Below are 57671 nucleotides of genomic sequence, written 5' to 3'. Positions count from 1 at the left end.
GCATATGATATGGATCAAATGAAAGTGTTGAAACTGATTTCAGTTATCCAACGCCATATTGACCAAGGTGTATCGACTATTCTACATACGAATTCAAAAGATTCAACTCGTGATTTAGCGAAATATTATATCTATGCACACAAATTAGGCTTAAAATCATTGTACTATACACGTACACGTAAGTCTTCTATTGATGAGTGTATCTCTTGTTCAGCATAGAAATTAGGAGCAATAATTTAAAATATTAACCTTATAGAGAGAGACGCTGAATAATAACTTATTCAGCGTCTTTATCAAAAGATATTCAATTACACAATGAATAAACAATTTACGGCAGTAAACTGGAATACCCCGGATAATGATTATGCATTAATGTTCTGGGAACAGAATATTAAACAATTCTGGATTGATACCGAATACATTCCTTCAAAAGATATCGACAGCTGGAAAGGTCTAAGCTGGGATATGAAAGAATGTTATAAAAAAGCATTAGGTGGTTTGACTTTGTTGGATACACTTCAAAGCCACACGGGCATGCCTAAAATCATTGATCATATTCCATCGCTTCAAAACAAAGCGGTATTGTCGTATATGTGTATGATGGAAGCTATTCATGCGAAGTCATATTCTACAATTTTCTCTACGGTATCAACTACTAATGAGATCAATGATGTATTCGGTTGGGTAGCACAAAACAAATTCTTGCAATTCAAAGCTGCTACGATTGATACACATTACCGTGCAATTGACAAAGAAAACCCTACAGATGAGGAATTATTTATGGCTTTAGGTGCTTCGGTATTGTTAGAGTCTTTCTTATTCTATTCAGGGTTCTTCTTGCCATTATGGTTATGTGGTCAAGGGCAAATGGTGGCTTCTGCTGACATTATCAAAAAGATCGTGGCTGATGAATCTATTCACGGTGTATTCGTAGGATTAATTGCGCAAGAAATCTTTGCTAAACTACCAAACAAAGAAGAGGTAAAAACTAAATTCTTGAAATTATTAAATGACCTTTACGAAAATGAAGTAAAATATACGGAAGAGTTATATACCGTAGTAGGTTTGACTGCTGAAGTAAAAGAATACGTGCGTTACAATGGTAATAAAGCGTTGATGAATTTAGGTTTCGAACCAATATTCGAGGTAAAACAAGTTAACCCTATTGTATTGAACGGTCTTAACACTGAAACAACACAACATGATTTCTTCTCTAAGAAATCAACAAACTACGAGAAAGCAACTGAAATTGTCCATTTAATGCACGATGATTTTGAAATGGATGCAACCGTAGATATTTAAGAAACAATATATAATAAAGCGATTTTAACTCCCTTCCAGAAATTCTGAAAGGGAGTTTTTTATTTTAAATCTCGACATCTATTCATTAATATTATTAACTTAGATAATAGTTAAATTAGACTCACTAACTAAGTCATAAACATGAACAGATTAATATATTTAATACCGATAATATTCATAGGTTTACTAAGTTGCAAAAAGAATGAAACCTATGAGAGTGATGCAGAAATTTTGTCCAACTGGAATTATTCCTCAGAGTCATATTTAAAAGATTCTACACTTTACATTACCAAACTTGTATCATTGTGGCAAGAAAACATTCATCCAAAGAATATCAATGATTTAGTAGATTCTGTAAAGGTCAGAAGATTTACAAAAGAATTTGATATGGCAGAAGATGTGCTAGATAATCTTATACAGATGACTCCACAAGATCCTGCTACGCGTGAACCTATTGATAGATTTAGCTTTCTTGATAGACAGGGTGTCGTAAATGAAGAAATCCAAAATGCAAGATCCATTAGCTATGGTCTTTATGTATTCTATTTGCAGACTCCAGAGTCTGAGAAGGATAATGCAGACCTGTATATTCGAATGGTAGATTTGAATTCACCTGCATACATTGCTGGTCTTCGTAGAGGTGATCGCATATTGAGTATCAATGGTGATACCAAATATGATTATATCACACAATACTCACAAAATTTCAGGGGTATCAACCAAGCATTAAGCTCTAAATCCATGACAATTAAATGGAAGAAACCTAATGGACAAGAAATGGAGAAAAGTATAATTAGTGCAGAATATTCCATTGATCCCATACTTAGCAACTGGACCAACACAATAGGGAACAAAAAAGTTGGATATTTTGCTTTAAGTTCATTTTTGAGTCTTACAAAAGTTGAGCAAGACGACGACGATAAAGACGTCGTAACATTGACTAAGTTACACTCAGACCTTGAAAAACTTTTCAACAAATATGAGAGTGAAGGAGTAAAAGAATTAATCATCGACTTAAGATATAATGGAGGAGGAGCCACTGCTACAGCCGAATATCTAGCAAATAAACTTGTACCTAGCTCTGCTACAAATAAAAGAATGTATTACTACAAACTTAATCCCTTTGTTAGTCAAGAATTAGGCGATGCATTTCCTGCTGTTAATTTTAATAAAAATGGAAATCTATCGTTATCCAAAGTATATTTTTTGGTTACTAATTCAACAGCATCAGCAAGTGAGTTGCTCATAAACTCCTTAAAACCATATATGGATGTACAGGTTATTGGATCTGAAAACACTTACGGCAAACCAGTAGGATTTTGGGGTATACCAATTGGTAAAAAAGGTAATAGAGCTGACCTCTTTGTAACATCCTTTCAAATGTTTAATTCAGCCAATTTTGGAGATTATTTCAATGGACTAGCTCCTAACAAATTAACTAAAGAAGATTACTTCAAAGACTTTGGAGATGAAGAAGAAGGATTTATTGCAGAAGCAATATATCATATCAAAAATGGTTCATATTCATCTGCTGGCAGATCTGCACTCGCAGCAAAAGATCTGCATCGTATTAATAATACTCATCTACTTAAATTTATAAACAGTAATAGAGTAAGTGATTTAGGTATGTTTAAATTCAGTACTCAAAAATTAAAACTTACTAAATAAAACAAATTGAGGACTTTAAATTTAAGTCCTCAATTGTTTTTATATATCTATTACTTCACTATCTCTTACCTCTACTTTAACCCAATATTTTTTATACTTTTCAATAGCATCCAAATGAATTGGATGTACCTCATAGACATTGATTTCGTCCATACCTTCGTAGCTCACAGTAATGCTGTAAGAAAAGGAATTATCGACTACAGGACGAGGGTTAGTAGGTGCTGGTTTTCCAACATATATTGATTTTATCCCAGGTACAGTCTTTAGTAATCTAAAAAAACCTAAAAAATCTTTTTCCTCCTCTTCTGTAATGCCCTCCTTAAGCCAAAAGTATACTTGATGAATAATATTACCTTTTGATAAGGTTCCCACATTTGTCACAGTAGATTCGGTCGTATTTGAAGCACATGAAGCAATTAAACTCGAAGTTAGTCCTGCTATTCCTGCACTTACAAAAAGTCTTCTTTTCATAATTATTTAATTTATATATTCGCTAGGTAGTTTGTTTTTAGCAAGTTACTAAATAATACCACGTTAATTAAAGAAATCTGAAAGTTTTGTTAAATCACTAATGAGAAATTCAGCTTCTGAAAGTCTAGCTTTTTCCGTTGCATGCTTTGTTACTGCTACACAAACTAAACCTGCTGCTGTAGCGGAAGTGTATCCTGTGATAGTATCTTCGATTGCAATTACTTCTTCTTTTGCCAATCCTAATTTTTCAGTTGCTAACCGATAAGGTTCTGGATTGGGTTTAGGATTTTCTACCAATTCACGTGTAATGAAAAATTCAAAATAATCCAAAAGCTGATGATGTCCTAATACAGTTTGAACAGTAGTATTATAGCTTGAAGTGACAAGAGCAATCCGCACACCTTTACTTTTAAAATATTCAAGGGTTTCTTTAGCATGTGGCATCAAACGAATGGTAGTCATATCTGACTTGGCATAATTGGCACGTGTGGCTGTCCACATAAATTCTTGCGTAGTATCGACACCAAATTGATCTTGTAGGTATTGAATATTTCGAACTAAGGTATGACCTGCAAAATCACGAATCCAATCTTCGTAAGTGATCTGTACTCCAAATTCTTCTGCCAAAATCGGAGACCAATTACTAAAATAAAAGAATTCGGAATCTATAAGCGTACCATCCAAATCAAACAAAACGGCTTTAATGTTAGATAATTTCATAACCCAAAGGTCGGTAATTATCTGTTGGAATAGAGGATATTTTAGGTTAAATTGCTGTAAAAAAGCCTTTCCAAAATTGGAAAGGCTTTAGTGTTATTAATTGTAACCTTGATTTTGTTTAAGTGTTCCTCCACTTCGATCGATTTCAGTTTGTGGAATTGGAAAATAATCGTTTTGTGGTTTGTAAGAAATGCCACGATAAAAAGGCAAAAGTGATCCTTCAAAAGCAGAATAACTTTCCAATACCGTCTTTGCAGTTCCCCATCGTACCAAATCGAAATAGCGATGTCCTTCTAACGCAAGTTCCAAACGACGCTCCATGCGTACTGCCTTACGTGCGTAATCAGCATTCGGAAAGCTAGGATATGGTTTAACTTGATAATCTGCAACAGGAGCACCATCAACCATTTTCGCAGGAAGCTTAGCCGCTCTTAAACGAACAGCATTTACATAATTTAGTGCTGTAGATAAATCGCCTAATTCAACAGCACATTCTGCAGCCATTAAGTAAACGTCAGCTAATCTCATGATATTTACATCCAAGCCCGTGATATATGCTTCACCTGCAACAGTATTACCTGCGAATTGACTTTGTTTAATCATAGTCTTGATACCAACAAAAGGTCCTGCAAATGAAGCTGAACGAATCCAAGAATCACCTGGCATAATGCCATAGTCCAAGAACGGAACTCCTCTTCTGCCTACAGTATAATCAAGACGTGGATCTACACGCAAGTCTGTATCTACTTCATAGTTTGTTTTTGCTGTACCTGTTAATCCCAAATCTGACTTATACGGATTGGTACGATATTCACCATCTAAATAAGGCAAACCGTTTGCATCTACTTTATAAGCATTCACTAAGTCGATAGTAGGTTGGTAGAATCCACAACAGCTCACTGGAGCTGCATAGATACCACTTAGCATATCCCCTACATTAGCATTGTCTGCAGAACCGTTTGGATTAATTGCATGTTTTGACACCAATAAAGCTTCTGGACCGTCCTCTTTTTCTACATCAAAATTATTTTCAAAAGGCATCGTAGTTAGATCTTTGGAACCGATTACTTCTTTGAAAAGAGGCAAAGCCAAATCAAATTTCTTTTGGTATAAATACAATTTTCCTAAATACGCTTTGGCAATATTTTTATCCATACGACCAGCTTGTCCATTTACTTTAGTAGTAGGTAATTTATCCGCCGCAAATTTAACATCTTCAATAATTTTCTCGTAGATATCTGTATCATTAGGTTTTGTTTTAGACTCCTCTAACGTTGTATTTTCATCAATCCACGGTAGATTACGAAAGATACGCCACATAAAGAAATAATAATGTCCACGAAGCATACGCGCTTCAGCTTCTATTTCTACAGCACGTGCAGCTGCAATATTCTTACTGCCCTCTTGATCTTGTTTCAAAAGCTTAAGGGTGGTATTCGATCGAAGTACACCTTCATAGTAAACTTGCCACATAGTGGTTAAGTTGTCATTTGCTGGATTAGGATTAAGCATTTCAAGCAAATTCATATTAGGCTGATCCGTTTCTTCTGAGCCTTTATGTGCGTTATCAGAGGTCATCTCACCAAACACCCATTGACTTGGTGCTGCTGCATAATTTCCCCAAGAACCACTTACATTACCATTCATAATACTATAAGCTCCCAGCAATACAGCTTCAATTCCCTCACCATTACTCACCTGTCCTTCTCCCAACTGTCCTTGTGGTACTTTCTCTAAAAACTCTTTCCCACAACTATTTAATAATAAGCCTGACGCTAGTAAGGCTATATATATATTACGCATTTTCATAATATTCAACATTTCAATAATTAAAAACCTAAACTCAATCCAAACAAAAACTGACGAGACTGCGGGTAAACACCTAAATCCACCCCAATAGCGGGATAATCAGAAGGCGTTGCTGTCACTTCAGGATCTAAACCGTCATATTTTGTAATTGTAAATAAATTGGTGACCCCTACGTACATACGCAATTTGCTAATAGCTGTATTGCTGCCAAATACATTTTGAACAGGTAGATTATAGCCAATTTGTAAGTTTTTCAATTTTAAGAAACTTGCATCCTGTACGAAATAGCTAGATGTTGCATATTCAAAAGCAGATGCATTCGATGTCAAAGAAGGCATCCCTGAATTAGGATTTGTAGGAGACCATGCATCTAAGAGTCGAGCGCTTTTAGATCCTGAAAATACGGAGAAGTCTGTGAAATAACGTGTCATATCAAAAACATCATTACCTTGAGAACCGTAGAAAAACATAGACAGATCCCAATTTTTATAGGCCGCATTGATACCTAACGAATAGATAAAATCAGGATGTGGACTACCTATTACGGTACGGTCTTGATCATTAATTACGCCATCATTATTAATATCTTGATATTTCAACCCTCCTGGTCTTGCCTTATCATCTGCATAATTGGGTGAGTTCGCAACATCGCTTGCATCTTTATAGACACCTGCAACTTGATAACCATAGAATGAACCGAAAGCTTCTCCTGGTTTTAATATCGTAGTAGATATACTTCTGAAGTTTCCATAAATTTGAGAAGATACAGAAGGTGCTAAAGCGACTACTTCATTAATATTTTTTGAGAAAGTACCACTCAAGTCAAGTGTGAAGTCTTTCTCTTGACGACGACCGTAATGGTATCCCAAAGAAAGTTCTAAACCATGATTGCGCATATTACCAATATTTACATAAGGTGATGCTGCTCTACCTACCGAAATAGCTGGTAGCGGTACACGGAATAGCATATCTTCAGTTTTCTTATCATAATAATCGATAGCGCCATCAAAGTCGCCATTTAAAAATGTAAAATCAACCCCTACATTTAATGCTTTCACTTGCTCCCATTTTACATCTTCATTGGAATAATCACTTTGCCAAAGTCCACTTTGCACTGTTCCACCAATAGGATATGACGATTGGGTGATTGAACTCGCATAACGGTTTATATAATTATATGCTGGAATACGTTGATTACCCGTAACACCGTATCCTGCTCTTAATTTTAAATCTGAAACCCATGAAACATCCTGCATGAACTCCTCACTCGACACACGCCATGCTCCCGAAATTCCTGGGAACAAACCATATTTGTGCGTCGGTCCGAAATTGGAAGAACCATCACGACGTAACGTTGCACTCAAAATATAACGATCATTGTAACTATAATCCACTTTACCAAAAACAGAAAACATAGAACCAACACCGCCTGAACTTGCATTACCAAAATTGGAAGTACCAGCATTCAAGTAAAAATAATCTAAACTATTGAGTATAAAGAAGTTATTTCTATTTCCTGATAAATCACGACTACGGCTACTAATAGCTTCTGTACCTGCTAATATATTTAAGTTATGTAAATCAAATTGCTTACGATAGTTTAAGGTATTTGTCCAAGTCCATTCAGAACCATATCCAAAATATTCGCTCAATGCATTATTCATCGATCCTTCACCAAATTCTGGGTTTGGATATGCGATATCTATTCCGTTATAATTCTCATAACGAAGTCCAAAACTAGTTCGATAAGTAAGTCCCTCTACAATATCTACTTCACCAAAAATATTCCCGAAAAAGAAGTTGCTTTTATTAACGTCATCTTTCGCACGATATGCCCATGCAACAGGATTCTGACCATTTCCATATCCTCCTCTTGTACCTGCAAAATTGCCTCCTTCATCATAAACAGGCACTATATTTTGAATACGAAATGCCCAAGCAACCACACTCTCATCTCCCATATAACCACCAGCAGCATTTGGATTCACTCCCATACCTACACCTCTTGTATAGCTATATTGCATATTTTCACCAAATCGTAATTTGCCATCGAAAGCTTTGAATTGTGTGTTAGTGCGGACATTATAGCGCTGAAAATTTGAATGTATCACTGTACCTTTTTGATCCAAAAACCCTCCAGACATTGCATAACTTGCATTATCATTGCCCCCAGTGGCTGCCAATTGATACGATTGTGTTGGTGCATTCTGGGTTACTTCTCTAAACCAGTCCGTCCCCTCCTTATTTGCTTTGGTGATTTGATAAAAAGTAGCAAAGTCACGTGTATAATTATACTTGGACATATCCGCATCTGCGGGTGTAATATCATGTCCAAATTTTGATCCTGCTGCTAGATAATCCGGTAAGGTAAGATTAGTACCATTTATGCTATTCTGCATATCCAAATTCTGCTGGGGAGTCAGCATTGTTGGAAAACGTTCCTTTTGAGGGGACTGCATACCTGCATAAGCATCAAAACTAAATTGGGTTTTACCGGACTTACCACTACGAGTAGTTATGATTACTACCCCATTATTTGCTCTAGCACCATATATTGACGCTGCTGATGCATCCTTCAGTACTTGCATGGATTCAATATCATTTTGATTTAGCCAGCTCAGCTTTCCTTCAAAAGGAACACCATCAATAATATATAGTGGTTCATTATTATTAATTGTCGAATAACCCCGTATTTTAATTTGTGGTGTAGAACCAGGGGCTCCATCATTCACAATTTGAACCCCGGTAGCCTTACCTTGTAAGGCCTCTACAGCAGTTGCTGCAGGTTGAGATTTCAAAACTGCCACATCAACGATAGCTACCGAACCTGTTAAATCTTTTTTACGCTGCGTACCGTAACCTGTTACAACGACTTCTTCCAAATTAGTCCCATCTTCTTCCAATTGGATATGGACATTAGTAGATGAGGCTGTAACAGTTACTGATTTTGAAATATGCCCGATGTAAGTGAATTCAATAACTTGGTTCGTATTAGCTTTAATTTCAAATTCACCATTTTGGTTAGTCGAGGTAACATTATTTGTTCCTACCACTTTTACGGTTACACCAGCTAAAGCTTCATTGCCATTCGAGGATACTACTCTTCCCTTCACAGCTATCTCTTGTTGAATAGAAGTGATTTCAGGCTTTACAAGTGAATGAAAATTTGTTGAATTATTAGCATACGCCATTTGGCTGGCGATTAATAATGCTACAGATACATACGTGCAGCGATTGGAGGAAATATTTTTTTGAATAAATACTTCCTTCATAACTGAATAGAATTTTTTCATAATAAGTGTGTGTGTGTGTGTGTAATGGTTATCATAATTTATCGTCTACGTAGACGACGGTAGAGGTTGTGTAATTAATTAAGTCATAGTAGAGGTCGTTTTAATGTAAGTAATTGTGTTATCGAATTGAAGTTAATAAAGTAAATTACTAAAACCAAAATTTACACAACAAAAATGTTACGTGATAAAAAAAGTCTATTTCAAATTATGAAATAGACTTCACGATTATAAAACAATAAATAACCTTAAATGTTTTGTTTCCTTAATTCTGAAACGGCAAAATCAACTGATCGCGCAGAGAATGCCATATAAGTAAGAGAAGGATTTTGAGTAGATGTAGAGGTCATTGCAGCTCCATCTGTAACAAACACATTTGGTACAGCATGTAACTGATTCCATTTATTTAGCATAGAAGTCTTTGGGTCTAATCCCATGCGGACACCACCCATTTCGTGGATATCCAATCCGGGAGCTTGCCAACTATCATTCCGTCTAATATTTGTAAAGCCCACATTGACAAACATTTCTTCCATCGTATCAAGATAATCTTTTTTCATTTTTTCATCATTCTCATCATAATCAATAGAAATCTTGAGCAAAGGTATCCCCCATTCATCTTTTTTATCTACATCCAGCGCTACATAATTAGACGCTTTAGGGATAGTTTCACCCATCATATGGGAGCCAACGCCCCAATTTCCTAATTTTGGATTTAATAAAGAATTTTTCAAATCTTCACCAAGACCAGAAGTATCGGAGTGTGAAGAGCGGTATGCTCCAAAACCAGCTGCGTAACCGCGTAAGTAATCTGTTTCTTGCGTATGAAGGTTTCTGAATCTTGGAATATATGCTCCTCCTGCTGGATTACGTCCCTCAACTTTGTAATCTAGTAATCCTTCGTATTCCGCATATATCCGCGCACTATAATTATGAAAAGCAACGTACTTGCCTAATGTATCACTATCATTGCCCAAGCCATTTGGAAAACGATTGGATATAGAATTCAATAAAATCAAATTTGTATTTATTGCTGCTGCATTTACAAAAATTACCTTAGCGTAGAAATCAATTTCCTCTTTGGTGTTTCGATCGATAACTCTTACACCGATAGCTCTTCCCTTTTGCTCATCATATAATATAGAGTGTACAACGGAGTCAGGACGTAAAGTAAGATTGCCAGTTTTTGCTGCCCATGGAAGCGTAGAAGCATTCGAACTAAAATATCCACCAAAAGGACAACCACGCTGACACAATGTTCGATTTTGACATTGCGTACGTCCTTGTTGAATATGAATAGGCTGAGGTTGTGAAATATGCGCACATCTTGCCGAAATAACTTTTCGGTTCGTATATTTCTTTTCTACTGCTTGTTTGAAATATTTTTCGACTACATTCAATGGATAACCAGGCAAAAACTCACCATCAGGTAATTCAGGCAATCCATCTTTATCTCCCGCAATACCTGCAAAACGCTCTACATGGTCGTACCAAGGCTTTAAATCGGCATATCGAATTGGCCAATCTACCGCAAAACTATCGCGAGCTGGACCTTCAAAGTCAAAATCCGACCAACGTTGAGTTTGTCTAGCCCAAAGTAATGATTTCCCGCCCACTTGATAGCCACGAATCCAATCAAATGGCTTCTCTTGAATATATGGGTGTTCCTTGTCTTTAACAAAAAAATGAGCAGCATCTTCATGGAATGCATAGCACTTGCTCACAACCGGATTATCTTGTTTTATTTGGTAAGGCATTTCATTACGATGCTCAAACTCCCAAGGATACATATTGGTCGTTGGGTAATCTTTAATATGTTGCACATCACGACCACGCTCTAGTACTAGCGTTTTAAGCCCACGTTCACACAACTCTTTGGCAGACCAACCGCCACTAATTCCAGAACCAACAACAATCGCATCGTAGGTTCTATCTTTTTGCGAATCTATATTCAGGAATGCCATATTAACTGCTCACTTTTACTGCACCATCGTATCTGCCTGGTACCAATTCATAAATTATCTTGTTTTTCATCACATACTCTGAATTTTGATAGCCCATAATGGTACGTCTTTTCAAGATTGAAAAGAACTTATCCTCATTTCCTAGAGATGATAAATACTGCTGGATTTCTTGTGGAGACTTGCCTTTTACAGATTTTGCCTTTTTTAAACCTTCTACAAAAACGGTTTGATCCTCTAGAGAATGACAATCATCAACCATTTTCATAACGAATAAATGTAAATTAAGGGCTTTGGCACCAGGTGAATCCGTTTCAGGGATTATAGACTCGACAAGTTCGCCTAATAAATCTTCATCAGCCTTTGAAAAATCGACTTTTGAGAGGGCTATGCTGGACTTTTTGCGATCTCCCGTACATGATGTAGCTATAGCTATACCCCCAGCGAGAATAAAAAGTTGCTTGATAGCGGATCTTCTTTTCATTGTTGTTTTCAATTGGTATCCCTAATATATGAATTATTTAGGAAAACGATTTAGCTTAAAATTGTAAGATTTGATTTTATGGTGAAATTAAATCAATAAAAAACTCCCCAAAACTGTTGATACATTTTTAGGGAGTTAAGTTATTATAATGCTTATATTAATTATAACCTGGATTCTGTGTCAAATTAGGATTTCTTTGCAACTCATCATTTGATATTGGCCACAATAAATCCGACTCTTTAAATGTAGCTCCTGATCCATTCTGTGCACCGATCAAATTCACCCATGTGATAGATCCTTTGACCGTTTGTGAGATAACAGGAAATTTCCTTGTCCGGATAATATCATCCCACATTTTGAATTCTAAAGGAAACTCTCTTAGCCTTTCGTTCCAACATTCTTCAATAAATTTTTCTTTAGAAAGTGCTAATAATTCCGAAGTGATTGTAGCCACCGTCTTTCCTGTCGTATTTGCACGTGCTTTTACATTCGCTAAATAACCAGCGGCTTCGGCATTAACAGATCCAGCAGCTACAATAGCCTCTGCAGCAATTAATAGCGCCTCTGGATATCTGTAAAAATTCCAATCCTTTGTGCCTCTGCCTGAATTTAAAAGAGCATCTTCATCATAGTAATACCAAACACCCGCTTCTGTAGAAGTCCATTTTTTAGTTGGATCATCAGGTCTTGTATAACTCCAATGAAAGAACTGATTAGGTTTTATGCGTAAATCGTCTGCAGCGTAAACATTTAAGAACCTACTAGTTGGTCCAAAAACGCGCTCAAAAATAGAGTAGGTAGAAAATACAGATACCGCTGAAGAGCTAAATGCATACGTAGGCCACCATGAACTTGTGGAAATCGTCCCATCAAATTCCATTGCATAGATTACTTCATTCAAATTATCCGTTTTGCGAAGTTGATTATAGGCACTATTTGCCTCCAAATCGGTATTTTGAATCATGCCATGTGATGAATTAATTACCAATTTTGCCATCTCCGCAGCTTGCGTATTTTTTCCTTGTTGCAAATACACATTTGCTAACGCCATAGCTGCTACGTATTTAGAAATCCGATGGTTGTTATTCGCGAATGTTTTAGCTGGTAAAATTTGTACAGCCTCATTCAAATCACTTTCTATAAGTTCATACACTTTAGGAACTTCTGTACGTGATGCATCAAGATTATCCAAACTCTCAGTGGGTTCAGTAACTAAAGGAACATCACCAAATGTCTTCACCAAATAAAAATAATTATATGCTCTAAAAAATTTAGCTTCTGCAATAAATTGCTTTTGCTTATTCGCATCCGAAAAAGGAATTTCTGGTATATATTTAATTGCCCCATTGGCAATATTGATCGCTTCATAAGCAGAATTCCACACTCCATCCATTGTCCCAGAAATCATACTTACATTATTTTGCCTAGTTAGTTCACGAGCATATTTGCACACTAACTCTTGACCTTCATAGCTGTTCGTAAAATAACCTGTTAACATAGTGTTTATTGAAGCTTGAGGGCCCAAATAAGCGCTCCCTGCTGAAGAATATCTTGTAGGTGCTCCTCTCCTGTAAAGAGAATTGATATTACCAGTAGCTTGTAGTTCAGTTTTATAATATGTTTCTTTGATAATAGAGGATAAAGGAGCTTCATCAAGAAATTTGGTACATGATGAAGTACTTACAATCAACCCTAATCCCAACGCGATTATTAATTTATTTCTTTTCATGATAGTATTCTAAAATTTAACATTTACCCCTAATGTGAAAGTCTTGGCTCTAGGATAAGAGAAAAACGTAATATTTTGCCCGAAGTTATCTCCTACTTGAGATGTACTTTCTGGATCATATCCTTTGAAGTCTTTGGAAGTAATCAACCAAGGATTATTCGCAGATGCAAATAGTCTGACAGCACCTAATCTTAATTTATTCAACATTTCTGAATTAAAAGTATAACCCAATTGTATCAAATTAAATCTTAGATAGGATCCGTTTACTACCCATGCATCATCAACATTTGTATCTTGTCCTGCATGACCACTATTTGTTAAATAAATAGCCTGTTGCCTTGTATTTGGATTGGATTCACTATACGCATCAGTTAAAATTTCTACTAGACCATTAGTAATTCCAAATCTATCGTATGTGGAATGATAGAACTGTTGCATAGTCTCTACTCCATAAACAAATTGGAGATCAACTGTTAAATCAAAATCACCGTAGTTAAGCGTATTTATAAAACTTCCTGCCCAGTCTGGAGTCCCCTTACCAATGATATATTTGTCAGTAGAACGCTTAGGTCTTCCCACTTGACTTAGCGTCGCTTGACCTGCATCAACATCAGCTTGTGTGTAAATTCCTTCGCGCTTATATCCATAAAAGCTATTTAAATTTTCGCCTACACGAATGATTTGATTCGCTCCGCCAACCCACCATAATCTTTGTATATCCTCATCCTTATCTCCTAGTTTTAAAACTTTATTCTGGTTATAACTCATATTCAACATGGTATTCCAAGTTAAATTTTCATTTCTTACAGGATAAGCATTGATTAATAACTCTATACCTCTATTCTGCACTGAACCAATATTTTTCATTACACTTGAATAACCAGTACTTCTCGGAATAGGAGTTTGCAACAATAAATCAACAGTCTTTTTATTGTAAACTGACACATCAAAATTTAAACGGTTAGAAAATAAACCAAACTCTACCCCAAAATCAAATTGATCAGACGTTTCCCATCGCAAATCTGGATTTGCTAACGTAGATACCCATGAAAATGGTTGTCTTGTACCATCTAATAAAGTAGTACCCGCTGATACATTAGCAGTAGAACTATAAGACCCTATTTCAGAATTACCAGTCCGTCCATAACTTGTATGAATTTTTAAATTACTAATGGTATTATTATCTGCCATGAAATCCTCATTTGACACATTCCACGCTAAACCTGCGGAAGGGAAAAATGCATATTTGTTGTTTTTACCAAATTTTGAAGAACCATCATAGCGTCCTGTTACTGTAGCAGAATACTTATCATTATAGGTATATGCTCCCCTTACAAAGTAAGAATTCATTGCCCATTTATCTGTATTGGAGTTTGGAGAAGAAGGAGTTCTTCCTACCCCCATATTATTCCATTCATAAAAATCATCGTCAAATCCCTCAGTACGTGATTGCGAATATTGTGATGATCTAGCTTGCCAAGACAATCCCCCCATCAAATTAACTCTATGTTTATCAATTGTTTTTTGGTAAGTAAGATAATTTTCTTGTTGCCAATAGAACATATTTTCGTATTGCAGCTCTGCCCAACCATTAGGCTTTGATATATTATTCAACAATACGGAAGAATAGCCCTTATAATCTCTGCGTTGGTTATCAACACCAAATTGAGTTCTCAAATCTAAACCTTCAGCCAAATGGAATGTCAAGGCTGCATTACCAAAGATCTGTGTATTATACCGGTTTCGCTTTTGCAATTCCAAGATAGAAACTGGATTTGCCATACCTTCAAAACCTAAAACATTATTAACAGTTGAACTTGTAGAACTTGTATATTGTCCTGATGGTTCATAGACAGGTAACCATGGAAGCATTTCAATCATAGTCCGTCTAGCATCTTGTCCACCACCATCTTCAGGTGTATAGTTTGCTAGACTGTGATTCACCATGAGGTTCACACTCGACGACAACCAATCAACCGCTTTAGTGTCATAGGCAAGCTTACCACTAAAACGTTTACTAAACATATTTTTAATTACACCTTGTTGATCAGTATAATTTACAAAAGCACCAACAGATGATTTTTCATCACCCTGTTGAATATTTATTTGGTGATTATGAGACAGTCCATTCTGACTTGACTCCTTTTGCCAATCCGTATCATACAAAGGATTTCCATTGGAATCGAAATAATTGGGGTCATTAAACCAATCCTTCTTGTCTAAAGACCATGGTTTCCAATTTGGATCTCTATTTTTTAGAAAATCAGCTTGATATTTATTTTCATTGGCCAATCCAATCATAAATGCATCTACCCATTGCTGACTATTCAAAACATTCATATATCGCTGTACAGAACTTACACCTACTGAACCTTGATAGCTGATAGATTTACCTCCACCTGAAGCTCCACGTTTTGTGGTGACAAGTATAACCCCATTCGCCCCTCTAGCACCATAAATTGCTGCGGAAGAAGCATCTTTCAAGACTTCTATACGCTCAATATCATTGGGGTTCATAAGATGAAAATTTTCCATAACTACACCATCTACCACGTATAATGGACTAGATGAGGCATTAATCGTAGCATTACCACGAATTAATACTTTAGCTCCATAAGCACCTGGCTGTCCTGAATTCGAAAAAATATTTACACCGGCGGCCTTACCTCTTAGGTTATCTAATGCTCCAAAATTTTGTGCCTTGGTCATTTCTTCTCCTTTTACTACTGCAATGGAGCCAGTAACATCTGACTTCCGCATAGTACCGTAGCCCACAACTATTACCTCTTCAATATCTGCTTGCTCAGCAGCCAGTCGGAAAATAATTGAAGTGCCAGATACCGTTTGTTCATTAGCTTGAAAACCCAAAATATTAGCTATCAAAATATCACCATTTCGTGCTTGGATAGAGAATTTTCCTTGGCCATCTGTTTGCGTTGTTAAATTTGATCCTTTTAGGTTGATTGTAACACCAGATATGGGGTCTCCAGACGAGGCATCAACGACAGTACCTTGCACTGTTTGTTGTTTTAAAGCGTGATGATAAGCTTCTTCGAACGATAGCCTATTTCCATATACTGAATTAGTGCTGATTGCAAGTAAGGAGAAGGTAAAAACCCACAACCTACCCTTTCCAAGTTTAAGTTTGTCTAAATTCCACATAATATAATTTAATTAGTCAATAGATTTTTAAGTAGAAACTTTTAATTACAGAATTGATGTATTGAAACTTTTGGTAAAATGCGTTTATAATTTATACTAATTAAATCATTTTAATCGATTTAGCAAAAGCATTTTGAATAATTTTTAAATGGAAAAGAAAAATATCATCCAACTTTGTCCTAAAGACTGCTTATAAGTTGTAACCTAATTAAAGGCTTATACTATGGTTAAGCAGATATTTTACAAAAAATAATAATATTTTCAAGATCAAAAACTTAATCAAAAAGAGTTAAAAAATTATTATCTATATTTTCAGCAACTAACCCTAAAACAAAAAATGCTCAGCTGTGGCAGCTGAGCATAAAAATTAATTATTTCAACAAACAATAGTCTTACCTATTTGACATGCGCCATTTTACTGTACATTTCTACTACAGCAAATTGATCTAACAACCATTTTGACTTTTCGCTCTTATCTCCAGACCAATCTTTATTAAATAAGCCATTTGGTTCACGCATATGTTTCCATGCATGATCCAAATTCTTCTGAAAAGCGTCAACGTAAGTTTTGTTTTTATCGACTTGATACAATTCAACATAACCACGCATCATTACAGCTATAAACCAATTGTTACTTGTTTTAAGTAATTTCACAGCTTTTCCCGAGTCTTTATCTTTACCATCAAAGAAGAAGTGATCAAAACCTCCTTTAGCCGCATTTTGTGCATCAATAAGATATTGCTTATTCTTTGTTAATTTATATAATAAAGCACCCGCTTGAATCATTTGCCCTGTGTTATAAGCGTATTTTCTCTTATCCACTTGGCCTTTCAGATTGATATTATCAAAGTATACAAAATCCGTCCAATCTATCAAATTCTGTTGTGTCCATTTGTACAAATCTTGCGCTTGATTCAAATACTTTTTATCCTTTGTCGCCTGATACAATTTAGCTAAATACACTACACTTGGCGCATTAGAACATGTATTTTTTGATTCTTTACGTTGCTCACACCAATAAATACCACCACCAAGCTTATCATCCATCCCACTTTCAACAAAGGTCCATATCTCTAGTGCCTTTTCTAAGTAGCGCTTGTCCTTCGTAAGTAAATATATATCTGTAAAATCAATTCCTAACCACACATTGTCATCATAAAATCTGTCCGATAATGGCGCTGAATTTATATAGGAAGCATATCCAACAGGATTTCGCTTATCAAAGTATTCTTCTAGACCGACTAATACCTTGGTATCAATGTGATTTAGCGTTTGTTTACTTTTTGTATTCTCATAAAGTGCAACAGTTGCTGATAGGGACCCTGAATAAGGCCACAAATAGGCGAATGGATTCGACTTATTAGAATTTTCACCTCCACCCAAATAGTCTGCTCTATAATCGTCCTTAAATGGATAATGCTCACGAAGTAATTGTCGATTATGAACACCGTAATATTTATAAATAGAATCTAATGTTTCCTTTGCGCGATTAATATTTCTATTCGCTTGGGCATAAACCAAATTGACAGCAATGCATGATATTACAAAGCATGTTAAAAAAAAGTTCCTCATAATTCTGTTTTTATAAATCTTCATTAGCTATAGTTAGCTAATGAAGATTAGGTTATAGATTATTTCATAATTGCTAACGCCTCAAAAAGCATAGCTGCACTTGATTGAGAGGTTAATTGTGTATTTCCTACAGGTACTGTAGTCCACGAAGGACTGTATAATAGTACATTTGGATCAGTTCCCCTTGTCCATGCCACCTTTCCATTATTTATTAAAAAGTTTTTAAACTTTGTCTTAAATAAAGGATCAATTTCTTCTAATGATAGATAGTCCACAAAGTATCGAATAAAAATTCCTTTGAATAACGCGCCATCTCCACTTCCCTCATCACGTAACACGTTATTACTTGCATCAATACATTTTGTGATAGTGTAATTAGTAATCTTCTGCGCATCGTTCAGATAAACAACATCTTTAGTAATACGGTACAATTCCACTGCTGTACCCAAAAATGTACCTTGGTTGTACGTAAGTGTAACGCTATTCAAAGTATTTGTTCGACCGTCTATATTATCATAAACTGCCCCTGTAGCTCGATTGTACAAATTATCCTTCTGCCATTCATAGATTTTTATTGCCCAATCCAAATATTTCTGCTCTTTTGTCAAATTGTACAGTCTAGCAGCAAGAATACTAGCGGGGCCATTTGAGCAAGCGTTTTTGCTATATGGCTGATCCTTTTTCCATGCTAATCCACCACCAACATATTCTTCATTCCACGCCAATATTATATCATCCCACAATAAATGAACCGCATCTAGGTATTTCTGATCTTTGGTCACATCGTACAAGCGTAAAAATGTCAACGCATTCCATTCCATATCATCGTAATAAATGTTGTAGTAGGTACCTCCGTTTCTCACCTTTATACCGGCAAACCAAGTATCAAAGTAGTTTTTATAGGAAGCATCATTAGTTCGCAGATATGCATCGATTACAACATCCATCGCGTGCGCATTTGGCCAATATTGGAACCCTCGATCGGATTGATTACTTCCATAATTGAAATATCCAGCTTCGTTCCAAAAATCAGTTATCAATTTATCTGTCGTCTTATTCGCAATATTTTCCCATGATTCGGAGATGGTATCGTCAAAGCGATATTCATCCTCTATTTTATCACAAGAATAAAATCCTGTTAACAAAACAAATAAATAAGCTATTTTTTTCATATCCATCAGTTTTAATTAACAGTTACTGTGTGCGTATAATCTTTATCACCTTGCAAAATAATAGATATCGTAGTCGATTTTCCGTCTACCGCATCAATAAACTTCCACTTGTCATCCCACTGTGAATTGTTTGGCAATACTCTGATAAAGTAATAAGAAGGTGCTGAGCTAGCATTAGGTGGGTTATCCGTAGAATTTTTCGTCCCGAATTGTCCAATTTTAGTTGCGCCATTTTCAATGTATTCAAATTGGAATTTGTAACGCTGATCTCTCCCCCAGCTTTCTTGTTTGAAATTCACTACCCCCGTACCTCTAAAAATACCATTGCCAGCATAAGGCATATTTACAACAACACTATTGCTCGGTGAAAAGAACATGCCAACTTTAGTGATTTCGATAGCAGATATTGTTGCTACGTTGAAGTCTATACTTATTTTATATACGCCAGTTTTTGATACTTGCATACCACTTTCGTCAGTACCTTCTTTTAATTTCACTTGATCATCAGAGTAAAAATATCGTGGTGTGCCACCTTTACGATCAATAAACACATATTTTTTACCTGCTTCTAGTTTAGTATAAATTTCGAATTCACCTGGAGCAATTTGCTTGAAAGGCATACTCGCATTGATATCCGCACCAGTTTCACTGCCTTCGCCGGTTACAAAAACTTCATTAGGCACGTCAGCAAATCCTTCAAGTGTTGTAATGTTCAATTTTCTTGATTGATTACTCAAAACTTGATTCATTCCGCGAGAAGATATAATTGACCAAACAATATCCACAGATTCTCCAGGATTTGCTCCTGCACTGATTGCAATACTGTTCAATATTTTATGTGAAACTATAGCGTTGGACAAATAACCATTATTATTTGAAGTCATTCTATAGATAGGTTGAGAGAAATTACCTCCTACCTTGTCGAAAACAATTTCGTACAGTGCAGCTCCACTATCTTCGGTTTTAGCTGGTTCCCATTCAAAAAACAAAGATGCTGAAGCAGCGCTCAGCAATTTCACGCTGGCATTCTCTGTCGGTGCATACAACGCGTTAACTGCCGTCACTTGTGCATCCGAATAATTCATATTATCAGTCTTACACGAGTACATGAAGACTAGCATATACAAACTCAATATGATGTTGATTAATTTTTTCATAATTCAATTGTATTTAATTAATTAGCGTATCCAGGATTATTTGGTAGTAAATTTTTGTTTATATCCATTTGACTTCTAGGAACAGACCATAGATAGTCTCTATTCTCATCAAATTTGCGTGTATCAAGGCGTATGTAAGTAGAATTATTATTTTCAAATCTAGCACCACGTACTTCACCATCTAAATACTGCTTACCAGCTTTCCAACGTATTATATCATAATAACGAAGGCCTTCAAGTGCAAGCTCTGATCTTCTTTCGTTTCTAATTAATGTACGAAGTTGATCTTGAGTCCATGATGTTGAATAATTTAATGCAGCCGCATTTGTAAATCCAGCTCTTTCACGAATTTTACGGATGGTCAAATTCCAATCTTCATTTGTCAATTTTGCTAACTCATTTTTTGCTTCAGCATACATTAATAATACATCAGCATAGCGTATCATGATGATATTCAATCCCGAATTATAATTGTCCGTAGCGGTAACATCATAATACTTCTTCATATAATATCCTGTAGAGGTGGAGTTTGAAGCTGCATTAACGTATACATCCATACGCTCAGTTTGGTTAGAACCAGTACCTGGTCGGATATATATTGTCGAAGTATTTCCATTGAAATTCTGCCATTGGGCTCCATGATAGACAATAGTTGCAGCCATGCGAGGATCCCGATTTACATATGGATTGTTTTCATTATATGAAGCATCATTGGCGATAGGCAAACCATTCAATGTGATGTAGTTATCTACCAGACTTTGCAACGGCGCAATAGCATTAAGTCTTGCTCCAGCCGACAAAGGTGCTGCATCATAAAATTTACTCCAAGTTTTCACCGAAGGAACATACCCAAAATCCAATATCACTTCTTGGTTATACTCATTGGCAGCAGTGAATAATCCTGCATAAGTTGGAAACAAATCATAGTTTCCATATGTACCCTTATTATTTATCAACTTCTCGGTATGCTCTACTACCTTGTTCCAATTGCTCTCATATAAATACACACGAGCATGAAATGCTTCTACAGCGCCTTTGGTAATACGACCATTATCTGCTGCAGGCAATGCATTACGACTTGGTAAAATGTTTGATATGGCATCTAGTTCATCATGAATAAATTGTATGATGGTAGCTTTAGCAGTGCGTCCAATGGTAGAACTTTCCGCTAAAGTTATATCCTCTGTAAAAAATGGCACGTCACCATAAAAATTTACCAAGCGGAAATAGATATAAGCTCGTATGAAGCGTACTTCAGCAATTCGACGTGCTTTTAAATTTGCATCCATATTAGGGACTCTATCAATATTTGCCATATATACATGACATGTTTTGAGTCCTTCATAGGCTTGCTTCCATTCATCAGCAAATCTACCTAAAGTCGGGTCAGCTATACCATTTCGAATTGCTCGCTGTGCCGTATTGGATCTTCCCTCGAATAAATTATCACTCAACGCTTCATCATTCCACATCTTGTCAGCAGAATACATTTGGTTATAGGCCATATTGACCATTATTTCAGAATTCTCTACTGATTGCCAAAAGGTTTCGTCTGTGAAACGATCGGTAGGAATTGGATCTAGTGTATTACAACTCATAAATGATGTAATCGTAACTAGACTTAGTATAGAAAAAAGTTTATTTAGTTTCATGTTTATCATTTATTAAAATTGAATATCTAGACCTAGACCGTAGTACTTTAATGTTGGGTAATTTCTTGCACTATTAGCAGATCCACTCATATTGTTTCCAAATTCTGATGATTCAGGATCGATCCAAGAATTCTTTGACAAAGTGAACAAATTTTGCGCATTTGCAAATACTCGGAACTTTTGCAAACCCATTTTACTCGTTACATCTTGCGGCAAACTATATCCTAACTGAATATTCTTAACACGCAGGTACTTCCCATCAAATAAATACAAATCAGAATCTTTCTGGTAATTGTTTGATGTAGAAGCCGCACCAGCAGCTGTCAATCTTGGGTAACGAGAATTGATATTGGTCGGCGTCCAATAATCCAATTGATGCTGATAGATTGCATAGGAATAGTTTTCGTGGAATGGCTCCACCAATTCACCACGCACCATCATGTCTCTCTTTCCAACACCTTGTAAAAATAAATTGAAGTCAAAACCTTTGAATGTTACATCATAAGAAAAACCAAACGTATATCTTGGGAAAGCGTGTCCTAGAATATAGCGGTCGCGGGAATCAATAATACCATCACTATTGCGATCCACATATTTCACATCACCAGGTCTCAAATCCGTAGGACTCAAACCAACAGGCAATGCTGCTGTCTCTAGATCTTGCATATTCATGAAGAAACCGTCTGTCTTGTAGCCATAATATGCATTCAAAGGAACTCCTTCGCGCAAAAGTTTAGTGATATTATCACTAGTCGAAATTTGTTCTTTACCATCGAAATACGTGACTTTATTAAAAGAGTCACCTATATTTCCAGAGAACGTATGGTTGGCATTTTCGGTTCTAAGACGATAAGAAAGCACAAGCTCCCATCCCTTATTACGCATTTTGCCCGCATTATAATCACTTAGTGTGGTACCAAATACGGATGCAATTTCTGGTACGATCAAAATATCAACAGTATTCTTATCAAAATAATCAAAGCTTGCTGTCAGATTATTATTTAAGAATGAAGCGTCAAACCCAATATTAAAATTATAGGTTTTCTCCCATTGTAGATCAACATTACCATATCGGAATCCTCCACCAGCTACCGGTTCATTATTGAATCCATAAGTGTTATTCATTGACATATATGTGGTCATATATTGGTAATCACCGATTTCTTGATTACCTAAAACACCATACGAACCTCTAATTTTGAAGTCACCAACATTAGCTTTATACGATTCAAAAATACTTTCGTCAGATATTCTCCAACCTAATGATAGTGAAGGGAAAAAGCCCCATCTATTTTGTTTGATAAATCGAGAAGATCCGTCATATCGAAAACTTGCCTCTGCGAAATATCGATCAGCGAAAGAATAACCCACACGTCCAAAAACAGAATTGATACTGCGTTCCAATGTATTTTGTAATGTCACATTACTTGAAGGGTCTATTTCTGTCCCAGTAGTAGGAATTCCAAGAATTGGGTCCGTAAATTTTAATTTTATTTCATTTCGTGTACGTCTATAAGACTCATTAGTAGCTCCTAATAATCCTGATAAGGAATGATTTCCAAAAGTTTTAGAATAATCTAATAACAATTGATAATTCAATAGATAAGCCTTTTCATTAAAATCTTCCGTCCCACGCGCTGAATTCACAAAAACTAATGGCGTACTCGCGTCTTCACTAGCATATAGAGGAACTTGTTTTCGACGTATAAAGCGATGATCTGCATATAGATCTGCACCAAATATTCCACGGAATTTCAAACCATCAGCTATTTTGGCTTCCAAATTCAAGTTAATATTAAAATAATCATTATCTGACAATTGATTCCCACCTTGCATTAATTCAGCTAATGGATTTTGGTCAGTTAATGCATTATTAACTAAGTATTTTCCATTCTCTGCTTGCATCCTATAAAAGTAATATGATGGAATACGCGAAGAGTTAATGATGGCGTTCGCTGCAGTAGTTGCATTGTTATTGTTGCGAGTATAGGCTAGTATTGAATTCAATTTAAAAATTCCAAATTCTGTTCCGATATTAGAACGTAAGTTATATCGCTTAATACCATAATTATCCCCCACGAAATTGCTTCTTTGATCGAAAAAACCACCGGAGAATAAATACGATGTATTTTCACCACCACCGGCGATACTTATATTATGATTATGTTGCATTCCATTTTGGAGAATTTCATCATAATTCCAACGCTCTTCAGCCTTATGGTCATACAAATCCATTATTTCTGTAGGTGAGAATTGTGGGTTTTGCCCAACATTCGTCAACGCTAGGTTTTTCAAGGTTGCATTTTGATATCCCTCTACAGGTCGGTAAAGTACATTTGGCTCTTGTAATCCTACTAAAGAGCTAATAGATACTTTTGGTTTTTGATTTTGACGTCCTTTCTTGGTCGTCACTAAAATAACACCATTAGCAGAACGAGATCCATAAATTGCCGCAGTTCCAGCATCCTTCAAGACCGAAACACTTTCAATATCAGCTGGGTTGAGTTTATTCAAACTTCCTCCTTCTGAAACTAAACCGTCAATGACTATTAAAGGATTGTTGTTATTCATCGTAGAAATACCACGAATATTAATATTCATCGTATTATCATTTGGATTCATACTTCTTTGCTGAATATTCAAGCTGGGAGAAGCTCCTTGCAACGCTTGTGTGACGTTACCAACAGGACGATTTTCGATTGCTTTAGAGCTAATCTGATCAACTGCCCCCACCACAGATTTTCTATTTGTAGTACCATAGCCTACTACAATCACCTCATCCAACGCCGTTTCTAATGAATTTAAAGAAATGGTTACTGTGCTACTTGTTATTCGATGCTCAACTGTCTCATAACCTAAATAGTTGATTACCAAAACATCGCCAACCTTTGCAGCAATAGTAAATAAACCTTTAGAATCAGTTTTGGCAGATATGCCAGTACCCTTGACTGTGATAGTTACACCTGCCATTCCAACCCCAGTAGTTGCGTCTACAATATTACCCTGTATGGATTGTACGACGGAGAGATTATGCGTAATAAATACTTTTGTATTGAGCGCATTTCCATAAACAGCCATGTAACTTGGCGTAAGTAATGTCATGGATAAAATCCAACATTTGGCCCTACAAAGTTTAGGTTTGTAAAAGTTACTCATAGTATGATTAATTAGTTATCTTTTCTTTAGAATACCACAAACACCTAGGTAGGCTGAGATAGTTTAAGTCTTGTTTTTCTAGGATTTGTGTTTTATAATTTGTGCTAAGTAAAATAATTTTAATCGATTTAGCAACATCATACACAAACTTTATTAAATAAAACAAGTAATATTAGATATAAAAACATTTATAATGGCTAAGAAGGCAGAAAAGTTATTTTGTAATATATTCGATATAGAAAATTTCAAAGCATAAAATAAATTTGAAATAAGACATTATACATACAATAACTACTAAACTCACAATTAAATACACTTCTTTCATTTTCCGTACATTTGTATAAAAGACATATTCCATGAAAATAATTGCTATAGGTAGAAATTATATCGATCACGCTAAAGAATTAAACAATCCAGTTCCGGAATCACCAGTTATATTTATGAAACCGGATACAGCAGTATTAAAAGACAACAAAGACTTTTATTACCCCGAATTTTCCTCTGATGTTCATTACGAATGTGAAGTCGTATATCGCATTTGCAACGAGGGAAAGCATGTAGCAAAGAAATTTGCCCACAAATATTATGATGCGATAGGTTTGGGCATTGATTTTACGGCTCGTGATATTCAATCTAAACATAAAGAAAAAGGATTGCCGTGGGAACTAGCGAAAGCCTTTGACCATTCTGCTGTGATAAGTAATCTCATTCCTAAAGAAGAATTTGAAAATCTCTCGGATATTAACTTTTCATTGAAAAAAAATGAAGAAATCGTCCAAGTAGGTAATACAAAAGATATGATTTTTGATATTGATACGTTAATAGTATATATATCAAAATTCATCACTCTTCGTAAAGGTGACTTGATTTATACGGGTACTCCAGCAGGCGTTGGTCCTATTTTAATTGGTGACAAGCTGGAAGGATACATTGGCGAGCAGCTCATGTTTTCAACACAAATTAAATAATATGAGAAAAATAATTTTGTTGTGCGGAATGCTGGCAACATGCCTTGCTCTCTATGCGCAACCCAAAGACATAATCACTTCAAGAACTTATCCGCAAGGCTATTTTCGTAATCCATTGAATATTCCGATGGATGCTTCGGGTACATTTGGTGAGTTGCGAAGCACCCATTTTCATGGAGGAGATGATTACCGAACTCAACAGAAAATTGGGTTGCCATTACATGCTGCGGCAGAAGGATTCGTATCGCGCGTTCGTGTTCAAATCGGTGGTGGCGGAAATGCTGTTTATATTGACCATCCAAATGGGTTTTCGACAGTATATCTTCATATGGATTCGTTTAACGCTGAATTGACTAAAATAGTTAAAGCTGAACAATATAAGCAACAGCGATTTGATGTAGACATTACGTTGACACCAGAACAAGTTCGTCTGACCAAAGGTCAATTTATTGGCAATGCGGGCAATACCGGAAGTTCTGGAGGACCGCACTTGCATTTTGAAATTAGAGATACCAAGACTCAGCGCCCATTGAATCCACAGTTGTTTGGATTACGATTTGCAGATAAATTCAATCCGACAATAAATAATGTGATGCTCTATGAATTGAATGAAAACCCCTTCAATGAATTTACACCTCGAAAGAGTTTAGGAGTAAAAAGTATTGGCTCTGGCAGATATGCCCTAACTCAATCTTCACCGATTCCCGTTTCCGGGAAGTTTGGATTCGGGATCAATACAATTGACAGACACCGTGCCGGTGGATTTCAGAATGGTGTATATTCTATTGAACTTTTTGTTGATGGTAAGTTAATTTCAGCTGCTGTTTTCGAAGAATTGGATTTTAACACGACTCGAGCTATACATTCCTATATTGATTATCCGCACTGGAAGCGCTCAAAAGCAAAGGTTCAGAAATCTTTCAAAGACCCTGGAAATCCAATCGAAATATTAAAGACATTGAACAACAATGGTATCATTGAATTACCTAAAAATAAAGTTTATGCTGTCAAATATGTGGTAAAAGATGTGGCTGGAAATTGCAGTGAATTGGATTTTAAAATATCAAACAGTATTAACGGGACTCCTACTAACACGTCTTTAAAGGGAACACTTTTAGCACATAATACAAAGCATTCTTTTTCGACAGAAAATATAAAAATAGAACTACCACAAGGTGTATTATACAGTGATTTAGACTTTGTCTATACAGAGGAGTTGCAACAACCGAATACTTACTCTCCTTTGCATAAGGTGCACAATACATTGACACCCTTGTTTTCTACATATTCATTATCCATAAAGCCGACTAATCTGCCTCCGCATTTAGAAAGTAAAGCTCTTATTGCTTCCGTGGACGGTGGTTCAGAAGGTGGGAAATTTGAAAATGGTTGGGTGACGGTAAATACTAGAAATTTTGGTGATTTTTATGTTGCAGTGGACACTATTGCACCAACCATTACAGCACGAAACTTAGTCAATGGTAAAAATGTTTCTACGCAAAGTAAAATTGATTTTACGATTGCAGATAATTTTTCAGGCATTCAATCTTTCAATGGCTACATAGATGGAAATTGGGTATTGATGGAATACGACCCTAAGAATAGACATCTTTGGCATCGTTTTGATTCTTCATTGTCCAAAGGCGAACATACATTTAAGTTGATTGTGAAAGATTGGAAAGATAACGAGAAAGTTTTCGAAGCGAGGTTTATACGATAGAATAAAGACTAAAAGAGCAAGTAATAAAGGTTTTATCTTTAATTTTTGCTTATTCATCCTTAATCAAATAATTATGAATACATTAGAAATAGGAACAAAAGCTCCCGAGATAATCGCTAAAAATCAAAATGGCGAAACAATTAAGCTTTCAGACTACAAGGGGAAGAAAGTTATTTTATACTTTTATCCAAAAGATAATACACCGGGTTGTACAACGGAAGCTTGTAATTTCAGAGACAATTACCAGTTCTTATTAGGCAAAGGTTTTGAAGTCTTGGGGGTTAGCATCGATAGCGAACAATCACACCAAAAATTCATCGCAAAATTTGAATTGCCCTTCAACTTATTAGCGGACGAAGACCAGAAAATCGTGAATGATTACGGTGTCTGGGTGGAGAAAAATATGTACGGCAAAAAATATATGGGCACAGCACGTACTACTTTTGTTATCAACGAAGAGAGTATTATCGAACATATCATTAAAAAAGTCGATAATAAGAATGCCTCTCAACAAATTTTGGATTTATACCCTGCATCATTGTAAATCTAATGATTGACGAATTACTATTGCTTGATGTTAAGATTTTTAAGAATCTCAATTTACAAATTTGCAATCTCCATAAAGATGAAGAGTGTGTAGAATATTTGGGTTTCAATTTTACTATTGGAACCCAAAACTATAAGTTCAGAAAAGCCAAAATAACACCTAAAAAAATTGGTCAGTTTGTAACTCTATGGAAAAGAAATGCAAGTGGCACTACAGAACCTTTTCATTATTCAGATCCGTTCGACTTTTATATTATAGCGACGAATGATGACCCTAAAAAAGGAATCTTTATCTTCTCCAAACAAGCCCTTCGCGAAAATAAAATTTTAAAGAACATACATGATGGCAAACGAGGTTTCAGAATTTATCCTTCATGGGATAAACCTGTAAGCAAACAAGCTATCAAAACACAAATATGGCAAGTACCCTATTTTATTGATCTAACAGAAGATACGCCTACGATGGTTAAGAAATTCATAGCACTGATTAATTGTAATAACCAATAATCTTTACTTTTGCCACTTTGACAACCTTTGTATATATTTGCTTCTTATGAGCAAACAAACAGACGACTTTTTCAAAAACATTATATCTCACGCTAAAGAATACGGTTTTGTATTCCCTTCAAGTGAGATTTATGACGGTTTGAGTGCCGTATATGATTACGGACAACTAGGTTCAGAACTAAAGAATAACCTGAAGACATATTGGTGGAAATCCATGGTGCAATTGAATGAAAACATTGTAGGTATTGATGCCGCAATTTTCATGCACCCAACTACCTGGAAAGCTTCTGGGCACGTAGATGGATTCAACGATCCAATGATCGATAATAAAGATTCTAAAAAACGTTACCGTGCTGATCAATTGATCGAAGACAAAATCGATCGTTATGAAAAAGACGGAAAAACGGATAAAGCTGCTCAATTACAACAAGACTTAGATGATGCGTTGAATGCGGATGATTTAGCGCGTTTGAAAACAATTATTGAGGAGCATAATATAGTATGTCCTATTTCAGGTACAAAAAACTGGACTGAAGTTCGTCAGTTCAATTTGATGTTTGATACACAAATGGGCGCAATGGCTGATGGTGCTGAGAAAGTATATTTACGTCCTGAGACAGCACAAGGTATTTTCGTTAACTTCTTGAATGTTCAAAAAACAGGAAGAATGAAAATTCCTTTTGGTATTGCTCAAATTGGTAAAGCATTTCGTAATGAAGTAATTGCTCGTCAATTCATCATGCGTATGCGTGAGTTCGAACAAATGGAATTACAATTTTTTGTTCGTCCAGGCACTGAGATGGAATGGTACAATAAATGGAAAGAAACTCGTTTGAAGTGGCATTTGGCTTTAGGAGCTGATGCAACAAAATACCGTTACCATGACCACGCTAAACTAGCACACTACGCAAATGCAGCTGTAGATATCGAGTACGAATTTCCATTCGGCTTCAAAGAAGTAGAAGGTATTCACTCACGTACAGACTTCGACTTGAAACAACATCAAGAGTATTCGAAGAAGAAAATGCAATATTTTGACCCAGAGATCAATCAAAACTATATTCCTTATGTTGTAGAAACATCGATTGGTTTAGACCGTCTTTTCTTAACTGTATTAGCGAACTCTTTAGTACATGAAGATCTGTCGACAGAAGAAAAGCAAGACTCACGTGTGGTATTGAAATTCCATCCAGCCATTGCTCCTGTGAAAGCTGCTGTTTTACCTTTAACGAAAAAAGATGGCCTTCCAGAAAAAGCTCGTGAGATCATGGCTAAATTGAAATTGGATTACAACATCCAATACGATGAAAAAGACGCTATTGGTAAACGCTATCGTCGTCAAGATGCTATAGGTACACCTTACTGTATCACAGTGGATCACCAATCATTAGAAGACAACATGGTTACCATCCGTCACCGTGATTCAATGGAGCAAGAACGCGTTGCAATCGCTGATTTAAGCAAAATTATTGGTGAGCGTGTAAGCTTAATCAATTTATTAGCACAATTAGCTTAACTAGAGATTTCTCTACAATAATATTTAAAGAGCAGCATAATTGCATATGCTACTCTTTTTTGTTTATTACCTTTGTGTTAAACTTTTTGACTTCCCTAAAGTCAAATTAACGTATGAAAATGATGAAAAATTTAAGATTTATATTATTTATTGGATTAGTTGCAATTGCAGGTATATCTAAAGCACAGCACACAAATAACTCTACACCACTTACTCAACTAGACACATTAACATCTAATTTATTAACTGCTGAACAAAAGAAAGTTGCACTAAAAGCAGAAACAGAAGCTAAAAAAGCTGCTGAAAAGGTAGAAAAAGAAAGAATAAAAGCAGAGAAAGAGTTATTAAAACGTCAAAAAGAAATTGAGAAACAAGCAAAAAAACTTGAGAAACAACAAAAAGCACGTGAAAAAGCTGCTAAAAAGTATGAGAAAGCGGTAAGCAAAGTTGATAAGATCGAAAAAAACATCAAGAAACAATCTTCAAAGGTTGAAAAAATGGAAGATGATTTAGATAAAAAAATTCGAAGAAATAGAATTTCTGACATTGATAGAGAAAAAGAGATAATTAAAATCAGCAAACAACAAATAAAATTAAAGGAATTGGAGAAAGATCTTGATAAAGCTGTAAAGGAAATGCGGAAATTAAGGTAAGACGAAGTAAAAGTATTCATGCGAGACAGTAAATGTCTCGCATTTTTTATTTCCTCAAATTTAAAAACGACCAAAATTATCTATAAAATAAAATGTATTTTTAGTTATTAGTAATAAACCGAAATTATGAATATCGAGAATAATTTAAACTTAAAAATTAATTACCTCAATTTTATTAATTACACATTCATATCGAATAAATTAAATTTTATTCAAAATATCAATTTACAAAATTTAGGTGAAAAAGATTTAGAAAACATCAAGATAACGCTAAAGTCCACATTTAAATTATTCGAAGATTTTTCCATAAATAAGGATAGAATTTTACCAAACGAGATAGTCCAGTTCACTGAATTCAATCTTAAATTCAACTTAGAATTACTTAAAAATCTAGCTGAAAAGGACTTAGATAAAATTACCATTGAAGTACTTAGCAATAATGAAGTCCTAAAACAGGAAGATTTCACTATCGATATATTACCTATTGATTACTTTGGTGGCTTACATTCATACCCTCAACTATTAGCCTCTTATATTTTACCCAATCACGATTTAATATATTCCTTAAAAACAGAAGCTATAAAAATTTTGGAATCAAATAATCATCTAACTAGCTTTGAAGGTTATCAATCCCATAACAAAGAAAGGGTTTTACAAATAGTTTCAGCTATTTATAAAGCCATCCAGAATCATCAAATTATCTATAGCGCAATGCCTGCCAGTTTCGAAAAATCTGGACAGAGAATCCGCTTGATAGACAAAGTTATCAATACTAAATTCGGAAACTGTATTGATATATCCTTACTATTCGCTGCTGTGCTAGAGGCTATAAATTTAAACCCTCTCATCATTATTACTTCTGGTCATGCCTTTGTAGGCGTATGGCTTGAAGATATGCGATTCGATGGCATGATAAATTATGATGTTACCGCACTTACTAAGCGCGTAGCAAAAGGAATAAAACAAATAGCATTAATTGAAGCCACGAGCCTTTGCAAAGGCAATAATATTCCTTTTTCGCAGGCTATGGATACTGCGGAGCGACAATTACTAGCTACCGATAATTTTTTATTATCAATAGACATCAAAAAAGCTAGGTCTTATGGCATAACACCGCTGTCAATACAATCCGAAATAAAGCAAACTATTAATAACTCTAATTCTACAGCATCAAATACGGATAACCTTTTGGATGAAGATTTCGACATAGGCACCTCATACGATGATTTGGAATTAACAGATTTATCAAATCTGACGAAACAAAAGATTTGGGAACGTAAACTTCTGGATTTATCCTTAAGAAACAATCTATTGAATCTTCGTTTCACAAAAAGCATGTTGCAAATTATCGATTTAAAATCCCACCTTTTAGAAGATAATTTAGCAGAAGGAAAAAGCTACATTATACAACCAGACAATAATCAGCCTATCATAAGACGTTATAATATTTATAATCCTCCTCTACATTCCTCCGACACTCTATTCACTTTAGCTGACGAAGAATTTAAATATGGTCGTTTACTTACCTATTATCACAATGATGATTTGAATAGTATTTTAACCAATCTATATCGTTCATCAAGACTTGCCGAAGAAGAGAATGGGAAAAGCACTTTATATTTAGGAATTGGTTTATTAAAATGGTTTGAGCCGCGGAACAAATTACAACCTCGTTACGCGCCAATTTTATTGATTCCTGTTGAATTATCTCGAAAATCCGCTAATTCTAAATATACTTTGCGCAGTCGCGAAGAAGAAACTATGATTAACATTACCTTGTTGGAATACTTAAAGCAAGAGTATAAGTTAAATTTAAATAGTTTAGAAAATCTTCCAACCGATGATTTTGGTGTGGATGTACCTAAAGTTTTTGCCATTCTTAGAAATGCAATAATGACTTTAGGAGGCTGGGATGTTTTAGAACAAACTGTTTTAGGAATCTTTTCTTTCAATAAATTAATTCTATGGCAAGATATTTCTAAATATGCAGCAGAAATAGAGAAAAGTTCTATTGTCAAAAGTCTAATTGATGGAAAATTATCAGAAAATCTTCAAAGTGTAGATGGAAATGAATTAGAATTAGAGAACCTACCAACTTCGTCATTGTTCCTACCCATTTCTGCAGACAATTCACAGCTAAATGCTGTAAAAAGTGCCAATGAAAATAAAACGTTTATTTTGCATGGCCCGCCTGGAACAGGAAAATCACAAACTATTACGAATATCATAGCAGATGCCTTAGCTAATAATAAAAAAGTCCTTTTTGTAGCCGCTAAAAAAGCAGCATTGGATGTTGTGCATACTAGACTAGAACATATCGGTTTAGGCCCTTTTTGTTTAGAACTACATTCCAATAAATCGAAAAAATCAGATGTTCTACAACAGTTTGAAAGAACATTAGATGTTCCCAAATACCAATCAAATGAAAGTTTTATCGAAGAAGCAAATCGCTTAGATAGCAAACGCAAGGAACTAAATCAATATGTCATAAAGCTACACGAGAAGAACGAAATTGGTTGGAGTATTTACGATACGATTTCGTATTTAGAATATTATAAAATTCAGTTTTCAAATGAACTGAGGGTTGCTATCAATTTTAGCGATTTAAATACAAACAAATGGAATGAATGGCAAAATTGGAATACAGCTTTCCATTCTATTATTGCAAAGATTGAAGTACCTAATCAGCATGCCTTAAAAGCCGTTAAGTCACAGCCAAATCAATTTGACTTAAAGAATAACATTACGAATGCAATCCAGTATTTCCTTATTTCTAAAAAAGAGAAAGAGACTTCTTTTGAGAAATATGCTATGGATAATGCAGAATCAGCACAGTATTTACCTATCTTAAAATTTATACAGGCAAATCCAATCAATGAAAAACTGATAGATTACGTTATTGATGAAACTCAAAAGAGTTACTTGTCAGAATGGATTCATTTGAATCAATCTCTTGTTCGACTGCGAGATAAAATTATCTCATCCTTTAATGCGAAAATACTTGATTACAATTATCAAGAGATTCAAATGATATGGAATCAAGCCAAATACACTTGGTTTTTACCCAAATGGCTGAAACAGAGAAAAGTGAAAGGTATCCTACAAGGTTTTTCATCTCATAAAATAACACATCCTGAAAGTATAGATGAATTATTTGCTAATCTTGACGAATTAAATGTATTACAAAAGAATGAAAAGGAAGAGAAATTCAGAACCTTTAATCAATTATTTGAAAAGTACAAAACAACAAATAGCTTTAATCACGAAGGACTCCTAAAGGAAATAAACATAGTAGAAGAATTAATCCAATTAATCAATACATTATCGAATAATCCGCCATCCACTTGGTTAAAATCAGTAATAGCAAACACTGATTTCAACAATGAGTTGGATAGTATAATCAAGCAAGTTGAACTTTATCAATCCTATGAAACCATTTTATTGCAGTTCTTAAATCAAATACCCGCAGATGTAGAATTAGCTAAAATATCAACCCATATCAATCTCTTAGATGAATGGTTGACCTATAAAAGTTACGAAGACAAAGCCAAACAAATTGGAACTGACTGGTTTATTGAAAAAATAGAAGAAGGGGTAATTGACACAAAAGATGCACAGCATGAATTTGAGAAAGTACTTCGATTAAATCATTTCGTTCAATCACTCTATAGTACAGATGAGCTTAATCATTTTGATGCCGATATTTATGAGTCATTAATCAAGCAATACAAAGAAATACATTATCAATTTACCGAACTTTCAAAACAGCAACTAGTTGCTCAATTAAGTGCAAAAATTCCTAATCTATCGATAGAAGCCGCCCAAAGCTCAGAAATCGGCATGTTACAGAAGGCTATTCGTAGTAAAGGAAGAGGCATAACTATACGTAGATTATTTGACCAAATTCCTACATTAATTCCAAGGCTAAAACCTTGTATGCTGATGAGCCCAATTTCTGTGGCTCAATATTTTGATGTGAATCAAGAACATTTTGATTTGGTAATTTTTGACGAAGCATCGCAGCTACCTACTTCTGAAGCTATCAGTGCTTTGGCTAGAGGTAAACAAGCTATAATCGTGGGAGACCCGAAACAAATGCCGCCAACAAGCTTTTTTGCTTCTTCAAAAATAGACGAAGAGAATTTAGAAATGGAAGATTTAGAAAGCATTTTGGAAGATACTTTAGCATTATCTATTCCTTCTAATCACTTACTTCGTCATTATAGAAGCAAACATGAAAGTTTGATTTCCTTCAGTAATAAAAACTTTTACGATAGTAAATTATTAACATTTCCTTCGCCAGATGATTTAAATCAAAAAGTAACATTCCAACAAATAAATGGATTTTATGATAAAGGAAAAACGCGAACGAATAAAAATGAGGCTTTAGCTATTGTCGAATACATTCAAAGCTATCTTCAATCGGGTAATAAAAAATCGTTAGGTGTAGTAACATTTAGCCAAGTTCAGCAGGACTTAATCGAAGATTTATTACAAGAATTGTTTCAAAAACATCCACAGCTGGAAGAGCTAGCAATGCAAAATGAAGAACCCATTTTCATAAAAAACCTTGAAAACGTACAAGGTGATGAAAGGGATATTATTCTTTTCTCTATTTGCTACGGACCCAATGAAGAAGGCAAAATCTCCATGAATTTTGGACCACTGAACAGAGAGGGAGGCTGGAGAAGACTCAATGTTGCTGTCACAAGGGCTCGTTATGAAATGAAGGTGTTTTCTACATTGAAAGGAGACCAAATTGATTTGAATAGAACAAAATCTGAGGGAGTAAAAGGTCTTAAAGAGTTTTTAAATTTTGCAGAAAAAGGAAGTTACATTCTACACCATACGACGACAACATCAAATAGAATTTCTTTGGTTGATGCTATTGAAAATGAACTAAAAGAAAATGGCTTACAAGTTAACAAATACATTGGAACATCCAATTATAGAGTTGATTTAGGAATTGTTAATCCCGATAATGACAAAGAATACATCTTAGGAATTTTAGTAGATGGTGATAACTACAATCACATCAATACTACAAATGACCGAGAATTGTTAGCACCAAATGTATTGAAAGGCTTAGGTTGGAATATTTATCGCATTTGGACGTTAGATTGGATAAAAAATAAAGATCAGTGTATACAAGAAATCCACCAACTAGTCGATGATATTAAGAAAAACAAAGTTCAAAAACCAATATTAGAAATTCCCGAAATGCAACTAAAGGAATTACCAAAAGTTAATGAACTAACCGTTAAAAAAATCGAAAGCAGTTTTAAAATTCCTTATCAGTCAGCTGATATTACTTCAATAGCATTCGCAAACGCCGAGTCAATATACTTTCCAGAAAATAGACGAGTGATTCTAAATCAGATGAAGTCCATTGTAGAAATAGAAGCTCCAATTAGCAAATCACTATTATTTAGGAGGATTTTGAAATTGTGGAATACAGCTCGTGCAGGGGCAAAATTGAGTATGTATTTATCAGATATTGTAGCATCTATTCCAAACATTTCAAAATCAATTGGTACACAGGATTTCTATTGGAATTCATCCTCTTTGCCTAAAGACTTGAAAACATATCGAGATAATGCAATAGAGAAACGTAGTATTGAAGACATAGCCCCAGAAGAAATTTCAATAGCTATTCTTGAAATTATGGAAGCAAACATTAGTCTTAATAAAGAGGATTTAGTGAGATTAACCGCAAGAACTTTTGATTTTCTAAAAGTTGGTAGTCAGATTGATAGTATTTTAAATCAGGTAATTCAAACTATGGTAAATAATAACCAATTAATTCAAGACGGAAATAGATTAAGAATAATAAGTTAATACTCTTCATATAGAGTTAAAATAAAAATGGTTAGGGGTAATTTCTAACCATTTTTATTTTCTACCAAAAGTGTCCTCACTTATTAAAGCACCCAACCCAATAATTCTATATAAAACCTTATACCATCCTCTATCTCATGCACATAGATAAATTCGTCTGCGGTATGAGAGCGTGCAGAATCACCTGGACCAACTTTTATTGAAGTTATCGGTAACAAAGCTTGATCACTCATTGTTGGACTTCCATACATCTTTTTACCTAATGATAGCCCTGCCTGAACGATTGGATGATCTACAGGAATGGTAGAAGGATTCAAACGTGTAGAACGTGCTTGTACATCCGATTTGACATGTGATTTGATAATTTCCAATACCTCAACATTAGTATAAACATCAGTTGTACGGACATCTACTACGTATTTACATTCTGCTGGCACGACATTATGTTGTGAACCTGCATTAATAACTGTGACAGACATTTTCATAGGTCCTAAGAATTCTGATTCCTTTGGAAATTTATAAGAATTGAACCAATTGATATCTTCAATGGCTTTGTAAATCGCATTAACACCTTCTTCACGCGCAGCATGACCAGATTCACCATGTGCAGTGCAATCCAAAACCATTAAGCCTTTTTCGGCTACAGCCAATTCTAATAAAGTCGGTTCACCAACAATAGCAAAAGTACATTCATTCACATGCTTATACGCTTCTTCTATTCCATTCTTACCCGATATCTCTTCCTCAGCTGATGCAATCAAACAGAGATTATAAGCTAAATTCTCGTCATTGTAATAATATATGAAGCTAGCAATCAACGAAACTAAACAACCTCCAGCATCATTTGAGCCTAATCCAAATAACTTACCGTCTTCGACAATTGCTTTGAATGGATCTTTGGTATAACCAGGATTCGGTTTTACGGTATCATGATGAGAATTTAATAGAATAGTAGACTTAGAAGGATCAAAATATTTGTTATAAGCAATGACATTATTGCCTACTTGATTATTCGATATTCCACGTTCGATAAGGAAATGACTGATACAATCAGCTGTTTGCTCCTCCTCCCTACTAAAAGAAGGAATCTCTATCAGCTGAGCCAATAGAGATTTACTATCTTCAATAAGTTGTTCTATATTCTTATTCATTATAGAGTCCGCCAGCCTTTTTCGCTGACAATTTAATTCCTTTGATGAATGCAGAGCTTAATCCATTGTGCTCCATCTCGTTCAATCCGGCAATAGTACAGCCTTTAGGAGAAGTTACTTTGTCGATTTCACTTTCTGGATGGCTATGCGTCTGCAACAATAAATCTGCTGCGCCTTTAGCTGTCTGAATAGCCATTTTTAAGGCGTCGTGTGCATGGAAACCGATTTCAACACCACCTTGCGAAGCAGCACGAATAGCACGCAGGAAGAAGGCAATACCACAAGCACATAAGGCTGTTGCTGAAGTCATCAAATCTTCGTTGATAACCACCACCGAACCTACCGCTTCAAATAATTTCTCCACTTGATTTACAGCATCAGTACTTGCATTGTCAGTAGCGATACAAGTCATCGACTGACCAATAGCAATAGCCGTATTCGGCATAGCACGAACGACAATCTTATCTTGTCCCAAGACATCTTTCACATCTTGACATGAAACGCCAGAAGCGACAGACACCATAATTTGATTCGGCTGCACATTTGAAGCAATATCTTCCATTACTTTCTTAATCTGTTGTGGAAGCACGGCTAACACAACGATTTCTGCACCTTCAATGGCCGTAGAATTATCTGCACTTACCCCAAAACCTAATGCTACCTCTTCTGACAAAGAAGCTAAAGTTCTGCGGGTTAATACGATATCTTCAGCATTGTAAATATTAGATTTCACTAAACCTTTGGCTAATGAAAATCCTATATTTCCCGATCCTATTATTGTTATCTTACTCATGGTTTAGGTTTGTAAAGTTAATTACTTATTGATAAGACAAGTTCCGAATTTTTGCTGTTGAAACAAATGTAAATTGGAAGCATTGCCAATATATACAGATTTCACCCCTTTATTGATTGCTTCAAACGCATTTTCTAACTTTGGAATCATACCATCGCTAATTACTCCACGCTCTTTATACTTCACAAAATCATTCGCAGTGATATTTTCAATCACAGAATTATCATCATTTACATCCAACAACACCCCATTTTTCTCAAAACAGTAAATCAAAGATGTTTCATAATGTTCGGCCATTGAAGTTGCTAAAGCAGAAGCTATAGTATCTGCATTGGTATTCAATAATTGTCCCGACCCATTATGCGTTATTGCAGAGAAAACAGGAGTAAAACCTGCATCCAAAAACTTCTTAATCGCTAAAGAATTCACTGAATCTGCTAAAATATCTCCAGCAAATCCATAATCAATCTCTCTAACAGGACGCTTAATTGCTTTAATTACATTCCCATCTGCTCCACTTAATCCAATAGCATCACATGTATATTTTTGTAATGTAGCGACTACTTTTTTGTTTGTAAGCCCAGCGTAAACCATCGTCACCACGTCCAACATATCTTGATCCGTAATACGGCGACCTTCGACCATCTTAGCTTCTAATCCCATTTTGGAAGCTACACGTGTAGCAATCTTCCCACCACCGTGCACCAAAATTTTCTTGCCTGGAATGGCAGCAAATTTTTCTAAGAAAGCTTCTAATTGAATATCATCATCAATTACATTACCACCGATCTTTATAATATTCAACGTACTATTTGACATATATATTTACTTATTTATTTAGACTTTCCAACATTCTTTTCAACACCACTTGTGCTGCCCAAACACGGTTGCTTGCTTCTTTGATAACTAATGAATTTGGACCATCTAATATTTCCGAAGATAATTCCAAATCACGACGTACTGGCAAACAGTGCATCACTTTAGCATCATTTGTTAAGGTCAACTTTTGATTGTCCATCATCCAGTTTTCACTTACTGGATAAACTTGACCGTATTCTTTGTAGGAAGACCAGTTTTTCACATACACAAAGTCAGCACCAGCTAATGCTTCATCCAAATTATTCGTAATAGTAGCACCTTTAGTAAAATCTTCTGCTAAATCATAACCTTCAGGGTGCGCAACAGTAAAGTCTACTAAACCTTGCTCTTGTGCCTTTGACATCCATTCCGCAAATGAATTTGGCACCGCTTGCGGCAATGCTTTCACGTGTGGAGCCCAAGCCAATACTACTTTAGGTTTAGCTACTTTTTTGTGCTCAGTGATTGTAATGAGGTCTGTCAAACTTTGCAATGGATGACGCGTGGCACTTTCTAATGATACAACAGGTACACCACAGAATTTGATAAATTTATTAAACAAATCTTCGTTATAATCCGCTTCTTTGTCTTTCAAAGAAGGGAATGAACGCAAGCCTAAGATATCACAGTATTCGCCCATTACAGCAGCAGCTTCACGAATGTGTTCTACTGTTGTACCATTCATAACGACACCGTCTTGCGTTTCCAAAGCCCAACCGTCTTTATCCATATTCATGACCATGACGTTCATGCCTAGGTTCATGGCCGCTTTTTGCGTACTTAAGCGTGTACGTAAGCTTGGATTCAAGAACACTAAACCCAATGTTTTATATTTACCTAATGTTTCGTTTGCATTAGGATTCGCTTTTAGTTCTAAAGCTTCTTTGACGATAGCATCCAAACTATCCACATCCGCTACTGAAAAGAATTTTTTCATTGATATCGTTATCTATGAATCTATATTATAAAGCTTTTAGACGTTCGTCTAAAGCTGTTAAAAATCTATCTGCAATATCTTTTGTTATATTCAAAGCTGGTAAAATACGTATCACATTTGGCTTAGCTTCACCTGTGAAAATTCTATTTTTAGCCAACAAATCTTTTTTCACACCTGCCAACTCTGCTGGTAAATCAATACCTATCATCAAACCACGTCCTCTTACGTCTTGAACTTTATCAAAGTTCTTTAATTCATCAATCAAATAAGAACCAATTGTTTTAGCATTTTCTAACAAATTTTCTTGTTTGATAACATCCAAAACAGCAACAGCTGCAGCACAAGCTAAATGATTACCACCAAAAGTAGTACCTAACAAACCGTATGAAGCTTTGAATTTAGGCGCAATAGCAATACCCCCGATTGGAAAACCATTACCCATACCTTTTGCCATCGAGTAAATATCAGCATTTACGCCTGCATAATCATGTGAATAAAAATCACCTGTACGTCCGTAACCACATTGTACTGAATCAGCAATATATACAGCTCCGTATTGATCACACAATGAACGGATTAATTTTAAAAATGAAATTGATGCCTCACGAATACCACCAACTCCTTGAATACCTTCAATAATGACTGCAGCGATTTCTTCTCCAAATTCCGAAAATGCCTTAGTCAAAGCGTCTTCATCATTGAATGGTAAGAAGACAACATTATCCGTTTGGTTTACTGGAGCCACAATACTCGGATTGTCTGTAGCAGCAACAGCCAACGAAGTACGTCCGTGAAAAGCCTTCGTGAAAGCAATCACTTTCTTACGTCCTGTATGAAACGAAGCCAATTTCAATGCGTTTTCATTAGCCTCAGCACCTGAATTACATAAGAATAACGTATACTCCTCTTTACCCGACACCTCACCCAATTGTTGAGCCAATCGTTTTTGAATAGGAATTTCAATCGAGTTAGAATAGAAACCAATAGCATTCAATTGGTCAGTAATCGTTTTTACATAGTGTGGATGAGTATGTCCAATAGAAATTACGGCATGACCACCGTACAAGTCCAAATACTCATTACCTTCTGCATCCCAAATAGTTGAGCCTTGTGCTTTGACTATATTGATAGGATTGACAGGATAAACATCAAATAAATTCATTTTAGTATAACGTATTGTGTTGCATAAAACATTGTCTATGAAACATAGTTAGCAAATATAGTCAAGTGTGAATAAAATGGGGTATTTAAAATTTTATTTTTGCATAAAAAACACATTTTATATACTATGCCCTAGAGAAATTAGCTAGTTCAACTAGATTAAACAATTTCAATTAAAATATTTTAAATACTTTTAATTGCTATCAAAAATACAGATATTTAAATTCATTAATACAAACCATTATAACATCTTAACACAATCTATGAAAAAATCAATTATTCTAACTGCTGTCTTATGCGCCTATATCTGCATTGCATCACAATTTTATGCCTTCGCGCAATCAAGGCATAATCAACCTATTCAAGTATTAGTTACGCCAAACAAAGCCGATTGGACGTATGCCCCTGGTGAAAAAATTAAATTCACCACCACCATTATTAAAAATCATTTACCTATGCAAAATGTGGATGCTACTTATTCTATAGGGTTGGAAAAAATGGCGCCAACACAAAAAGGTAGTATTAAGGTAAATAAACAAAATTATGAAGTTGGTAACGCTTTCTCTGTTGACACACCAGCTTTTATTCGATGTGAAGTCAAAGTTAAAGTAGATGGAATAGAATATAGAGGTATAGCAACAGCAGCTATTGCACCTGACAAAATTAAACCTACACAGACTTTACCTGAAGATTTTGACCAATTTTGGAAATCAGAATTGGAAAAAGCAAATAAAATTCCGTTAGAGATAACATACACCTTATTACCTGAACGTTCTACAGCAAAAGTAGATGTATACCATATCAGTTACAAAAATATAGATAATAGTAGAATGCATGGAATTCTTGCAAAACCAAAGAAAGCAGGTAAATATCCTGCCATTTTACAGGTTCCAGGAGCTGGAATTCGACCATATAACGGATTAATTGATCAAGCTGAACAAGGCTTTGTGACACTTCAAGTAGGAATTCATGGCATTGCCGTTACCAACGATGCTAGTCTATATACTGATCTTAGTACGGGTGCATTGAAAGGCTATCCGACAATGAATTTGGATAATAAGGATACCTACTATTATAAAAGGGTCTATATTGGATGTAGCAGAGGTGTAGATGTTTTGGCTTCCTTAGATGAAGTCGATTCTTCAAATATTATCCTTTGGGGAGGAAGTCAAGGAGGCACACTTTCTATTACAACTACTGCTCTAAATAAAAAAGTAAAAGGACTAGCCGCAATTTATCCAGCTATGTGCGATCTGACAGGCTATTTACATAATCGCGCTGGAGGTTGGCCACATATGTTTAATTCATCTAATGCGGTTACAATGGCGACGAAACAAAAAATTGAAACTTCAGCGTATTACGATGTGGTGAATTTTGCACGAAAAATTACTGTTCCAGGATTTTATACTTGGGGATATAACGATGAAACTTGTCCCCCAACTTCATATTACGCTGCATACAATCAGATAAAAGCACCAAAGGAATTATACTTAGTACAAGAAACAGGACACTGGACCTACCCAGAGCAACAAACAAAACTATTTGATTGGATCAAAGAATTTGTTAAGAAATAAAGGTACTTATGAAATCTAATAGAAGAAATTTTATGAAATCTTTGGGACTATTGACATTTACAGTCCCAAATATCTCTTTATCTAAAGAAATTGAACAACCTATTAGAAGTGAAAATATTGAGCCAGGATTTACTGTTTTACCCTATCTTCAAAACCTTACATCAGATTCAATAAACATTCAGATATTGACAAATACAAATAGTTATACTTGGATTGAATATGGAATCGAAAAAATAGATCAAGTTTATTTTGAAAGTAAACATGGCATGAAAGTAGCAAATTGTCGCTTTTTCAATTTTCACCTCAAAGGCTTAAAGCCAGATACTACCTATAGTTACTGCGTCCACACCAAACATCTAATCAAAATGTCCGGCTATGATATTAAATATGGAGAAGAGATCGTAACAGAAAATTATACTTTCAAAACACAACCTGTAAATAAAAGCTCTTGCGAAGTCATCATATTTAATGACATACACGATAGAGCAGAAAGTTTCGGTGAATTGTGGAATGTAAAGAAGCAGACAAATACTGATTTGGTTTTATTCAATGGAGACATCTTCAATCAAGTATATGAAGAAAGTCAAGTTGTCAAAAACTTCTTCATGCCAATCAGCAAACTTTTTTCAACCAATACACCTTTTGTATTCAATCGTGGAAATCATGAGACAAGAGGTGCCTTTGCAAGGGAATTAGTTGAAATTTTTAACAAACCTAATAAAGTAACTTATCAAGCATTCAAGCATGGCCCCATATTTTGGATTTGTCTAGACTCAGGTGAAGATAAAACCGATGGAAGTAGTGAATACTTTGGACTTGCTGACTATGATAAATTACGACTTGAACAACGTGATTGGCTATTAAGTATTGTAAAAACTAAAGCATACAAAAAAGCAAAATATAGAGCTGTTGTCATGCACATGCCTCCATTACATTCTGGGGATTGGCACGGACCCACACACTGTACCGAACTTTTTGTTCCAATCTTTAATCAACACAAAATAGACATTGTGTACAGCGGACATACGCATAAAGCAAAATTTTACCCACCTTCCGGACAAAATAAATTTGCACTCTTTATTGGAGGAGCACCACAAATTGGTAAAAGAACAATAATGGATATAAAAGCAAATGAGAAGTCTTTTCTAACTCAAATGATTGATGATAGTGGTAATATATTAGAAAAATGGGAAATTAATAGATAAAAAAAAGCCTTTCATCATAAGATGAAAGGCTTTTTCCTTTATGAGATAAGTACTCTAATTAGTCTTTTTTCTCTTCTGTAGCTGGTGCTTCTTCTGTAGGAGCTGTTTCTTCAGCTTTCACTTCTTCAGAAACTTCTACAGTTTCAGTAGCTTTTTTCTTAGAAGAACCACGACGACGAGTAGATTTTTTCTCAGTTTGAGCAGTTTTACCATACACTTCGTTGTAATCTACAAGCTCGATGAAAGCCATCTCAGCGTTGTCACCTAAACGGTTTTCTAATTTGATGATACGTGTGTAACCACCTGGACGCGTAGCAACTTTTTCAGATACTTCGCGGAACAAAATAGTAACTGCATCTTTATCCTTTAAGTAAGCGAATACTGTACGACGAGAGTGAGTCGTGTCAGTTTTTGATTTAGTAATCAATGGCTCAACATATTTACGCAAAGCTTTAGCTTTAGCCAAAGTAGTAGTAATACGTTTGTGTTTGATCAATGACGTCGCCATGTTAGCTAACATCGCCTTACGGTGACTGTCAGTGCGGCCTAAGTGATTTACTTTTTTTCCGTGTCTCATTTTAGTTTTTGTTTTTGTGCATACCGTCCTTTTTTGAATTAAGGATCAAAGATGAATGATAAAAGACAAAATCTTTACTCTTTAATCTTTGTTCCAAATTTTCCTTCAGGGGAATTATGCAACAGGTCGCTTAATTATTTAATTAATATTAGTCTTCGTCTAATTTGTATTTAGACAAGTTCATTCCGAATGATAAACCTTTAGATTTTACCAATTCTTGAATTTCGCTTAATGATTTTTTACCGAAGTTGCGGAATTTCAACATGTCAGCTACGTCATAAGTTACTAACTCAGCTAGACTGCGAATATCAGCAGCTTTCAAACAGTTCAATGCACGAACAGAAAGATCTAAATCTACTAATTCAGTTTTCAAGATCTTACGCATATGTAAGATTTCCTCGTCAACAACTTTAGTCTCTTCTTTAGTTTGTGACTCTAACAACATATTTTCGTCAGAGAACAACATGAAGTGTTGGATTAAGATACGAGCAGCCTCTTTCAAAGCATCCTCTGGGTGAATAGAACCATCAGTAGAGATGTCTAACAACAATTTCTCGTAGTCAGTTTTTTGCTCTACACGGTAGTTTTCAATGGTATATTTCACATTCTTAATCGGAGTATAGATAGAATCGATAGCGATTACACCTACAGGACCATCAGTTACTTTGTTCTCTTCCGCATTTACATAACCACGACCTTTTGAAACTGACAATTCAACCTCAATAGTTACTGAGCTTTCCATGTTACAGATTACTAAGTCTGGGTTCAATACAGTAAAGTTATTCGAAAACTTAGTGATATCACCAGCTTTGAATTGATCTTGACCATTGATAACTACAAAGATTTTCTCGCTGTCACCTTGCTCACCTGATTTCTTAAAACGTACTTGCTTCAAGTTTAAGATGATCTCCGTAACGTCTTCTGCTACACCTTTAATAGTAGAGAATTCGTGAGACACTCCTGAAAATCTAATCGACGTAATTGCATATCCTTCTAAAGAGGACAATAAAATACGGCGCAAAGCATTACCAATTGTTACACCAAAACCTGGCTCTAATGGACGAAATTCGAAAGTACCATCAAAATCTGTAGATTTTTGCATGATCACTTTATCCGGTCTTTGAAATGCTAAAATTGCCATTTATAATATTTTAATATTTTTAACAATGTATATCTTAATAGCATATGCATAACCCGTAAAAGGTTATGCATATTTCTATTAATTATTATTTAGAGTACAACTCTACGATTAAGTTTTCTTTGATATTCTCAGGGATATCTGCTCTTTCTGGGTAGCTTAAGAACTTACCAGTAAGATTTTTAGCATCCCACTCTAACCAACCAAATTTGTTGATAGTTCTACCAGCTACTGAAGTAGTGATAGCTTCTAAAGTTTGAGAACGCTCACGTACAGCGATTACATCGCCTGGGCGTACGCTATATGATGGAATGTTAACAACATCGCCGTTAACAGTAATGTGCTTGTGTGAAACTAATTGACGAGCAGCTGAACGTGTAGGAGCAATTCCTAAACGGTAAACAACATTATCCAAACGAGCTTCTAATAATTTCAAGAAGATCTCACCTGTGATACCTTGTTTTGCAGATGCTTTAGCGAATAAGTTAGCGAATTGACGCTCTAATACTCCGTAAGTATATTTCGCTTTTTGTTTTTCTAACAACTGAACTGCGTATTCAGATTGTTTACCTCTTCTTTTTGAAGGACCATGCTGTCCAGGAGGATAATTTTTTTTCTCTAATGCTTTATCAGGACCAAAAATAGGCTCTCTGAATTTACGTGCAATTTTGGACTTAGGTCCTGTATATCTTGCCATTTCTTTCTCTGTTTGAAGTATCATTCAGCCTGTAGCTGACGAATCTTATCTTAAACAATAATATTATTAAACTCTTCTACGTTTTGGAGGACGACAACCGTTGTGAGGAAGTGGTGTAATATCTTTGATAGTAGTTACATCAATACCTACAGTTTGTAATGTACGGATCGCTGATTCACGACCTGCACCTGGTCCTTTAACGAAAACTTCAACTTTACGTAATCCTAAGTCATAAGCAACTTTACCACAGTCTGAAGCAGCTTGACCTGCAGCGTATGGAGTATTCTTTTTAGAACCTCTAAAGCCCATTTTACCAGCTGATGACCATGAAATAGTTTGACCTGAATTGTTAGTCAAAGTAATAATAATGTTGTTAAAAGTAGCATTGATATGAGCTTGACCTACAGGCTCGATAACAACGATACGTTTTTTAGTAACTTTTTTACTTTTAGCCATTTCTTACTTATTATTTAGTAGCTTTTTTCTTGTTTGCAACTGTCTTACGTTTACCTTTACGAGTACGAGAGTTGTTTTTAGTACGTTGACCACGAACTGGTAAGTGTTTACGGTGACGTAATCCACGGTAACAACCAATATCCATCAAACGTTTGATGTTTAACTGAACTTCTGAACGCAATGCACCTTCTACTTTGATCTCATCATTGATGATAGTACGAATTGCTGCTAATTGATCATCGTTCCACTCTGATACTTTAACGTCTTGACTAATTCCTGCTTTATCCAAGATATAAGCAGCAGTGGCACTACCAATACCGAAAATGTAGGTAAGGCCAATAACACCTCTTTTGTTTTTAGGTAAATCTATACCTGCTATCCTTGCCATATAATTTTTTAAGCGATTTTGTTAATTAATTATCCCTGACGTTGTTTGAATTTAGGGTTCTTTTTGTTGATCACAAAAATCTTTCCTTTACGACGGATGATTTTACAATCCGCGCTACGTTTTTTTACTGATGCTCTTACTTTCATTGTAATAAAATTGTTAAAGCTCTTCGCAGAGCGCTATCTTATTTATAACGATATGTTATTCTACCTTTTGTTAAATCATAAGGCGACATCTCCAATTTCACTTTGTCTCCTGGAAGAATTTTGATGTAGTGCATACGCATCTTACCCGAAATATGAGCAATGATTTCATGCCCATTTTCCAATTCTACACGAAACATAGCATTAGATAATGCTTCTCTGATAACTCCGTCTTGTTCTATTGAGGCTTGTTTAGCCATATATCAATTCTTATTTACGTTCTAACAACCTGCACTTAACAGGAGTGCAAAGATAAATAAAAAATATTGAATGCCAACTACTTTTTATTTAAAACTTTTTCAATCTCATCAAAATTCAACAACACATCTGGTGTACCTTTGCGGATTGCAACCATCTGCTCAAAGTGCGCAGACAACTTACCATCCACGGTGCTTACTGTCCATCCATCGTCCCAAAACTTTACTCCTGCTTTACCCGCATTGATCATTGGTTCAATACAGATTACTAAGCCAGATTCTAATTTTGGTCCCGCACCACGTTTACCATAATTCGGAACTTCAGGTTTTTCATGTAGATTAAGACCTACGCCATGACCTACAAGCTCTCGTACGATACCGTAATTATAAGGTTGAACATATTCTTGAATAGCTGACGAAATATCACCCACACGTTTTCCTGCTACAGCTTGTTCTACTCCTTTTTGTAAAGAAGCTTTAGTTACGTCTAATAGTAATTGAGCTTCCTCTGATAATTCTCCTACACCAAATGTATATGCTGAATCTGAAATAAATCCATTCAGATTTACCCCCCCATCAACAGAAACTATATCACCATCTTTGATGACATAATCACTAGGGAAACCATGAACGATTTGATCATTAACAGAGATACATAATGAGTAAGGGAAACCGTGATAATTCAAAAAAGCTGGTGTACCACCATGATCATGGATATAGTCAAATGCTAACTTGTCCAATGATATTGTTGTAATACCAGGTTTGATTACCTTGGCAATTTCAGCAAGTAAATTCGAGAGTACATTTGCTGACTCTCGAATTTGCTCGATTTGTTCTTCTGTTTTATAAATTACTTTAGACATCTAAAGAATTAAATAGCTGATTGATCATACCCCTCTACTCCAACAGCCGAACGACCTTTTACACGACCTGTCTTCATCAATCCATCATAATGACGCATCAATAAATGAGATTCGATTTGTTGAAGTGTATCTAACACTACACCTACTAGAATCAACAACGATGTACCCCCATAGAAGTGTGCAAAGTTGTTATTAACTCCAGCAGCACTTGCTATTGCTGGCAATATTGCTATTATAGCTATAAAAATTGCTCCAGGGAAAGTGATACGAGAAATTACATTATCTATAAATAAATTCGTGTCATATCCTGGTTTGATGCCTGGTACGAATCCACCATTCTTCTTCATATCTTCAGACATTTGCTGAGGATTCACCATGATAGCAGTATAGAAAAATGTAAATGCAATGATCAACACCGCAAAAGTTACATTATACGCTACTGAAGTAAAATCAGTCAATGCTGTTAAGAAATCTGATTGAAGACTAGGGAAAAATTGTGCCAACGACATTGGTAAAAACATGATAGCTTGTGCAAAAATGATAGGCATTACACCCGCTGCATTCACTTTCAATGGAATGTACTGACGTACACCGCCCACTTGCTTATTACCTACAATTTTCTTCGCATATTGCACAGGTATCTTGCGCACTCCCTGCACGATCAAAATAGTAAAGATCACAACAAAGAATAAAGCAATAAACTCTACAATAAATGGAATAATACCGCCACCACTTGGGCTCATACGAGATCCCCATTCAGCCACGATACCACCTGGCAATTGTGCTATGATACCAGCCATGATGATCAATGAGATACCATTACCAATACCCTTATCGGTGATTTTCTCACCCAACCACATCACAAACAAAGTACCAGCTGACAAAACGATAGCAGCAAGAATAGTGAACATTGGATCTTCGATAGTCTTAGCAGAAGCATCAATCTGAGTCTTCACATAAGCTATAGCTTGTACCAATGTAATAGCTACTGTCAGGTAACGCGTAATCTGTGTCATTTTTTTACGACCAGACTCACCCTCCTTTTGCATCTTTTGAAAAGCCGGAACTGCAATCCCCAATAATTGTACAACGATAGATGCCGAGATGTAAGGCATTACACCTAGAGCAAATATTGCTGAGCGAGAAAAAGAACCTCCGGAGAACATGTTGATCATGCCCAAAAGCCCCTCCTTTTCACCAGCATTTACTAACGCATCTGGATTAACACCTGGTAATACCACGTGACATCCAATACGATAAATTAGAAGAAATAGCAACGTATTCAAGATACGGTTACGTAAATCTTCTATTTTCCATATATTGGTTAAGGTTGTGATTAGTTTTTTCATGTATTAAAGTTTTACGATAGAACCACCTGCAGCTTCGATTGCTTTTTGAGCAGACGCTGAGAATGCATGCGCTTTAACTTCAACTTTAGCTTTCAACTCACCACGACCCAATACCTTTACTAAGTCATTTTTAGAAGCCAAACCATGAGCTTTCAACGTATCAAAATCAATAACAGTTAAGTTATGTTTTTCAACTAAAGCTTGTAGTACGTCTAAGTTTACGCCGTTGTATTCTACACGGTTAGCGTTTTTGAAACCGAATTTAGGAACGCGACGTTGCAAAGGCATTTGACCACCTTCGAAACCGATTTTGGTAGAGTGACCTGAACGTGAGCCAGCACCTTTGTGACCACGTGTAGATGTACCACCACGACCAGAACCTTGACCACGACCAATACGTTTTCTGCTTTTTGTTGAACCAGCTGCTGGTTTTAAATTACTTAAGTTCATTTTAAACTAAGATTATGTTGCCCCTTCGCTTTCACTATACAGGCGACAACGATTAACAAATAATTATTAATAAACAACTAATGGAAAGAGCCAAAACTCTTTCCATATTGTATGTTTTGCTTATTAGATAGCTTCTATAGCTACTAAATGGTTTACTTTACGTACCATTCCGATGATAGCTGCAGTAGCTTCTACTTCTACTGAGTGATTGATTTTTTTCAAACCTAATGCCTCAATAGTTTTCTTTTGGCGCTCGCTTCTGTCGATAACGCTCTTTATCTGGGTAATTTTGATTTTTGCCATGATAATTAACCGTTAAATACTTTATTTAAATCGACACCGCGGTGTTGAGCTACTGTATATGCATCACGCATGCTTGCTAATGCAGTAATAGTTGCTTTCACTACGTTGTGTGGGTTTGATGATCCTAATGATTTAGCTAATACGTCTTTGATACCAGCAGATTCCAATACAGCGCGCATTGCACCACCTGCTAAAACTCCAGTACCATCTACAGCTGGTTTGATCAATACTGAACCACCTGAGAATTTACCATATTGCTCGTGAGGTACAGTTCCATTAATTATAGGAACTTTTACCAAATTTTTCTTAGCGTCATCGATACCTTTCGTGATAGCTTCAGTAACCTCTTTAGCTTTACCTAAACCGTAACCAACGATACCGTTTTCATCACCAACAACTACAATAGCTGAGAAGCTAAAAGTACGACCACCTTTAGTTACTTTCGCTACGCGTTGGATGCTTACTAAGCGATCTTTTAATTCAATTTCGCTTGATTTTACTCTTTTAATATTGCTTAATGCCATTATCTTTCTTGATTAAAAGTCTAAACCGCCTTCGCGAGCACCCTCTGCCAATGATTTCACACGGCCATGGTATAAGTACCCATTACGGTCAAAAACTACTTTACTAATACCTGCTGCAACAGCTTTCTCAGCTACCAATTTACCTACAGCTTTAGATTGCTCTACTTTATTACCTGATGCTACGAAATCTTTAGATAAGCTTGAAGCTGCAGCTAAAGTTTTACCTGTAGTATCGTCGATAACTTGCGCGTAGATTCCTTTATTAGATCTAAAAACTGATAAACGAGGACGCTCAGTTGTGCCAGCAAGGTTTTTTCTAATTCCTTGTTTGATTCGCTCTCTGCGAGATGTTTTACTTCCTGCCATGGTTATTATTTTTTAGCTGATTTACCTGCTTTTCTTCTTAATACTTCACCCGCAAACTTGATACCTTTACCTTTATAAGGCTCTGGAGCGCGGAAGCTGCGAATTTTCGCTGCTACTTGTCCGATCAATTGCTTGTCTACAGACTCTAAAGTAATAGTAGGGTTTTTACCCTTTTCAGCAGTAGTTGTAACTGTAATTTCCTTTGGCAATACAAAAACGATCTGGTGAGAGAAACCTAAAGTTAACTCTAATGTATTACCAGTGTTTGCAGCACGGTAACCTACACCAACTAACTCTTGCGTAGTTTTGTAACCTTCAGTAACACCAATCACCATATTATTCAATAGTGAGCGGTATAAACCGTGTAATGCTTTGTGTTTCTTTTGTTCAGTAGGGCGAGTTACAACGATGTTACCATCTTCTTCCTTAACCGTAATGTCGCTGTCTACTTGTTGTGATAGTTCACCTTTAGGACCTTTTACTGTTACCAGATTCTTATCTGATACAGTCACCGTTACTCCCGCAGGAATAGCGATAGGTGCTTTTCCAATTCTTGACATTTCTTCGTGTTTTTTTTCCTAGATTAATAAACGTAACATAAAACCTCACCACCCACATTTTGTAAGCGAGCTTCTTTATCTGTCATAACACCTTTAGATGTAGACAAGATAGCGATACCCAAACCATTCAAAACGCGAGGCATGTTGTCAACACTTGCATACTTTCTTAAACCAGGTTTACTCACACGTGTCAAAGTGCGAATAGCCGGTACTTTGCTAATTGGGTTATACTTCAACGCAATTTTGATAGAACCTTGAGGTCCTTCTTCTACGAATTTGTAATTAGCAATGTAACCTTTGTCAAAAAGAACTTTTGTGATTTCTTTTTTCAGGTTCGATGCAGGAATTTCAACAACCCTGTGGTTGGCCTTAATGGCATTCCTTACTCGTGTAAGGTAATCCGCTATTGGATCTGTATTCATTATGTAAAAATATTGTGACAATGGTTTCCAATGCTCATTTGAACACAAGACCTACTGTCTGTTAATAAAAAAATTGCAATGCAAAAGCCCTGATAAGTCTTATTTCAGACTTATCCGGGCAAAAATAGTTATTTTTTCTTGATTACCAAGAAGCTTTTGTAACCCCTGGGATCTTGCCATCAAGTGCCATCTCACGGAAAGTAACACGAGAGATACCAAATTGACGCATATATCCTTTAGGACGACCTGTTAATTTACAACGATTGTGCAAACGAACAGGAGAAGCATTTTTAGGTAATTTATCTAATCCTGCGTAGTCTCCAGCTTCTTTAAGAGCTGCACGTTTAGCTGCATATTTAGCAACTAATTTTTGACGTTTAACTTCGCGTGCTTTTAATCCTTCTTTAGCCATTGTTGTTCGAATTTTGATTTTTGAATGGTAAACCGAATTGCTTTAATAACTCCAAAGCTTCGATATCGTTTCCAGCAGAAGTCACGAAAGTGATATCCATACCAGCGATCTTATTGATTTTGTCAATATTGATCTCTGGAAAGATGATTTGCTCTGTGATACCTAAGTTGTAGTTACCTCTTCCGTCAAAACCTTTGTCATTGATACCACGGAAATCACGGATACGAGGCAAAGATACTGCGATCAAACGGTCTAAGAATTCGTACATATTGTTGTCGCGTAATGTTACACGAGCACCAACTGGCATTCCTTTACGAAGTTTGAAGTTAGAGATATCCTTTTTTGATTTAGTAGCAACTGCTTGCTGACCAGTGATCAATGTTAATTCAGCGATAGCGTTATCGATTAATTTTTTATCTGCTGTAGCAGCACCGATACCTTGTGATACAACTATTTTCTCAAGTTTCGGAACTTGCATAACGCTTTTATACTGGAATTTTTCTTTAAGCGCTGTACGGATTTCTTCCGCATATTTCGCTTTTAATCTTGGTACGTAAGTCATTATTTAATTTCCTCCCCTGATTTTTTAGCGTAACGAACAATTTTGCCATCTGCATTAACTTTGCGACCTACGCGAGTAGGAGCTCCTGTTTTAGGATCGATCAAAGCTAAGTTTGAGATGTTGATTGCAGCTTCTTTCTCGATAATACCACCTTGAGGATTAGCTGCGCTAGGTTTAGTGTGTTTTTTTACTTTGTTAGCGCCTTCAACGATAGCTCTATTTGCATCCACTAAAACTTGCAATACTTTTCCTTGAACACCTTTAGAGTTACCAGCGATAACTTTCACTAAATCACCTTTTTTAATTTTGATTTTGTGAGTTGTTTTTGTTTTTTGTGCCATAATTATAAAACCTCCGGTGCTAGTGATACAATCTTCATGAACTGTTTCTCACGTAATTCACGAGCTACTGGGCCGAAAATACGTGTTCCACGAGGTTCATCATTATTATTTAATAATACTGCAGCGTTGTCATCGAAACGAATATAAGAACCATCTTTACGACGGATTTCTTTTTTCGTACGTACTACTACTGCTTTAGAAACTGATCCTTTTTTAACGTTTCCTGAAGGCATAGCGCTCTTTACAGATACAACAATCTTATCACCGATTGATGCATAACGCTTGCGCGTACCGCCCAACACACGGATTACTAAAACTTCTTTAGCACCGCTGTTGTCAGCTACATTTAGTCTTGATTCTTGTTGTACCATGTTATTTAGCTCTTTCTATTATTTCAACTAATCTCCAGTTCTTTGTTTTACTCAGCGGACGAGTTTCCATGATTAATACCGTATCGCCGATACCGCAGGTATTAGTTTCGTCATGAGCTTTGAATTTAGTAGTTTTCTTAACGAATTTACCATAGATAGGGTGTTTTACTTTACGTTCAACAGCTACTACGATAGATTTGTCCATCTTGTTGCTCACTACTAAGCCGATTCTTGTTTTTCTTAAATTTCTTTCCATTTCGACTTTAATTTTTATGCCTCAGCGGCTGTTTCAGATTTTGCTGCATTTTTACGCTTAGAAATCTCAGTAGAGATACGAGCGATATTTTTGCGAGCTGCTTTTAAAACGTTAGGGTTTTCTAAAGCAGAAACAGCATGTGCAAATTTTAATTTGTTTAACGCCGCTTTTTCTTCAACTAATTTAGCTGCTAAAGCGTCTGTTGTTAATTCTACGATTTCTGAATTTTTCATTGTGTTCAGTGTTAATGCTGGGTTATCAATTCTGTTTTTATGATGCCTCTCGAGTAACGGTCGAGAGGCTAAACTATTGACATTACCAACGATTTTTATGCTTCAACGTAGTCTCTACGTATTACAAACTTAGTTTGTACCGGTAATTTTTGAGCTGCAAGGCGTAAAGCTTCTTTAGCAATTTCTAAAGATACACCTTCTGCTTCGAATAACATACGGCCTGGTCTTACTACTGCTACCCAATATTCAGGAGCACCTTTACCTTTACCCATACGTACCTCTGCAGGCTTTTTAGTAACCGGTTTGTCAGGGAAGATACGGATCCATACTTGACCTTCACGTTTCATAAAACGTGTTACCGCGATACGAGCTGCCTCGATTTGACGGCTAGTGATCCATGCTTCTTCCATTGATTTGATACCGAAAGAACCGAAAGCTAATTCTGCTCCACGAGAAGCATTACCTTTCATACGGCCTTTTTGCATCTTTCTGAACTTCGTTCTTTTTGGCTGTAACATGTTCGTATTTTTTTAATCCCGACCCTCGTCGGGACAATTTTAAATCTTGTTATTAATTAATCTTTTTTAGCACCACGGTTTTGTCCGCCACGGTTTCCACCACGGTTATTGTTATCACGACGGCCACCACGGTTATTACCTCCACGGTTGTCACGACGATCACCGCCTTCGTTACCGCCACGAGTTTTCGTGTTAGAAGTTTGACCAATGTTAGGAGATAAGTCACGTTTACCGTATACTTCACCTTTACAGATCCATACTTTGATACCAATTTTACCGTAAGTAGTTAAAGCTTCTGCTAAAGCGTAGTCGATATCAGCACGCAATGTGTGTAGAGGAGTTCTTCCTTCTTTGTATTGCTCAGTACGAGCCATCTCAGCACCACCAAGACGACCTGAACACATGATTTTGATACCTTCCGCGCCCATACGCATTGTAGAAGCGATAGAAGTTTTCATTGCACGACGGAATGAAATACGAGCTTCTAATTGCTTAGCTACACCTTCAGCTACTAATTTAGCATCTAATTCTGGACGTTTGATCTCGAAGATGTTGATTTGAACATCCTTTTTAGTCAATTTCTTTAACTCTTCTTTGATCTTGTCAACCTCTTGACCACCTTTACCGATAACGATTCCTGGACGAGCCGTGTGAATAGTTACAGTGATGCGTTTTAAAGTTCTTTCAATAACAACTTTAGCTACGCCACCTTTTGCGATACGTACAGAAAGATATTTTCTGATTTTATGGTCTTCAACTAATTTATCGGAATAGTTCTTTCCGCCGAACCAGTTAGAATCCCATCCTTTGATGATTCCTAATCTGCTACCTATTGGATTTGCTTTTTGTCCCATTCTATAATAAATTAGTTGTTAACGTTATTTAAACTATCTACTACCAAAGTCACGTGGTTTGAGCGTTTACGTACTCTGTATCCACGACCTTGTGGAGCTGGACGTAATCTTTTCAATTGACGACCACCACCTACTGATACTTCTTTTACGAATAATGCGCTGTCTGCCACAGATGCACCTTCGTTGCTAGTTTCCCAGTTTTTGATTGCAGACAATAACAATTTCTCTACGCGAGCTGCTGCCTCTTTGCTTGAATGTTTTAGAATGTAAAGAGCGTTCTCTACTTTCTCGCCACGGATCAGATCCACTACTAAACGCATTTTACGTGGTGAAGTAGGGCAATTCAATAATTTGGCAGTAGAAGCTCCTCCTGTTTGAGCTTTTGCCTGCTCTTTGCGTTGTCTGATAAGTACAGACTTCTTAACTTTTTTTGTTGCTTCCATTACCTATTATTTTTTCTTTTCTGCGTGGCCTTTGAATGTACGCGTAGGCGCAAATTCACCAAGCTTGTGACCAACCATATTTTCTGTTACATAAACCGGAATAAATTTATTCCCGTTGTGCACTGCGAAGGTATGGCCAACAAAATCAGGTGAAATCATTGATCTACGAGACCAAGTTTTGATAACTGATTTTTTGTTTGTTTCATTCTGAGAAAGAACTTTTCTTTCTAAGTTGTGATCGATGTAAGGACCTTTTTTAATTGAACGAGCCATTATTTTTTCCTTCTTTCAATGATGTAACGATTCGATGTTTTCTTTTTGTAGCGTGTTTTGAAACCTTTAGCTAACACACCTGTACGAGAACGTGGGTGACCTCCCGAAGTACGGCCTTCACCACCACCCATAGGGTGATCAACTGGGTTCATCGCAACACCACGAACGCGAGGACGACGACCT

General features: G+C 35.9%; 56 protein-coding genes (2 of these 56 cut by a window edge). 12 read left to right on the top strand and 44 right to left on the bottom strand.

Features of this window, described 5'->3' with window-relative positions:
- From nrdE to GOQ17_RS00540, 3 genes are all read left to right on the top strand, one after another.
- Positions 1–219 carry the 3' end of a class 1b ribonucleoside-diphosphate reductase subunit alpha gene (gene nrdE / locus GOQ17_RS00550; RefSeq protein ID WP_159633224.1) on the top strand. Its footprint begins 1887 nt before the window's first position, so the window shows 219 of its 2106 coding nt (coding positions 1888–2106); the start codon falls outside the window, past its left edge; it ends in the stop codon at positions 217–219.
- A 96-nt stretch (positions 220–315) separates the two neighbouring features.
- Positions 316–1302, top strand: a complete 987-nt coding sequence (gene nrdF / locus GOQ17_RS00545) for a class 1b ribonucleoside-diphosphate reductase subunit beta (protein ID WP_159633221.1) — start codon at positions 316–318, stop codon at positions 1300–1302.
- A gap of 141 nt (positions 1303–1443) precedes the next feature.
- Positions 1444–2970, top strand: a complete 1527-nt coding sequence (locus GOQ17_RS00540; protein ID WP_159633218.1) for a S41 family peptidase — start codon at positions 1444–1446, stop codon at positions 2968–2970.
- A 39-nt stretch (positions 2971–3009) separates the two neighbouring features.
- Here GOQ17_RS00540 and GOQ17_RS00535 read toward each other — a convergent pair whose 3' ends face one another.
- The 13 genes from GOQ17_RS00535 to GOQ17_RS00475 form a co-directional block, all read right to left on the bottom strand.
- On the bottom strand, positions 3010–3441 hold the full coding sequence (locus GOQ17_RS00535; protein ID WP_159633215.1) for a Dabb family protein: 432 nt from the start codon (positions 3439–3441) through the stop codon (positions 3010–3012).
- A 63-nt stretch (positions 3442–3504) separates the two neighbouring features.
- Positions 3505–4161: an HAD family hydrolase gene (locus GOQ17_RS00530; RefSeq protein ID WP_159633212.1), complete on the bottom strand. Its 657-nt coding sequence runs from the start codon at positions 4159–4161 to the stop codon at positions 3505–3507.
- A gap of 96 nt (positions 4162–4257) precedes the next feature.
- Positions 4258–5964 carry a RagB/SusD family nutrient uptake outer membrane protein gene (locus tag GOQ17_RS00525; RefSeq protein WP_236537005.1) on the bottom strand — a complete coding sequence of 569 codons (1707 nt, stop codon included), beginning with the start codon at positions 5962–5964 and terminating at the stop codon, positions 4258–4260.
- Between the two features lie 26 nt (positions 5965–5990).
- Positions 5991–9263 carry a SusC/RagA family TonB-linked outer membrane protein gene (locus tag GOQ17_RS00520; RefSeq protein ID WP_159633206.1) on the bottom strand — a complete coding sequence of 1091 codons (3273 nt, stop codon included), beginning with the start codon at positions 9261–9263 and terminating at the stop codon, positions 5991–5993.
- Positions 9264–9508: 245 nt separating this feature from the next.
- Positions 9509–11224 carry a GMC oxidoreductase gene (locus tag GOQ17_RS00515; RefSeq protein ID WP_159633203.1) on the bottom strand — a complete coding sequence of 572 codons (1716 nt, stop codon included), beginning with the start codon at positions 11222–11224 and terminating at the stop codon, positions 9509–9511.
- A 1-nt stretch (position 11225) separates the two neighbouring features.
- Positions 11226–11705, bottom strand: coding sequence for a gluconate 2-dehydrogenase subunit 3 family protein (locus tag GOQ17_RS00510; protein ID WP_159633200.1), 480 nt, complete (start codon positions 11703–11705; stop codon positions 11226–11228).
- 157 nt (positions 11706–11862) lie between these two features.
- Positions 11863–13434: a RagB/SusD family nutrient uptake outer membrane protein gene (locus GOQ17_RS00505; RefSeq protein ID WP_159633197.1), complete on the bottom strand. Its 1572-nt coding sequence runs from the start codon at positions 13432–13434 to the stop codon at positions 11863–11865.
- A 9-nt stretch (positions 13435–13443) separates the two neighbouring features.
- Positions 13444–16596 (bottom strand): SusC/RagA family TonB-linked outer membrane protein, encoded by a 3153-nt coding sequence (locus GOQ17_RS00500; protein WP_159633194.1) that lies wholly within the window; start codon positions 16594–16596, stop codon positions 13444–13446.
- A 396-nt stretch (positions 16597–16992) separates the two neighbouring features.
- Positions 16993–18168 carry a glycoside hydrolase family 76 protein gene (locus tag GOQ17_RS00495; protein ID WP_159633191.1) on the bottom strand — a complete coding sequence of 392 codons (1176 nt, stop codon included), beginning with the start codon at positions 18166–18168 and terminating at the stop codon, positions 16993–16995.
- 59 nt (positions 18169–18227) lie between these two features.
- Complete coding sequence (locus tag GOQ17_RS00490; RefSeq protein WP_159633188.1) at positions 18228–19340, bottom strand: glycoside hydrolase family 76 protein; 1113 nt, start codon at positions 19338–19340, stop codon at positions 18228–18230.
- A gap of 11 nt (positions 19341–19351) precedes the next feature.
- The gene (locus tag GOQ17_RS00485; RefSeq protein WP_159633185.1) at positions 19352–20497 is read right to left on the bottom strand and encodes a SusE domain-containing protein; all 1146 of its coding nucleotides are present in this window, start codon (positions 20495–20497) and stop codon (positions 19352–19354) included.
- 17 nt (positions 20498–20514) lie between these two features.
- Positions 20515–22149, bottom strand: a complete 1635-nt coding sequence (locus tag GOQ17_RS00480) for a RagB/SusD family nutrient uptake outer membrane protein (protein WP_159633182.1) — start codon at positions 22147–22149, stop codon at positions 20515–20517.
- A gap of 12 nt (positions 22150–22161) precedes the next feature.
- Complete coding sequence (locus tag GOQ17_RS00475; RefSeq protein WP_159633179.1) at positions 22162–25251, bottom strand: SusC/RagA family TonB-linked outer membrane protein; 3090 nt, start codon at positions 25249–25251, stop codon at positions 22162–22164.
- A 410-nt stretch (positions 25252–25661) separates the two neighbouring features.
- Between GOQ17_RS00475 and GOQ17_RS00470 the strand changes: the two genes are divergently transcribed.
- The 7 genes from GOQ17_RS00470 (at position 25662) to proA (ending at position 37053) form a co-directional block, all read left to right on the top strand.
- Entirely contained in the window at positions 25662–26273 is a 612-nt protein-coding gene (locus GOQ17_RS00470) for a fumarylacetoacetate hydrolase family protein (protein ID WP_159633176.1), read from the top strand.
- Between the two features lies 1 nt (position 26274).
- The gene (locus GOQ17_RS00465; RefSeq protein WP_159633173.1) at positions 26275–27993 is read left to right on the top strand and encodes a M23 family metallopeptidase; all 1719 of its coding nucleotides are present in this window, start codon (positions 26275–26277) and stop codon (positions 27991–27993) included.
- Between the two features lie 73 nt (positions 27994–28066).
- Entirely contained in the window at positions 28067–28537 is a 471-nt protein-coding gene (bcp, locus tag GOQ17_RS00460; protein ID WP_159633170.1) for a thioredoxin-dependent thiol peroxidase, read from the top strand.
- A gap of 5 nt (positions 28538–28542) precedes the next feature.
- Positions 28543–29046: a MepB family protein gene (locus GOQ17_RS00455; RefSeq protein ID WP_159633167.1), complete on the top strand. Its 504-nt coding sequence runs from the start codon at positions 28543–28545 to the stop codon at positions 29044–29046.
- Positions 29047–29092: 46 nt separating this feature from the next.
- Positions 29093–30562, top strand: coding sequence for a glycine--tRNA ligase (locus GOQ17_RS00450; protein ID WP_159633164.1), 1470 nt, complete (start codon positions 29093–29095; stop codon positions 30560–30562).
- Positions 30563–30675: 113 nt separating this feature from the next.
- Positions 30676–31215, top strand: a complete 540-nt coding sequence (locus GOQ17_RS00445) for a hypothetical protein (protein WP_159633161.1) — start codon at positions 30676–30678, stop codon at positions 31213–31215.
- Positions 31216–31341: 126 nt separating this feature from the next.
- A complete protein-coding gene (gene proA, locus GOQ17_RS00440; RefSeq protein ID WP_159633158.1) occupies positions 31342–37053 on the top strand; it encodes an anti-phage protein ProA in 5712 nt (1903 codons plus the stop codon).
- A gap of 83 nt (positions 37054–37136) precedes the next feature.
- On the opposite strand, the gene GOQ17_RS00435 is transcribed toward proA, so the two are convergent.
- The 5 genes from GOQ17_RS00435 to GOQ17_RS00415 are packed head-to-tail and all read right to left on the bottom strand — an operon-like array spanning position 37137 to position 41954.
- Entirely contained in the window at positions 37137–38204 is a 1068-nt protein-coding gene (locus GOQ17_RS00435) for a M20 family metallo-hydrolase (RefSeq protein ID WP_159633155.1), read from the bottom strand.
- Positions 38197–38997: a pyrroline-5-carboxylate reductase gene (proC, locus tag GOQ17_RS00430; protein ID WP_159633152.1), complete on the bottom strand. Its 801-nt coding sequence runs from the start codon at positions 38995–38997 to the stop codon at positions 38197–38199. The genes GOQ17_RS00435 and proC overlap by 8 nt, the downstream gene beginning before the upstream one ends.
- A 21-nt stretch (positions 38998–39018) precedes the next feature.
- A complete protein-coding gene (gene argB, locus GOQ17_RS00425; protein WP_159633149.1) occupies positions 39019–39816 on the bottom strand; it encodes an acetylglutamate kinase in 798 nt (265 codons plus the stop codon).
- Positions 39817–39826: 10 nt separating this feature from the next.
- Positions 39827–40792 (bottom strand): Rossmann-fold NAD(P)-binding domain-containing protein, encoded by a 966-nt coding sequence (locus GOQ17_RS00420; RefSeq protein WP_159633146.1) that lies wholly within the window; start codon positions 40790–40792, stop codon positions 39827–39829.
- A gap of 25 nt (positions 40793–40817) precedes the next feature.
- Positions 40818–41954: an aspartate aminotransferase family protein gene (locus GOQ17_RS00415; protein WP_159633142.1), complete on the bottom strand. Its 1137-nt coding sequence runs from the start codon at positions 41952–41954 to the stop codon at positions 40818–40820.
- Positions 41955–42216: 262 nt separating this feature from the next.
- On the opposite strand from GOQ17_RS00415, the gene GOQ17_RS00410 reads away from it, so the two are divergent.
- On the top strand, positions 42217–43527 hold the full coding sequence (locus GOQ17_RS00410) for an acetylxylan esterase (RefSeq protein WP_159633139.1): 1311 nt from the start codon (positions 42217–42219) through the stop codon (positions 43525–43527).
- 8 nt (positions 43528–43535) lie between these two features.
- Positions 43536–44732, top strand: a complete 1197-nt coding sequence (locus GOQ17_RS00405) for a metallophosphoesterase family protein (RefSeq protein ID WP_159633136.1) — start codon at positions 43536–43538, stop codon at positions 44730–44732.
- A 58-nt stretch (positions 44733–44790) separates the two neighbouring features.
- On the opposite strand, the gene rplQ is transcribed toward GOQ17_RS00405, so the two are convergent.
- The 26 genes from rplQ to rplB all read right to left on the bottom strand — a co-directional run.
- Positions 44791–45309, bottom strand: a complete 519-nt coding sequence (gene rplQ / locus GOQ17_RS00400; RefSeq protein WP_159633133.1) for a 50S ribosomal protein L17 — start codon at positions 45307–45309, stop codon at positions 44791–44793.
- Positions 45310–45457: 148 nt separating this feature from the next.
- Positions 45458–46450 (bottom strand): DNA-directed RNA polymerase subunit alpha, encoded by a 993-nt coding sequence (locus GOQ17_RS00395; RefSeq protein WP_159633130.1) that lies wholly within the window; start codon positions 46448–46450, stop codon positions 45458–45460.
- Positions 46451–46535: 85 nt separating this feature from the next.
- Positions 46536–47144, bottom strand: coding sequence for a 30S ribosomal protein S4 (gene rpsD, locus GOQ17_RS00390; RefSeq protein WP_159633668.1), 609 nt, complete (start codon positions 47142–47144; stop codon positions 46536–46538).
- 66 nt (positions 47145–47210) lie between these two features.
- Positions 47211–47600 carry a 30S ribosomal protein S11 gene (rpsK, locus tag GOQ17_RS00385; RefSeq protein WP_159633127.1) on the bottom strand — a complete coding sequence of 130 codons (390 nt, stop codon included), beginning with the start codon at positions 47598–47600 and terminating at the stop codon, positions 47211–47213.
- 10 nt (positions 47601–47610) lie between these two features.
- Positions 47611–47988 (bottom strand): 30S ribosomal protein S13, encoded by a 378-nt coding sequence (gene rpsM / locus GOQ17_RS00380; RefSeq protein WP_159633124.1) that lies wholly within the window; start codon positions 47986–47988, stop codon positions 47611–47613.
- A gap of 29 nt (positions 47989–48017) precedes the next feature.
- Complete coding sequence (gene ykgO, locus GOQ17_RS00375) at positions 48018–48134, bottom strand: type B 50S ribosomal protein L36 (protein WP_021071232.1); 117 nt, start codon at positions 48132–48134, stop codon at positions 48018–48020.
- Positions 48135–48172: 38 nt separating this feature from the next.
- On the bottom strand, positions 48173–48391 hold the full coding sequence (infA, locus tag GOQ17_RS00370; protein ID WP_010599888.1) for a translation initiation factor IF-1: 219 nt from the start codon (positions 48389–48391) through the stop codon (positions 48173–48175).
- Positions 48392–48468: 77 nt separating this feature from the next.
- Complete coding sequence (gene map / locus GOQ17_RS00365) at positions 48469–49251, bottom strand: type I methionyl aminopeptidase (RefSeq protein ID WP_159633121.1); 783 nt, start codon at positions 49249–49251, stop codon at positions 48469–48471.
- Positions 49252–49259: 8 nt separating this feature from the next.
- Positions 49260–50600, bottom strand: coding sequence for a preprotein translocase subunit SecY (secY, locus tag GOQ17_RS00360; protein WP_159633118.1), 1341 nt, complete (start codon positions 50598–50600; stop codon positions 49260–49262).
- A 3-nt stretch (positions 50601–50603) separates the two neighbouring features.
- Positions 50604–51050 carry a 50S ribosomal protein L15 gene (gene rplO / locus GOQ17_RS00355; RefSeq protein WP_159633115.1) on the bottom strand — a complete coding sequence of 149 codons (447 nt, stop codon included), beginning with the start codon at positions 51048–51050 and terminating at the stop codon, positions 50604–50606.
- A gap of 123 nt (positions 51051–51173) precedes the next feature.
- Positions 51174–51353 (bottom strand): 50S ribosomal protein L30, encoded by a 180-nt coding sequence (rpmD, locus tag GOQ17_RS00350; RefSeq protein ID WP_159633112.1) that lies wholly within the window; start codon positions 51351–51353, stop codon positions 51174–51176.
- Positions 51354–51358: 5 nt separating this feature from the next.
- Positions 51359–51877 carry a 30S ribosomal protein S5 gene (rpsE, locus tag GOQ17_RS00345; protein ID WP_159633109.1) on the bottom strand — a complete coding sequence of 173 codons (519 nt, stop codon included), beginning with the start codon at positions 51875–51877 and terminating at the stop codon, positions 51359–51361.
- Positions 51878–51889: 12 nt separating this feature from the next.
- On the bottom strand, positions 51890–52243 hold the full coding sequence (rplR, locus tag GOQ17_RS00340) for a 50S ribosomal protein L18 (RefSeq protein ID WP_159633106.1): 354 nt from the start codon (positions 52241–52243) through the stop codon (positions 51890–51892).
- A 5-nt stretch (positions 52244–52248) separates the two neighbouring features.
- Positions 52249–52803: a 50S ribosomal protein L6 gene (gene rplF, locus GOQ17_RS00335; protein ID WP_159633103.1), complete on the bottom strand. Its 555-nt coding sequence runs from the start codon at positions 52801–52803 to the stop codon at positions 52249–52251.
- A 23-nt stretch (positions 52804–52826) separates the two neighbouring features.
- Positions 52827–53225: a 30S ribosomal protein S8 gene (gene rpsH / locus GOQ17_RS00330; RefSeq protein ID WP_149912422.1), complete on the bottom strand. Its 399-nt coding sequence runs from the start codon at positions 53223–53225 to the stop codon at positions 52827–52829.
- 142 nt (positions 53226–53367) lie between these two features.
- Positions 53368–53637, bottom strand: coding sequence for a 30S ribosomal protein S14 (rpsN, locus tag GOQ17_RS00325; RefSeq protein ID WP_079643270.1), 270 nt, complete (start codon positions 53635–53637; stop codon positions 53368–53370).
- On the bottom strand, positions 53630–54199 hold the full coding sequence (rplE, locus tag GOQ17_RS00320; protein WP_159633100.1) for a 50S ribosomal protein L5: 570 nt from the start codon (positions 54197–54199) through the stop codon (positions 53630–53632). Before rplE ends, rpsN begins: the two co-directional genes overlap by 8 nt.
- The gene (rplX, locus tag GOQ17_RS00315) at positions 54199–54540 is read right to left on the bottom strand and encodes a 50S ribosomal protein L24 (protein WP_159633097.1); all 342 of its coding nucleotides are present in this window, start codon (positions 54538–54540) and stop codon (positions 54199–54201) included. Before rplX ends, rplE begins: the two co-directional genes overlap by 1 nt.
- Before the next feature lie 2 nt (positions 54541–54542).
- A complete protein-coding gene (gene rplN / locus GOQ17_RS00310; RefSeq protein ID WP_132777948.1) occupies positions 54543–54911 on the bottom strand; it encodes a 50S ribosomal protein L14 in 369 nt (122 codons plus the stop codon).
- A 1-nt stretch (position 54912) separates the two neighbouring features.
- Positions 54913–55167 carry a 30S ribosomal protein S17 gene (gene rpsQ, locus GOQ17_RS00305; protein ID WP_028071573.1) on the bottom strand — a complete coding sequence of 85 codons (255 nt, stop codon included), beginning with the start codon at positions 55165–55167 and terminating at the stop codon, positions 54913–54915.
- Positions 55168–55181: 14 nt separating this feature from the next.
- A complete protein-coding gene (gene rpmC / locus GOQ17_RS00300; RefSeq protein WP_159633094.1) occupies positions 55182–55400 on the bottom strand; it encodes a 50S ribosomal protein L29 in 219 nt (72 codons plus the stop codon).
- 95 nt (positions 55401–55495) lie between these two features.
- Positions 55496–55918, bottom strand: coding sequence for a 50S ribosomal protein L16 (gene rplP / locus GOQ17_RS00295; RefSeq protein WP_149912417.1), 423 nt, complete (start codon positions 55916–55918; stop codon positions 55496–55498).
- 56 nt (positions 55919–55974) lie between these two features.
- Positions 55975–56772: a 30S ribosomal protein S3 gene (rpsC, locus tag GOQ17_RS00290; RefSeq protein WP_159633091.1), complete on the bottom strand. Its 798-nt coding sequence runs from the start codon at positions 56770–56772 to the stop codon at positions 55975–55977.
- Between the two features lie 11 nt (positions 56773–56783).
- Complete coding sequence (gene rplV, locus GOQ17_RS00285) at positions 56784–57215, bottom strand: 50S ribosomal protein L22 (RefSeq protein WP_159633088.1); 432 nt, start codon at positions 57213–57215, stop codon at positions 56784–56786.
- A 6-nt stretch (positions 57216–57221) separates the two neighbouring features.
- Positions 57222–57488 carry a 30S ribosomal protein S19 gene (gene rpsS, locus GOQ17_RS00280; protein ID WP_132777943.1) on the bottom strand — a complete coding sequence of 89 codons (267 nt, stop codon included), beginning with the start codon at positions 57486–57488 and terminating at the stop codon, positions 57222–57224.
- Positions 57488–57671 carry the end of a 50S ribosomal protein L2 gene (gene rplB, locus GOQ17_RS00275; protein WP_132777942.1) on the bottom strand. 644 nt of this gene lie beyond the right edge of the window, so 184 of the gene's 828 nt are visible here — the last part of the coding sequence; its start codon lies beyond the right edge, outside the window; the stop codon is at positions 57488–57490. Before rplB ends, rpsS begins: the two co-directional genes overlap by 1 nt.

Source organism: Sphingobacterium composti (assembly GCF_009829075.1).
In the GTDB taxonomy this organism is placed as follows: domain Bacteria; phylum Bacteroidota; class Bacteroidia; order Sphingobacteriales; family Sphingobacteriaceae; genus Sphingobacterium; species Sphingobacterium composti.
The sequence above is the reverse complement of the archived record's forward strand: the minus strand, read 5'-3'. Positions and strand labels throughout refer to the sequence as shown.

Bases quoted from the DNA above. Each gene is read 5' to 3' on its own strand.
- nrdF (WP_159633221.1), top strand. From the start codon at position 316: ATGAATAAACAATTTACGGCAGTAAACTGGAATACCCCGGATAATGAT.
- GOQ17_RS00540 (WP_159633218.1), top strand. From the start codon at position 1,444: ATGAACAGATTAATATATTTAATACCGATAATATTCATAGGTTTACTA.
- GOQ17_RS00535 (WP_159633215.1), bottom strand. From the start codon at position 3,441: ATGAAAAGAAGACTTTTTGTAAGTGCAGGAATAGCAGGACTAACTTCG.
- GOQ17_RS00530 (WP_159633212.1), bottom strand. From the start codon at position 4,161: ATGAAATTATCTAACATTAAAGCCGTTTTGTTTGATTTGGATGGTACG.
- GOQ17_RS00525 (WP_236537005.1), bottom strand. From the start codon at position 5,964: ATGCGTAATATATATATAGCCTTACTAGCGTCAGGCTTATTATTAAAT.
- GOQ17_RS00520 (WP_159633206.1), bottom strand. From the start codon at position 9,263: ATGAAAAAATTCTATTCAGTTATGAAGGAAGTATTTATTCAAAAAAAT.
- GOQ17_RS00515 (WP_159633203.1), bottom strand. From the start codon at position 11,224: ATGGCATTCCTGAATATAGATTCGCAAAAAGATAGAACCTACGATGCG.
- GOQ17_RS00510 (WP_159633200.1), bottom strand. From the start codon at position 11,705: ATGAAAAGAAGATCCGCTATCAAGCAACTTTTTATTCTCGCTGGGGGT.
- GOQ17_RS00505 (WP_159633197.1), bottom strand. From the start codon at position 13,434: ATGAAAAGAAATAAATTAATAATCGCGTTGGGATTAGGGTTGATTGTA.
- GOQ17_RS00500 (WP_159633194.1), bottom strand. From the start codon at position 16,596: ATGTGGAATTTAGACAAACTTAAACTTGGAAAGGGTAGGTTGTGGGTT.
- GOQ17_RS00495 (WP_159633191.1), bottom strand. From the start codon at position 18,168: ATGAGGAACTTTTTTTTAACATGCTTTGTAATATCATGCATTGCTGTC.
- GOQ17_RS00490 (WP_159633188.1), bottom strand. From the start codon at position 19,340: ATGAAAAAAATAGCTTATTTATTTGTTTTGTTAACAGGATTTTATTCT.
- GOQ17_RS00485 (WP_159633185.1), bottom strand. From the start codon at position 20,497: ATGAAAAAATTAATCAACATCATATTGAGTTTGTATATGCTAGTCTTC.
- GOQ17_RS00480 (WP_159633182.1), bottom strand. From the start codon at position 22,149: ATGAAACTAAATAAACTTTTTTCTATACTAAGTCTAGTTACGATTACA.
- GOQ17_RS00475 (WP_159633179.1), bottom strand. From the start codon at position 25,251: ATGACATTACTTACGCCAAGTTACATGGCTGTTTATGGAAATGCGCTC.
- GOQ17_RS00470 (WP_159633176.1), top strand. From the start codon at position 25,662: ATGAAAATAATTGCTATAGGTAGAAATTATATCGATCACGCTAAAGAA.
- GOQ17_RS00465 (WP_159633173.1), top strand. From the start codon at position 26,275: ATGAGAAAAATAATTTTGTTGTGCGGAATGCTGGCAACATGCCTTGCT.
- bcp (WP_159633170.1), top strand. From the start codon at position 28,067: ATGAATACATTAGAAATAGGAACAAAAGCTCCCGAGATAATCGCTAAA.
- GOQ17_RS00455 (WP_159633167.1), top strand. From the start codon at position 28,543: ATGATTGACGAATTACTATTGCTTGATGTTAAGATTTTTAAGAATCTC.
- GOQ17_RS00450 (WP_159633164.1), top strand. From the start codon at position 29,093: ATGAGCAAACAAACAGACGACTTTTTCAAAAACATTATATCTCACGCT.
- GOQ17_RS00445 (WP_159633161.1), top strand. From the start codon at position 30,676: ATGAAAATGATGAAAAATTTAAGATTTATATTATTTATTGGATTAGTT.
- proA (WP_159633158.1), top strand. From the start codon at position 31,342: ATGAATATCGAGAATAATTTAAACTTAAAAATTAATTACCTCAATTTT.
- GOQ17_RS00435 (WP_159633155.1), bottom strand. From the start codon at position 38,204: ATGAATAAGAATATAGAACAACTTATTGAAGATAGTAAATCTCTATTG.
- proC (WP_159633152.1), bottom strand. From the start codon at position 38,997: ATGAGTAAGATAACAATAATAGGATCGGGAAATATAGGATTTTCATTA.
- argB (WP_159633149.1), bottom strand. From the start codon at position 39,816: ATGTCAAATAGTACGTTGAATATTATAAAGATCGGTGGTAATGTAATT.
- GOQ17_RS00420 (WP_159633146.1), bottom strand. From the start codon at position 40,792: ATGAAAAAATTCTTTTCAGTAGCGGATGTGGATAGTTTGGATGCTATC.
- GOQ17_RS00415 (WP_159633142.1), bottom strand. From the start codon at position 41,954: ATGAATTTATTTGATGTTTATCCTGTCAATCCTATCAATATAGTCAAA.
- GOQ17_RS00410 (WP_159633139.1), top strand. From the start codon at position 42,217: ATGAAAAAATCAATTATTCTAACTGCTGTCTTATGCGCCTATATCTGC.
- GOQ17_RS00405 (WP_159633136.1), top strand. From the start codon at position 43,536: ATGAAATCTAATAGAAGAAATTTTATGAAATCTTTGGGACTATTGACA.
- rplQ (WP_159633133.1), bottom strand. From the start codon at position 45,309: ATGAGACACGGAAAAAAAGTAAATCACTTAGGCCGCACTGACAGTCAC.
- GOQ17_RS00395 (WP_159633130.1), bottom strand. From the start codon at position 46,450: ATGGCAATTTTAGCATTTCAAAGACCGGATAAAGTGATCATGCAAAAA.
- rpsD (WP_159633668.1), bottom strand. From the start codon at position 47,144: ATGGCAAGATATACAGGACCTAAGTCCAAAATTGCACGTAAATTCAGA.
- rpsK (WP_159633127.1), bottom strand. From the start codon at position 47,600: ATGGCTAAAAGTAAAAAAGTTACTAAAAAACGTATCGTTGTTATCGAG.
- rpsM (WP_159633124.1), bottom strand. From the start codon at position 47,988: ATGGCAAGGATAGCAGGTATAGATTTACCTAAAAACAAAAGAGGTGTT.
- ykgO (WP_021071232.1), bottom strand. From the start codon at position 48,134: ATGAAAGTAAGAGCATCAGTAAAAAAACGTAGCGCGGATTGTAAAATC.
- infA (WP_010599888.1), bottom strand. From the start codon at position 48,391: ATGGCTAAACAAGCCTCAATAGAACAAGACGGAGTTATCAGAGAAGCA.
- map (WP_159633121.1), bottom strand. From the start codon at position 49,251: ATGTCTAAAGTAATTTATAAAACAGAAGAACAAATCGAGCAAATTCGA.
- secY (WP_159633118.1), bottom strand. From the start codon at position 50,600: ATGAAAAAACTAATCACAACCTTAACCAATATATGGAAAATAGAAGAT.
- rplO (WP_159633115.1), bottom strand. From the start codon at position 51,050: ATGAACTTAAGTAATTTAAAACCAGCAGCTGGTTCAACAAAAAGCAGA.
- rpmD (WP_159633112.1), bottom strand. From the start codon at position 51,353: ATGGCAAAAATCAAAATTACCCAGATAAAGAGCGTTATCGACAGAAGC.
- rpsE (WP_159633109.1), bottom strand. From the start codon at position 51,877: ATGGCATTAAGCAATATTAAAAGAGTAAAATCAAGCGAAATTGAATTA.
- rplR (WP_159633106.1), bottom strand. From the start codon at position 52,243: ATGGCAGGAAGTAAAACATCTCGCAGAGAGCGAATCAAACAAGGAATT.
- rplF (WP_159633103.1), bottom strand. From the start codon at position 52,803: ATGTCAAGAATTGGAAAAGCACCTATCGCTATTCCTGCGGGAGTAACG.
- rpsH (WP_149912422.1), bottom strand. From the start codon at position 53,225: ATGAATACAGATCCAATAGCGGATTACCTTACACGAGTAAGGAATGCC.
- rpsN (WP_079643270.1), bottom strand. From the start codon at position 53,637: ATGGCTAAAGAAGGATTAAAAGCACGCGAAGTTAAACGTCAAAAATTA.
- rplE (WP_159633100.1), bottom strand. From the start codon at position 54,199: ATGACTTACGTACCAAGATTAAAAGCGAAATATGCGGAAGAAATCCGT.
- rplX (WP_159633097.1), bottom strand. From the start codon at position 54,540: ATGGCACAAAAAACAAAAACAACTCACAAAATCAAAATTAAAAAAGGT.
- rplN (WP_132777948.1), bottom strand. From the start codon at position 54,911: ATGGTACAACAAGAATCAAGACTAAATGTAGCTGACAACAGCGGTGCT.
- rpsQ (WP_028071573.1), bottom strand. From the start codon at position 55,167: ATGGAAAGAAATTTAAGAAAAACAAGAATCGGCTTAGTAGTGAGCAAC.
- rpmC (WP_159633094.1), bottom strand. From the start codon at position 55,400: ATGAAAAATTCAGAAATCGTAGAATTAACAACAGACGCTTTAGCAGCT.
- rplP (WP_149912417.1), bottom strand. From the start codon at position 55,918: ATGTTACAGCCAAAAAGAACGAAGTTCAGAAAGATGCAAAAAGGCCGT.
- rpsC (WP_159633091.1), bottom strand. From the start codon at position 56,772: ATGGGACAAAAAGCAAATCCAATAGGTAGCAGATTAGGAATCATCAAA.
- rplV (WP_159633088.1), bottom strand. From the start codon at position 57,215: ATGGAAGCAACAAAAAAAGTTAAGAAGTCTGTACTTATCAGACAACGC.
- rpsS (WP_132777943.1), bottom strand. From the start codon at position 57,488: ATGGCTCGTTCAATTAAAAAAGGTCCTTACATCGATCACAACTTAGAA.